General features: G+C 60.8%; 42 protein-coding genes and 2 pseudogenes. 37 read left to right on the forward strand and 7 right to left on the reverse strand.

Annotation, left to right across the window (positions count from 1 at the left end):
* The 14 genes and pseudogenes from ACLFKU_RS34930 to ACLFKU_RS34995 form a co-directional block, all read left to right on the forward strand.
* Positions 1-1,335, forward strand: a 1,335-nt coding sequence (locus ACLFKU_RS34930) for a hypothetical protein (RefSeq protein ID WP_410852184.1), incomplete at its 5' end; no start/stop codon positions are given.
* Between the two features lie 75 nt (positions 1,336-1,410).
* Positions 1,411-1,803, forward strand: a complete 393-nt coding sequence (locus tag ACLFKU_RS34935) for a hypothetical protein (protein WP_410852185.1) — start codon at positions 1,411-1,413, stop codon at positions 1,801-1,803.
* A 250-nt stretch (positions 1,804-2,053) separates the two neighbouring features.
* Positions 2,054-2,296 carry a DUF3717 domain-containing protein gene (locus tag ACLFKU_RS34940; RefSeq protein ID WP_410852023.1) on the forward strand — a complete coding sequence of 81 codons (243 nt, stop codon included), beginning with the start codon at positions 2,054-2,056 and terminating at the stop codon, positions 2,294-2,296.
* A gap of 525 nt (positions 2,297-2,821) precedes the next feature.
* A complete protein-coding gene (locus ACLFKU_RS34945) occupies positions 2,822-3,868 on the forward strand; it encodes a CpaF family protein (RefSeq protein ID WP_410852186.1) in 1,047 nt (348 codons plus the stop codon).
* 17 nt (positions 3,869-3,885) lie between these two features.
* Entirely contained in the window at positions 3,886-4,278 is a 393-nt protein-coding gene (locus ACLFKU_RS34950) for a conjugal transfer protein TrbC (RefSeq protein ID WP_410852187.1), read from the forward strand.
* Positions 4,279-4,332: 54 nt separating this feature from the next.
* Complete coding sequence (locus ACLFKU_RS34955; protein ID WP_035490446.1) at positions 4,333-4,596, forward strand: conjugal transfer protein; 264 nt, start codon at positions 4,333-4,335, stop codon at positions 4,594-4,596.
* The gene (locus tag ACLFKU_RS34960; RefSeq protein WP_410852188.1) at positions 4,590-7,052 is read left to right on the forward strand and encodes a VirB4 family type IV secretion system protein; all 2,463 of its coding nucleotides are present in this window, start codon (positions 4,590-4,592) and stop codon (positions 7,050-7,052) included. Before ACLFKU_RS34955 ends, ACLFKU_RS34960 begins: the two co-directional genes overlap by 7 nt.
* Before the next feature lie 10 nt (positions 7,053-7,062).
* Entirely contained in the window at positions 7,063-7,797 is a 735-nt protein-coding gene (locus ACLFKU_RS34965) for a type VI secretion protein (RefSeq protein WP_410852189.1), read from the forward strand.
* A gap of 17 nt (positions 7,798-7,814) precedes the next feature.
* Positions 7,815-8,855: a type IV secretion system protein gene (locus tag ACLFKU_RS34970; protein ID WP_410852190.1), complete on the forward strand. Its 1,041-nt coding sequence runs from the start codon at positions 7,815-7,817 to the stop codon at positions 8,853-8,855.
* Positions 8,852-10,145, forward strand: a pseudogene (locus ACLFKU_RS34975) (TraI domain-containing protein). The gene ACLFKU_RS34970 and the pseudogene ACLFKU_RS34975 overlap by 4 nt, the downstream one beginning before the upstream one ends.
* Positions 10,142-12,013, forward strand: coding sequence for a conjugative transfer system coupling protein TraD (traD, locus tag ACLFKU_RS34980; protein ID WP_410852191.1), 1,872 nt, complete (start codon positions 10,142-10,144; stop codon positions 12,011-12,013). Before ACLFKU_RS34975 ends, traD begins: the two are co-directional and overlap by 4 nt.
* A gap of 10 nt (positions 12,014-12,023) precedes the next feature.
* The gene (locus ACLFKU_RS34985; protein ID WP_410852192.1) at positions 12,024-12,542 is read left to right on the forward strand and encodes a hypothetical protein; all 519 of its coding nucleotides are present in this window, start codon (positions 12,024-12,026) and stop codon (positions 12,540-12,542) included.
* A gap of 22 nt (positions 12,543-12,564) precedes the next feature.
* Positions 12,565-12,780 carry a hypothetical protein gene (locus ACLFKU_RS34990; RefSeq protein ID WP_255208946.1) on the forward strand — a complete coding sequence of 72 codons (216 nt, stop codon included), beginning with the start codon at positions 12,565-12,567 and terminating at the stop codon, positions 12,778-12,780.
* A complete protein-coding gene (locus ACLFKU_RS34995; RefSeq protein ID WP_013094728.1) occupies positions 12,770-13,375 on the forward strand; it encodes a DUF4400 domain-containing protein in 606 nt (201 codons plus the stop codon). Before ACLFKU_RS34990 ends, ACLFKU_RS34995 begins: the two co-directional genes overlap by 11 nt.
* A gap of 313 nt (positions 13,376-13,688) precedes the next feature.
* Here the strand turns inward: ACLFKU_RS34995 and ACLFKU_RS35000 are convergent, their stop codons facing one another.
* Entirely contained in the window at positions 13,689-14,180 is a 492-nt protein-coding gene (locus tag ACLFKU_RS35000) for a hypothetical protein (protein ID WP_410852193.1), read from the reverse strand.
* Positions 14,181-14,627: 447 nt separating this feature from the next.
* Here ACLFKU_RS35000 and ACLFKU_RS35005 point away from each other — a divergent pair, with 447 nt between their 5' ends.
* Genes ACLFKU_RS35005 through ACLFKU_RS35015 form a run of 3 tightly spaced genes read left to right on the forward strand, consistent with a single transcriptional unit; the run spans position 14,628 to position 17,964 of the window.
* Entirely contained in the window at positions 14,628-15,518 is an 891-nt protein-coding gene (locus ACLFKU_RS35005) for an ATPase (RefSeq protein WP_410852194.1), read from the forward strand.
* A gap of 13 nt (positions 15,519-15,531) precedes the next feature.
* Positions 15,532-17,238, forward strand: coding sequence for an ATP-dependent helicase (locus ACLFKU_RS35010; protein WP_410852195.1), 1,707 nt, complete (start codon positions 15,532-15,534; stop codon positions 17,236-17,238).
* 18 nt (positions 17,239-17,256) lie between these two features.
* Positions 17,257-17,964, forward strand: a complete 708-nt coding sequence (locus ACLFKU_RS35015) for a hypothetical protein (protein WP_410852196.1) — start codon at positions 17,257-17,259, stop codon at positions 17,962-17,964.
* 88 nt (positions 17,965-18,052) lie between these two features.
* Here the strand turns inward: ACLFKU_RS35015 and ACLFKU_RS35020 are convergent, their stop codons facing one another.
* Positions 18,053-18,277 (reverse strand): hypothetical protein, encoded by a 225-nt coding sequence (locus tag ACLFKU_RS35020; RefSeq protein ID WP_410852197.1) that lies wholly within the window; start codon positions 18,275-18,277, stop codon positions 18,053-18,055.
* Between the two features lie 319 nt (positions 18,278-18,596).
* Entirely contained in the window at positions 18,597-19,220 is a 624-nt protein-coding gene (locus tag ACLFKU_RS35025; protein WP_013094720.1) for a hypothetical protein, read from the reverse strand.
* 632 nt (positions 19,221-19,852) lie between these two features.
* Here ACLFKU_RS35025 and ACLFKU_RS35030 point away from each other — a divergent pair.
* The 13 genes from ACLFKU_RS35030 (at position 19,853) to ACLFKU_RS35090 (ending at position 30,896) form a co-directional block, all read left to right on the forward strand.
* Positions 19,853-20,119: a hypothetical protein gene (locus tag ACLFKU_RS35030; RefSeq protein ID WP_410852198.1), complete on the forward strand. Its 267-nt coding sequence runs from the start codon at positions 19,853-19,855 to the stop codon at positions 20,117-20,119.
* Positions 20,116-21,531 carry a hypothetical protein gene (locus ACLFKU_RS35035; RefSeq protein WP_410852199.1) on the forward strand — a complete coding sequence of 472 codons (1,416 nt, stop codon included), beginning with the start codon at positions 20,116-20,118 and terminating at the stop codon, positions 21,529-21,531. The genes ACLFKU_RS35030 and ACLFKU_RS35035 overlap by 4 nt, the downstream gene beginning before the upstream one ends.
* Positions 21,532-21,656: 125 nt before the next feature.
* The gene (locus ACLFKU_RS35040; protein ID WP_410852200.1) at positions 21,657-23,063 is read left to right on the forward strand and encodes a metallophosphoesterase family protein; all 1,407 of its coding nucleotides are present in this window, start codon (positions 21,657-21,659) and stop codon (positions 23,061-23,063) included.
* Positions 23,064-23,247: 184 nt separating this feature from the next.
* Positions 23,248-23,871, forward strand: a complete 624-nt coding sequence (locus ACLFKU_RS35045; RefSeq protein WP_410852201.1) for a hypothetical protein — start codon at positions 23,248-23,250, stop codon at positions 23,869-23,871.
* Positions 23,859-26,180, forward strand: coding sequence for an AAA family ATPase (locus ACLFKU_RS35050; protein ID WP_410852202.1), 2,322 nt, complete (start codon positions 23,859-23,861; stop codon positions 26,178-26,180). The genes ACLFKU_RS35045 and ACLFKU_RS35050 overlap by 13 nt, the downstream gene beginning before the upstream one ends.
* Positions 26,181-26,266: 86 nt before the next feature.
* Positions 26,267-26,473, forward strand: a complete 207-nt coding sequence (locus ACLFKU_RS35055; protein ID WP_184251901.1) for a hypothetical protein — start codon at positions 26,267-26,269, stop codon at positions 26,471-26,473.
* Between the two features lie 39 nt (positions 26,474-26,512).
* On the forward strand, positions 26,513-26,671 hold the full coding sequence (locus ACLFKU_RS35060; protein ID WP_184251902.1) for a hypothetical protein: 159 nt from the start codon (positions 26,513-26,515) through the stop codon (positions 26,669-26,671).
* Between the two features lie 85 nt (positions 26,672-26,756).
* Positions 26,757-27,812, forward strand: coding sequence for a hypothetical protein (locus ACLFKU_RS35065; protein ID WP_410852203.1), 1,056 nt, complete (start codon positions 26,757-26,759; stop codon positions 27,810-27,812).
* Positions 27,813-28,094: 282 nt separating this feature from the next.
* Entirely contained in the window at positions 28,095-28,583 is a 489-nt protein-coding gene (locus ACLFKU_RS35070) for a hypothetical protein (RefSeq protein ID WP_410852204.1), read from the forward strand.
* A 176-nt stretch (positions 28,584-28,759) separates the two neighbouring features.
* Positions 28,760-29,089 carry a hypothetical protein gene (locus ACLFKU_RS35075; RefSeq protein ID WP_410852205.1) on the forward strand — a complete coding sequence of 110 codons (330 nt, stop codon included), beginning with the start codon at positions 28,760-28,762 and terminating at the stop codon, positions 29,087-29,089.
* Positions 29,090-29,358: 269 nt separating this feature from the next.
* A complete protein-coding gene (locus tag ACLFKU_RS35080; protein ID WP_410842440.1) occupies positions 29,359-29,922 on the forward strand; it encodes a hypothetical protein in 564 nt (187 codons plus the stop codon).
* Positions 29,923-30,216: 294 nt separating this feature from the next.
* A complete protein-coding gene (locus ACLFKU_RS35085; RefSeq protein ID WP_410852206.1) occupies positions 30,217-30,525 on the forward strand; it encodes a hypothetical protein in 309 nt (102 codons plus the stop codon).
* Positions 30,526-30,551: 26 nt separating this feature from the next.
* Entirely contained in the window at positions 30,552-30,896 is a 345-nt protein-coding gene (locus tag ACLFKU_RS35090; RefSeq protein WP_410852207.1) for a hypothetical protein, read from the forward strand.
* Between the two features lie 162 nt (positions 30,897-31,058).
* On the opposite strand, the gene ACLFKU_RS35095 is transcribed toward ACLFKU_RS35090, so the two are convergent.
* The gene (locus ACLFKU_RS35095; protein WP_410852215.1) at positions 31,059-31,403 is read right to left on the reverse strand and encodes a hypothetical protein; all 345 of its coding nucleotides are present in this window, start codon (positions 31,401-31,403) and stop codon (positions 31,059-31,061) included.
* Between ACLFKU_RS35095 and ACLFKU_RS35100 the strand changes: the two genes are divergently transcribed.
* The 3 genes from ACLFKU_RS35100 to ACLFKU_RS35110 all read left to right on the forward strand — a co-directional run bounded on the left by ACLFKU_RS35100 (position 31,296) and on the right by ACLFKU_RS35110 (position 37,833).
* Positions 31,296-31,526 carry a hypothetical protein gene (locus ACLFKU_RS35100; protein ID WP_410852214.1) on the forward strand — a complete coding sequence of 77 codons (231 nt, stop codon included), beginning with the start codon at positions 31,296-31,298 and terminating at the stop codon, positions 31,524-31,526. The genes ACLFKU_RS35095 and ACLFKU_RS35100 overlap by 108 nt on opposite strands.
* Positions 31,435-35,367, forward strand: a complete 3,933-nt coding sequence (locus ACLFKU_RS35105; RefSeq protein ID WP_410852208.1) for a filamentous hemagglutinin N-terminal domain-containing protein — start codon at positions 31,435-31,437, stop codon at positions 35,365-35,367. Before ACLFKU_RS35100 ends, ACLFKU_RS35105 begins: the two co-directional genes overlap by 92 nt.
* A 366-nt stretch (positions 35,368-35,733) precedes the next feature.
* Entirely contained in the window at positions 35,734-37,833 is a 2,100-nt protein-coding gene (locus ACLFKU_RS35110; RefSeq protein WP_410852209.1) for a P-loop ATPase, Sll1717 family, read from the forward strand.
* A gap of 600 nt (positions 37,834-38,433) precedes the next feature.
* On the opposite strand, the gene ACLFKU_RS35115 is transcribed toward ACLFKU_RS35110, so the two are convergent.
* Complete coding sequence (locus ACLFKU_RS35115; protein ID WP_184227208.1) at positions 38,434-38,775, reverse strand: winged helix-turn-helix transcriptional regulator; 342 nt, start codon at positions 38,773-38,775, stop codon at positions 38,434-38,436.
* A gap of 94 nt (positions 38,776-38,869) precedes the next feature.
* Between ACLFKU_RS35115 and ACLFKU_RS35120 the strand changes: the two genes are divergently transcribed.
* The 3 genes and pseudogenes from ACLFKU_RS35120 to ACLFKU_RS35130 form a co-directional block, all read left to right on the forward strand.
* A complete protein-coding gene (locus tag ACLFKU_RS35120) occupies positions 38,870-39,196 on the forward strand; it encodes a nuclear transport factor 2 family protein (RefSeq protein WP_410852210.1) in 327 nt (108 codons plus the stop codon).
* Entirely contained in the window at positions 39,196-39,975 is a 780-nt protein-coding gene (locus tag ACLFKU_RS35125) for an SDR family oxidoreductase (RefSeq protein ID WP_368586635.1), read from the forward strand. Before ACLFKU_RS35120 ends, ACLFKU_RS35125 begins: the two co-directional genes overlap by 1 nt.
* Positions 39,976-40,959: 984 nt before the next feature.
* Positions 40,960-41,553: pseudogene (locus ACLFKU_RS35130) on the forward strand (IS66 family transposase zinc-finger binding domain-containing protein); the annotation flags it as partial.
* A gap of 327 nt (positions 41,554-41,880) precedes the next feature.
* Here the strand turns inward: ACLFKU_RS35130 and ACLFKU_RS35135 are convergent.
* Complete coding sequence (locus ACLFKU_RS35135) at positions 41,881-44,196, reverse strand: dockerin (RefSeq protein ID WP_410852211.1); 2,316 nt, start codon at positions 44,194-44,196, stop codon at positions 41,881-41,883.
* Between the two features lie 198 nt (positions 44,197-44,394).
* Entirely contained in the window at positions 44,395-44,583 is a 189-nt protein-coding gene (locus tag ACLFKU_RS35140) for a hypothetical protein (protein WP_410852212.1), read from the reverse strand.
* A 367-nt stretch (positions 44,584-44,950) separates the two neighbouring features.
* Between ACLFKU_RS35140 and ACLFKU_RS35145 the strand changes: the two genes are divergently transcribed.
* On the forward strand, positions 44,951-45,361 hold the full coding sequence (locus ACLFKU_RS35145; protein WP_410852213.1) for a hypothetical protein: 411 nt from the start codon (positions 44,951-44,953) through the stop codon (positions 45,359-45,361).
* Positions 45,362-45,548 lie beyond the last annotated feature (187 nt).

The following is a 45,548-nucleotide window of genomic DNA, read 5'->3' on the forward strand; positions in this document are numbered from 1 at the left end:
AACATGACCGGTTGTAGTACCGCAGTCCTTCACCTTCTCACTTGCACCAGCCAGGCAGCGCAGCAGAAAGCACCAAAAGTCAACGTTGTACTTGCGTCCAACGGGGAAGCCCTTGTAGTCCTTTTCGATCTTGCGCGCACGCCAACGCGGTTTCTCTCGACCGACCAGATCGATGCGCAAAAATCGGCCGCACGCGAAGCGCGCCAGTTCTTCAATCTTTCATCGCTTTTCAACAACGTGGCCGTGGAACGCTTTGTTTTTGCCAGCGGCGGTCCTTGTGTGCCGGGAGGCACCACGAACGGACGACATGAGGTGCACATCGCCTATGCGCTGCTGCGAAACGAGCAAATTCCTGAAGCGGTGCTCTCAGAATACCGGGCGATGGACAGGGCATTCCGCCATGAGCTCGAATGGGCGTCGACGTTGCTGGACGTTCCGACGCTACGCGGGCGGCTACCGGCGGCGAAACTGCAGCAGCTGGTGTCCGTGATGCGAGCGGCGAAACAGCCGGTCACGGCGGAAACGGTCGATGGTCTGATCGCCGCTGTCGCCGGCATATCCAATGCACCGGACTTCATCGAGGTCGATGACGCCCTGTTCGCGGCGGGCCTCCTGCAGGTTGACCCATTGCCGGAAATGTTCGACAAGCCGGTATCGGTCGGACAGCCGGTCAATGCGCTGGCCGCGCGGCTTCGTGACCTGATCGCCGACTGGCGCCGGGAGAAGAAGCTGGACCATGCGGACATGCAGCGCACGCAGGGGCGTCTCAGTGCCCGTCGGCACGCGCTGGAACGTTCGATGGCGTTGCTCGCACACGGGCGCGAAACGTTCGAATGGCCGAACCGTGTAGCCGTTGCACTGGAGTCGCGCGATGTGGCAAGTCTGCTGAACATCCTCGACACGCCTGACGATCAAAATCGGAGCAGCAAGCAGGTCGTGCTCGAGTTCCATGGCCTCAAGTTGCGAGGCCTGACGGCTAAGTCCCGGCGCCGTGCGATTTTCGAACTGTGTGGACTCGACGGGACTGCGCAGACCGCATGGGAAGCGAGCGAGCTTTCGCGCACGCAGGCGCAGCGCAAGGAGCAGAATGCGCAGCGTGCGAAGGAAGCCGCGCAGAATGCCCGCTATAAGCGCGGCGACGGCGTCGTGATCGATGGCGCCCAGCATGTCGAGGACGCGATCGCATCGGGGTTCCGGGAGATTCGGGACTGGCGCAAGGGGGCGAGCAAACAGTACGCGCTCGTCAACACTGAGCTTAACGAGGCGCGTCGTCTGCAGGTAAAGGATGGCACGCTGGATTACGCCCGCGCGATGCTCGAGCGGCTTGCAGCCTGAGGAGCGACCATGCGATTCGATCGTACACCCAAGGTCGAAGGTCTTCGCTGGACTTCGCGGATGCGAGCCTTGCATTTGAGCCGTCAGGATCGGGCTCGTCAAAAGATCGAGCGTGCCTACCCGCTCTTCAGCGATCAGATCGAGGTGCCCCAGGCGCTTTCGGTCGATGAAGAGCGGGAACGGCGCGAACGGCTGCTGTACCAGAGCGAGCAACGCATGCGCGATCTGTACGCCCAGCAATGGCGTCGCCTGCGTCGCGAGTACTTCGCATGCACGCCCGAGGTGCGCGCGCGGATCATGGAGGCCTGGAAGACCTGGCGCGGTCCGGCCAATCCTGTCTGTTTCGGCTACGTGATCGAGCAGCACAACGGCGTGGGCGAAGAGAAGTCCCGGAGGCACCGCGAGCGCGAAGCGGCGATGATCGCGAGAATCGATGCAGCACGGGCCGCTCAGACAGCGTTAGTCTGACGGCAATTTTCCTGAACCACAGCCGGCGCATATGCGCCGGTTTTTTTTTTGCCCTGGCGTCACGCGAGAAGTCTAAGCGGGGTCAATCTGCTCATCATTCGGGCAAACCTTCGCGCAGCGGCCGCCCATACTGGGCTCTGTTACCCGCGTCCATGACGCATCGACCTGCCGGAGATCCGGCAACAATGCTGCCCTTGGGAATCACGTCCCTTGGGGCGTTGTTCAGGGGCACTTCCTTCGAGGACACGCCATGAAACATCCGAACGCTGTTTCAGGAAACCGGGACGTTTCAATCGCGCAGATCGAAAACGCGATCAACGTGTGGCGCAACCGCAATCCGGCAACCTCCGACGAGGAGGTGACGGTGCTGTGCGCGGAAGCACGCTGTCTCGCCAATCTCTACGGCAGCATGATCTTCAACCGCGCGACCGCCGTGCCGCGCGATACCCTTACCGAAGCTCAACTGGCCGCTCTGGCTGGCGCGCAGGCGTAAGGCGCAATCTTTCTTCGCGTCTCCAGGACGCATCGACGCGCCGCATCCGCGGCACATCCAGCTCGCCCCTCATGGCCTGGCACAGCGTCTGGGCAGCGTTCAGGTTGCCCTGGCCTCGCCGCATTGCGTCGAGGGCTATGTGCACCTGCAAGGAAAGTTCGTCCGCCTGGGCGCGCGGCATCGGCAACAGCAGAGTTTTCGAGCGGCGGGCGCGAACGGCCTGCGGGCTTGTGTAAAACGGAATTGTTCTTGCCATCGATGATTGATGATTGGAAAGGCAATTGCGCCGCAGACATATACCACAATTTCCAGCTGCGGTTAATCCGAAAGCTATACGTTTTTCTCGAGCTTTCCGGGTTAAACCCGTTAGCCGGCTGACGGGCGTCAGGAAGGCGGGAAGCAGCGCCGGGTGGCTCGAGGCATCCATCGTCTTCGACATCGGGCACGACGCTTCCCCCGAAAGCTCGCGGATTTGATCGTTCTTTCAGTCTGCTTGAGGTTCCGGCCGGACGGAACAATAGCAGCATGTCCGAGGCTACCGACAATCCCCTGCTCAAACTGCGCCCGCTCGAGGAGAGCGCGGTACGCATGTTTTTCGAGTCGCTGCGTCCATTGCGCGAGTGCCTTGACGCGCCCGACGTTGCCGAAATCATGATCAACGATTTCAGCAACATCTGGATCGAGCGCCGCGGCACGATGGAGCGCCTTGACCTCACGCTTAACGAAGCGGTGCTTGACGGCGCGATCAGCGCGCTGGCGGCATCGGTCGACAAGTCGGCGGTCGCTGGAACCGCGCAGGGGATCATCAACGCGGGACACAAGAATCTGCGTATCGCATCGGTGATGCGGCCAACCGCGATCGACGGCAACGCGCTTTCGATCCGCAAGCACCGCGACAAGCACCTCTCGCTGCACGACTACGTGAACATGGGCGCGTTCTCTCTCGTGAACGCCCGCAAGGAAAAGGAACTCGACCTCTTCCCACCGGGCATCCAGGACCACGCTCTGCGCGAGGCCCTGAGCGCGATGGTTCGGGCGCGCCGCAATGTCCTCGTCGCCGGCGGCACGTCATCGGGCAAAACCACGCTGCTCAACGCGCTGAATGCACAGATTCCCGAGGACGAACGCGTCATCACGGTCGAGGACACGATGGAACTGAAGCTGACCGCGCCCAATCGAGTGCGGCTGCTGTCGAACCCCGACAAGGGTGTCACGACGCAACTGCTCGTCGCCCTGTGTCTGCGCTTCCGGCCCGATCGCATCATCGTCGGCGAAGTGCGAAGCGGCGAGGCCTATGACTTCATCCAGGCGCTGAGCACCGGCCACGACGGTGGCATGGGCTCAATCCACGCCAACGACGCGCGTGGCGGTCTGAGCCGACTCGAAAGTCTCGCGATGCTCGGCGTGCCGCCTGGCAGCCGGTGGGAACTGGCAGATATGCGCAAGGCGGTGGCCGACTGCTTCCACTACGTCATTCATCTTCGCCGCACAGGCGAGCTGCGTCACGTTTCCGAAATCCTCGAAGTCAAGGGTTTCAGGGACGGCGACTACGTTCTCAACCGCGTTTTCTAACCAACGGAGTACATTGAATGAAGAAGTATCTGTCTGAGTTTCTCGCGACCGCGCGCGAGCGCACGCGAGCGTTGAGCCGCATTATCTGGACGCGCTTCCTCACCCGCCGTGAGCTGCGTTCGACCGTCGTTGCTGCTTCGCTTGCCGCATTCGCGCCGTTCGCGTCGGCCGTCGACCTGACCGACCTCGGCTCCGCGACGGACGTCATCTGTCTGATCTCGTCCTACATCAGTGGCCCGTGGCTTTACGGCATCGGCATCGTGCTGATCATCGTCGGCGCGGTCGCGATCGGCAACTCGGAAAGCACCATCGGCAAGATCATTTCGACGGTCTTCGTTGGCCTCGGGCTCGCGGCGTGTGCGATCCCGATCGTGAAGAACCATCTGCACATCAACTACACCTGTACCTAAGCTCACATGCGTAAGCCCACACGCGTGAGCCGTTCGCTTTCGCTGCCGCGCCAGATGGGTGGGGCAGATCGTGGTCTCGCGATCGCCAACGGCACGATGACCATGCTGCTCTGCTACACCAGCATGACGCCAACCTTCCTCGTCGTTGGCATCGCTGTTCACTGGCTGCTGCGCTGGAAAAGCTCGAAAGATCCGTGGTGGAAGCAGGTCATGCTCGTCTACAACCGCTACGCGGACGTGTATGAGCCGCTGCCGACCGCGAAGTTTTCGGCCCGGTTCAAACGTCCCTATGGATTTGATCAGGACCTGCCATGCTGAAGAAGAGCCTTAAGCGTCGCTCGATCCAGGAAATCGCCCCGTGGGCTACGATGGTCACGCCCGAACTGATTTTCGACAAGGACGGGTCGCTGCTGACCGTCTATACGTTTGAAGGTGTGGACGCGGACAGCCCGAACGCCTCCGACATTTCGGCCGCGCGCGACAACCTGGATCACGCCTGCAAGAATTTCGACCACCGGATCACGGCGTGGTGGAAGCTCTCGCACCGGCGCGTCAAGGGGGACATCGGTGGGACATTCGATTCCTCGATGGACGCGGGTGTCGACGAAATCAACCGCGCTCATGTGGCGAGCGGCCGGTATTTCCGCAACACGCATTCGGTCGCGCTCGCCTTCACGCCCGAGACCGGCGTCAACAAGATCTTCGAGAAGGTCGCGTATCACATGACGGTGGGCGGCAAATCGATGCCGCTCGCGATCTTCGAGACGATCAAGGACTCGGTGCTTGCCCGCAGTGCCTTCGCATTTGACATTGAGCGGCTGACGTCTGACATCAAGCGCTTCGAAGGGGTGATCGATGCGTTCAAGGGCGGTGTCACGCGCCTGAGGATGAAGCGTCTGCAGTTGCAGAACGCGCTCGCGTTTCTCCATCAGGCGGCCAATCCGTCGGTGCCGCCGCGGCGGGTGCGGTATCCCGTCACGATGCTCGATACGCACCTGACCGAAAGCGAAGTCACGATTGGTGCCGACACGCTGATGTTCGAATCGGCGCACGGCAAACGGTACGCGAAGATCATCGCCGTCAAGGAGTGGATGGGCTTTCAGGAAGCGGCGCTCGACGTGCTCGCCGAAGTCGACGCCGAACTGGACGTGTGCGTGATGTTCCGCTTTCTGGACACCACAAAGGCCAGTGCGTACATCGAGAAGATCCGCAAGTTCTACAAGGTTGCCGCGTTCAATCCGTGGTCGATTCTCAAGGCGTACTTCTCCAAGGAAGAGCAGAAAAACGACGAAGGCCGCGAGCGTCTCGCTGATGAAGCGGAAAAGGCGCTGGCCAAACTGGTCGCGGAAGGGCAGCAGTATGGCTTTGCGAACGTCTCGGTGATCGTCTATGGCGATACCGTGGAAGAATGCGACGACGCCACGCGTGAAGTGATCGGCCGCATCGGCAACGCGGGCTTCGGCGTGATCCTCGAGCGGGACAATCTGTTTGCCGCCTGGCAGACGACACTGCCGGGCCGGTGGGACCAGCAGAGGCGATTGCAGTTTGTCGAAACGCCGGCCGTGTCCGACATTGCCCCGGTGCGCAGTGTATCGGAGGGCGAGACGGTCAATGCGTGGCTCACGCAGCAGTCCGGCGAGAAGACCGGGCCGCTCACGCTGCTGCCGACGCGTCACAAGACGCTGCAGCGCGTGAGTCTGCACCATCCGGGCGGCAAGTCGCACGCGCTCGTGATTGGCCCGATTGGCGCAGGCAAGTCGATCTTCCTGAATTTCCTCGTCTCCCAGACCGGGCGCCACAAGGCGCGGCGCATCCGGTTCGACAAGGACCGCTCAACCCGCATCCCGACCCTTCTCGCGGGCGGCCGGTTCGTCGACGCGACGGGGCGCTTTGAGGCCGGAACCTCGGTCAATCCGCTTTCGCTGCTGCACGATCCAAAGCACTTCCCGTACGTCGCCGAGTGGGTGCAGATGGCGATCGAGGACGATGACTTCAGATGCTCGCCGCAACAGCAGCGCACGATCTTTGAGAAGGTCACCGTCCTGGGAACGGGCTACCCGCGCGACCTCTGGACATTGTCCAACCTGAACGCGCTTCTGCCGATCGAGCTCCGCGAGCGGCTCGCCGTCTGGACTCAGGGCGAAAAGAACGGCCGGTTTTTCGACCACGTCGACGACGCGTTCTCGCTGTCCGACGACATTTCGATCGAAATGGGCGACCTGTTCCAGAACTATCCGGTAGCCGCTGCGCTGTTCATGGATTATGCGTTCTACCGTATCGCGCAGTGGCTCGACGGCAAGCGCTATACGGTTCTCGAGGTCGAGGAGGCGGGCTTCTTCTTCCAGTATCCGCGCTTCTATCAGCGCCTTGAGATCTGGGCGGTCACGATCCGCAAGCTGAATGCGACGCTGCTTCTTGCAACGCAGTCGCTTTCCCAGGTGGCGCGGATTCCGAATTTCGAAATTCTCAAGGAAAACATTCCGAACATTTTCTATCTGCCCAACAAGGATGCAAAGAACAACCTGCATCTGTATCGCGACCTGTTCGGGCTGACGGAACACCAGATCGACATGCTGGCCAACGCCGTGCCGAACCGCGATTACCTGTGGGTGACGCCGGACCAGACCCGCATGCTGCAGGCGAGCTTCCCGAAGGAAACGCTCGCGGTGCTGCGCTCGGACGGGCGCGCGCAGGCGGTGCTCGACAGGCACTACACGTCCGGCGCACCGGACTGGCGCGAGGCCTACGTGCGCGAAATGCTGACTCTCGACTAGGAAACCCACGATGAAAATGATCCTTGGCCGCCTGACGCTCGCCGCAGGCCTGATGCTCGGTATGTCGCACGCTGCCAACGCCGTGCTGCCCGTCATTGACGCGTCTAACCTCGCGCAGAACATCATCACTGCGGCGAAGGCCGTGAAGACCGAGATCTATCAGGACAGCAACATCGTCTACCAGTACCAGATGATGGCAAACCAGCTGCTGCAGGCGACGAACCTCGACCCGTCTGCCATGAAGGCGCAGTACGACCAGATCACCGGCGACATCAGCAAGTTCACGCAGCTCAAAAGCACCCTGACTGACATGTACGGTGACCTCAACGAGGGCAGTCAGTGGATCAATCACGTCCAGACACTGATTTCCCGCTCGGGCAAGTCGAATTCGCAGTGGTTCGCCGACATGGCAACGCTCTACAACCAGCGTGATAACGAGGCCACGCGCCTCTTTCAGACAGGCAATGACGTCATGGTGCACGCCCAGACGCTGGCCAAACGCCGCCAGGAACTGCAGTCGCAGATGTCGCTCACGCCGACGCAACAGGCGACCGCTGAGATGACGACGCATTATCTGGACATCGTATCGAGCCAGATGAGTGACCTGATCCAGATGACGGCCGGCAAACAGCAGCAGGATGCACAGAAGCAGTCGATTGCCAACGAGGAGGACAAGAACCGCTCAGCCGCCGCGAAAAGCTTCCTGGATCAGCAGGACGCAGAACGCGCGTCCTATGGCTTCTGATGCGGGCAGGGCTGAACATGCTTCGCTATCTGAACCGGCTTTTTCTGACGGTGCTGGTGCCGCTGTGTGTGTTCGCGTGTCCAGGGTTTGCGCTCGCAGACGAACCTACGACCCTGCCGGACGGCACCGTGGTGCCCGCTTCCAACACGCCCAGTCCGTCGAGCTCGGGTGCCACGGCTGCCTCCCTGGTCAAGCCGGGAGAACTTGGGCAGGCCAATGCGAATGCGATGGCGAAGCTCAATGCGATGTTTGCCTCGGTGGTCAGTGCCGCCGCTGATGCAAGCCAGAGCATCAGCCAGGAATCGGACAAGTTCGCCAGTGGCCTTGCGGTCATCACGATCGTGCTGGCAGCGGTCCGCTTCGCCGCGACAAAAGACCCGGTCATGGCATGGATCGCGCTTTTCGAGGAGCTAGGGATGCTCGGCATTTTTGCATCCTTCTACATCGGCTACGCGACCTGGGTGCCATCCTTCTACAAGTGGTTCGTGACACTGTCGTCTGAGATTGCCGGTGGCACGACCATGGGCAGTTCGGTCAGCATCATCGGCAATGCCGCCAGCCAGCTTTTCGACTCGGTCATCAAGGCTTTCAAGGGTGCCGCATGGACCGAATACATCTCGGTGCTGATCGGCGTCATGCCGCTCCTTCTTGCATGGTTGGTCCTGTCGATCACGGCCGTCGTCTTCGTGTTCTACATCAACGTGGGGCAGTTGCAGTTTGCGTGCGGCGCGGTCATGGGCCAGATCGCATTTGCGCTCGGATTTTCGTCATTTACCCGGAGCTACTTCAAGTCCTGGCTCGACTTCATGATCACCGCGGGCATGTATATGGTCGTGGCCGCCATCATGATGAAGCTCGTCACGGGTACTCTCGTCAACGCAGTCAAGGACGCGGCCAGCGCGGGACTGACCACTTCACTGTCGGCCGGCTACGTCTTTGACCTCGCGTTTTTCGTGTTCCTGGTGTCCTTCGAGATTCCCAAAATCGCCGGAATGTTCGGGGGCGGCACCGGAGCAACCGGCGGGGCGCTGGCCAAACTCGCGAAGCCGCTGCTATGACCGCGCATACGCCTATGACCGGGGACGCGCTGCTCGGCGAGTATCAGCGTCGCGTGGACCTGATTGCGCAGTGTGCGAACGAAGCCAGCCAGAGCGAGCTGGAGCGCAAGTGGCTCGCCGTGCTGCGCGCCTGCGCGTCGTGGTTCTCGTCGTTGCCGTTGAGCCCGGATCTGTACCGCGAACCGGGCGGCGCCTTCCGCGCCACGATCGAGACCGCGTTCTACGCCATGCGGCTCGCTGGCGGCCAGAAGTTCGGCACCAATCTGCCTTCAGAAAAGCGCCGGCGCATCGAGCCGCAGTACAACTATGCGGTGTTTCTGGCCGCCGTATGTTCGCGGCTCGATGAACCGTACCGGCACTTCGCCAGTGAGCGTGCCAGCGACTGCGTCCTGTGGAATCCGCCGGTTCACGGAGCTTTCGGCCCTTGGCTGGCCGGATCGTCATATCGCCTCACGCGGCGCGAAAACCCGCTGCCGGTCGAACGGATGCGTACCGGCATGCTTGCCCAGATGCTGGTGGGCTCCGAACTGCTCGCCGGTCTCGACGCCGAAGTGCTCGCCGAACTCTTTGGCGCAATTAATCCGAACATGCGGCCGATCGAGGCCGAATCGCTGCTGCACAAGGTGGTCCGCCAGGGCGTGAGCACGGCCGACGAGTTTGACCGCAAGGCGCAGCGTGGCGTGTTCGCGCCGGTCCAGTTCGCCGTGCCGTCGGCTGTCCACGTCGCCGCAGAGCTCGAGCCAGTGTCATCGCCGGGAGCACCGGTACGGGGCCCGAGCGCGGCAACACCACACAATCCGCCTCCAACGTCGGCTCCCCCCGTCCCGTCGGCAGCGCAGGCGGCGGCTGTTGCGACGCCGGCCGGTATGGTCGTTGAACCATCGACGGGTGAAATTCTGCCCGCCATGCCTGCCGAAACCCCGATTGTGCCGTCGCCGGCACCAGGGGCCGCCGCGGTCGATCCGACCGCCATGCGTTCACCAGCAGCGACGTCGAGTCCTCCGAAGCCGTCGAACGCGTCGACCTTCGACGAGGTTCTCAAAGGCGTCCCCGGTTCCGTGCGCGAATTTTTTTCAGGCACTCGGTGAAGACGTCGCCAGCGGCAAGGCGGCAGTGCAGTGGACCGAAAAGGGGCTCGTCGTGCCCAAGCGGCTGATTGGCAGCTACGGCATCGCCGCCAGCACCCTTGTTGAACACATGCGCAAGCGCAGCCTGATGGTCGCCGATGCGCCAACCGAAGTCACGCTCGCGCCACGAGCGGGACAACTCATACTCGCGAGCCCAGCGTGACCAGCTACATCAACCATTTCAGGCCAATCTACGAACTTCGCGCAGCGGTGTTCTGGCTGGCGGCGATCGTGCTGTTGCCCATCTCCGGCATGCCCTATGGCTGGGCGTTCGCACTGGTCGCACTTGCGTTCCTGGCGCTGCGTTCCCTGCAGATCTGGCGCGCACTGACTTTCCGCATGGCTATCTCGACCAAATGGCTGACGACGCTCGAGGTGCCAAAGCTGCTGCAGATCCAGAAGCGGATGCGCACGGAAGCGAACTCGATGTATCTCGGCATCGGCTACGAGTGGACGCAGAAGCATTGCCAGATCGCACATGACATCCTGCGCATGCCGACGACCGATATTCCCGGTCTGCCGCGCTGGCTCAACAGGTCGAAGACGGGCCGCAGGCTCGAAGAAGCCATCGAGGGCATGTTCGCGCCGAAAGACAGCATCCGCGATCGCATGCCGCAGGGTTCGTCGTGGATTCACGGCATGGAGCCGAAAAAGGCGCTGGTGCCGTTTCACTACAAGGCGATGGGTGGTCACACCCTGGTCGGCGGCACGACGGGCGCCGGCAAGACCCGCACCTATGAGGTTATCTCCACCCAGGTCATTCACCTCGGCGACGTGCTCATCATCGTTGACCCGAAAAACGACGCCGAGTGGAAGCGGCGCGTCGAGAAGGAATGCCAGCGCGCCGGCCGGAAGTTCCTGTACTTCAACCAGGCCAAGCCGTCCGAGTCGATCCGGCTGAATCCGATCGAAAACTGGTCGCAGCCGTCGGAAATTCCCAGCCGGATCGCGCAGCTGATGGAGGAGGGGCCGTTCCGGGACTTCGCGTTCCTGTTCATCGACCGTGCCGTGAAGGGCGAGCTCTACATCGGCGACAAGCCGACCCTGCGCTCGATCCTCAAGTACGCGCAGTCGGGCATCACGTCGCTGCTCGAAAAGGCCCTGAAGCGCTTCTTCGTTGAACAGAATCTGCTCGACTGGGAGCAACAGGTCGCCACTGAAACGACGCGGCAGGGACAGCGCAACAACGCGGCCTCGCTCGTCGACGGGATGATCGGGCTTTACAACGCGCAGTTCGCGTCCCAGGAGCGTGGCAACGAAGCGATCGACGGCCTGATAGCCACGCACGTGCACGACCGCGAGCACTACATGCGCATCATCGCGTCGGCGCTACCGCTACTGCAGATGCTCGCAACCGGGGAAACCGGCCTGATGCTCGCGCCCAAGGCGGATGACTTCGACGACGAGCGCGAGATCTGGGACATCGACAAGGTCATCAAGCAGAAGGCCGTCCTGTACATGGGCCTCGATTCGCTGTCGAACAACATCGTGCAGAAAGCGATCGCGTCGATGATCCTGTCCGACGTGGCTGCCGTGTGCGGCTCGATCTACAACTTCTACGATTCGCCGCCCGAAGTGGTGCTGATCATCGACGAGATCGCAGAAGCGATCAACGAACAGGTGATCCAGATTCTCAACAAGGGGCGCGGCGCTGGCTTCAAGGCGTTCGTCGCATTCCAGGCGCGAGCGGATCTGGAAGCGCGGCTCGGAAACGCCGCCAAAATGCTGCAGGTTTTGGGCAATCTGAACAACCAGATAATCCTAAGATTGGAAGACAGCGATACTGCGCAGTGGTTTTCCGACAAGGTCGGGGAGACCGCGATTCGCAACCTGACGCTCACAGGCAGTACGAGCACGGGCAGCGAAGCGCATATCGGTGAATTTACCGGGTCCGTTTCACGTTCGCTTCAACTGGAGAAGGTTCCGCTGATCCCAACCCGCCTGATTCACGGCCTGCCCAACCTGCAGTACTTCATGCGCATTTCGGGAGCCGCCGTCTATCAGGGCCGTATTCCCATCCTTCAAGGCTGAAAACCTACGCATGTCTGCCGTATTCAAAAAAATCATCCGCGAACACAAGCTGTCCTCCCGCCTGATTCCCGTCTTCACGGTGGCGCCGGAACTTGAACTCGCCTGCGCCCGCGTGGCCGATTTCATCGGGGAGAAGTTCATGGGCGAGAGTGAGCCGCTCGTCAAGGAGATGCTGGACTGCGGGCTCGCCGCCTACAAGCGCACCCGCAAGACGGGCAACCCGCACATCGCATTCATGCAGGGGTTATTTTCCCGCGCTCACCTGCTGTACGCGCGCCGCTACGTGGCGATCGACGGCGATCGCTATCACGTCTGGCCGCCGATGTTCGAACCGGTGACCACGTTCGAGACGCGCTACGGCAAGCTTGAAACGGGCATGTTCGACGAGCGTTGCCCCGAATCGGTCACGCAGCGCTCGGCCGCCTTCCAGCTGGCCGCGCGCGCGCTGACGGGCGAAAATTTCCGACTCTATTTCGAGGACTACGATGTCGCCCACGCCTTTTCTGATAGCGAAGCTATCGAGGGTTGAACCGGACGTCGTGCGCCGTGCGATGTCGACGGCCAGCGCGATCGACGAGATCGAAGGCGGGCGACCGGCCGAGTTCTCGCGCGGTCCGAACGCGATGGCGTTCGCACTGGCGCTCTTTGTGGCGCGGCGGCCTGTGCATTTCTATCTTGGCCTCGCGGGGCTCGTTGGCTTTCCGGTCTACCTTCTGGTGCGGATCGGGTCATTCCTGATCGGGTGGATGCACATCCATGGCCAGTAGCCGGTTCGTCTCCCACGTCAAGTGGTGGTTCTTCTTCGTGCCGTTGCTTGCCGTGTTCATCATGCCGGCGATTCCCGAGCCCTCACTGTTCTCGGTGCCGGCCGAGGAAGCGGAGTCGGTCGCAGCAATCCTCGGTGTGGAGAGGGCCGACGAAGTGGTCGAGAAGACCAACGAACGGTTTAAGGCGTGGTTCGTGCAAACGGGTCTGGTCCGCGCAACCATCGACGCGACGGGAGGCGGCGATATTGGCGATGGGGGAGTGTCCGAGTTCGCCCACACCTGGGTCCACAACTTCTGGCGCGAGCTGTATCGGGTCGTGTACCGCGCGAGCGTCATGAAGCTCTGGATTTTCGGCACGCTGATCTTCTGCGTCGCGGCATTCTTCGACGGCGCGATGCGTCGCAAGATCAAGGCATCAGCGGCGGGCTTCGCCAGTCCACTGTCGTTTCACCTGGCAGGCCACGGCATCCTGCTGGTGTTCGGTGTTGCCTTTGCGGTCCTCGTCGCCCCGATTCCGGTGCTCGCGCCGTGCTGGATCGCCATCGCCGCGGTTCTCGGTGCGCTTCTGTGGCACGCGGCGTCGTCCTACCAGTGATCGGCTAGCCCGAAAGCTACATGGAAAACCGCATCATTCCGGGTTAAGGCCGTCAGCCGGCTGACAGGCCGTAGTCGTCGCGCGGCGAATCGCGCCGGGTGTCCCATGACGACCCCGAAGCCGCCTTTCGATGAGTCTAGTCGGTAAGGACCGGTGCCGAGTGAAGAACGGGCGTTGGCGTGCAGCCAGTTCGAGGAACTGGCCGTTGCTTGGGCTTATTTGAAAGAGAGCCTGATGTTGGCGTAACGCCCATGGCCGGGTTTCAGACGCGAAAGTTCATGATCCATCGTGCTACTGATATCCGCCGCACTCTTCAGCACCAACTGACGTTGACCTCTATTCTGAGCCAACCGCTGTACAGGTAGTCAACTCCAAAGCCGCACCAATTGATGTGTCCGCTCACCGGAAAGGCAAAAGTACCAGGGTGGGTGTGGTCCGTCTTGGAAAATGACGCGGTCAACGCCGCGACCTCGCGTCCCGACGTAGAGAGTAGCAGTGCTTTGCCCTTTCGCTTCTTTTCGTCGATGAACACCCGGATGACATAGAACCCACTGTTGATGCGTCTTTGAGAAATCTTCTCGATTGAGCCTTTTGGCAAGGAGGCATGTATGAACAATAAGTCGACGCCATGCTTAGGATCGGCATCTGAAGTTTCCGATGAAATGATTGCCGCGCTGACAACGGATGCCTCGTGGGAAAATGCGCAAACAGCATGTCGCGCGTCTATCCGCAGTCCGGCCTTCTTTGCGGCTGCCTGAAGTGCCGACGTAATCGCCGGTCTCGACTGGTAGACGATAGTAGCCATGCAAATCCTCTTTCCAGAGAATTCAAGACAATGAAAGAGTAGGCGGAAATGCGTCGGGCGGAAGTGCTGTTACAAATTAATCACGAGCGACCGCCTCGGACCGGATAGATCGCCTGGAAGCGGAAAACCAGCGGCTCGCCGCGGAAAACAACGGTCTTCTTGTGCAGTTTGCCCGCTGGACCTACAACGCCCAGACCCGCAATCTGACAGAGACGATCAGACTCTCCCCAGCCCGCTGTGGGGACCGCCGCTCCATCCGGTTCAAATAGGCGAATGCCCCGTCCGTTGCGCCGCGGCCTATGGAACTCAAAAACTCCATCCGGCTCATCAACTGGTCAGAAAGATGCTTCAAATCACACATGTTTTGACGGTCCGGGTGACGTGAGGATCGCAACAATAGGGACATGCCGCGCGCGTGCGCGTGCACCTTTCCAAAGGACACCCTACATGAGCACCATCTCCGAAGAGACGAATACCGAAGCCGCGAGCCAGCCGTCGGCGACCGACATCCCTGCAGCAGCGGAAAACTCGGCTACCGGTGCTGATGCCGCAAGTGTTTCGGCGGCAGACCAAAGTGCCACGACGACGGATGGCGCGGACGGCGGCGAGATCGAACTCGAGCTGCAACAGATGGAAGACGCGGCAAACACCCTTCAGAAGGAAGGGATGATCAGCGAGTCCGAAGCCGAGGAAAAGCGTGAGCAGGTCGCCCGTACGCGCAAGCTGTTCCGCGAGCTGTCTCCCGCCGAGCGCGCAGCGATCGTGCGACGCCGCCGGGAAATCGGCCGTGAACTGATGGCGCGCCAGCTTTCCGGCGCGGCAGTAGTGGCCGCGACAGTGCGGCTGAATCACACCCGCCTGAAGCCGCTGTTCGAACAGTGGTGGCCGTACCTGAACCGCATGAGCATCAACATGCAGCGCTTCGGCCGCTCGACGTTCGGCGCTGAGGATCAGGACACGGTCACTTCGTGGCTCGAGAAGCAGGTTGCCGAGCTCGAAGCGTATGTCGATGAACAGCTTGGCGTGGCCAAGGACTTCCGCGAGAAGTCCGAGCGGAAACTGCGCGACCGGGGCGACATCGTTTTCGCCCCGACCGTGACCAAGCCGTCGCTCGCCATCGAGGTCGAGGCGTACTCGCGTTTCTCGATGCGTCTGCTGTCGCTGCTGATGAAGTTCGACAAGGTGATGGACAACTTCGACTTTCTCATCTGGAACGGCATTCGCGACCAGTCGGACGTCGACGAGGAAACGGCGCGTTTCCTGCGCAAGTTCCATCCGATTGGCGTGCGTGGGTATATGACCCACCTGCGCCTGATGACGACGGTGCGCGGCCGCTAGGCGCGACGCAATCATGCTTGACGGCCTGAATCCCCAGCAGCGCGAGGTTGCCGAGCACCGCCGGCACTGCGTCGCGATCGCGTGTCCGGGCGCGGGCAAGACGAAGACGATTGCCGCCAAGGCTGCGCTCCTCCTGTCGCAGCCTGGCGCGATCGTCGGTGCCGTCACGTTCAGCAAGGACGCTGCGGTGGAACTGCGCGATCGCATCCTGGCGCTCTCGGGCGCGCAGGCAAAGTCCCGGCTGGTGGCGGGCACCTTCCACTCGCTGGCATTCCGTCAGCTGGGCCAGCCCGGCGGAAAACGGCGGGACATCGCATCCGATGGCGATCGCATGGGCCTGATTGCCCGTGTCATCGCCGAACTCGGCCTCGAATGGAAGCCAGAAGAAGTCGTGCCCGTGATCGAGCGGATCAAGACCAACTTTGGTCGCTTCGAGGCCGGCACCGCCGATGCACAACTCTACGAGGCCTATCAGGCAGCGCTCGAGCGCAACGGCAAGATCGACTTCCAGGACATGCTGCGTCTCGCGGTTGCAGGCATGGAGGCGGGCGATATCAAACCGTACCGCTTCACCGATCTGCTCGTTGACGAATTCCAGGACACTGACCCGTTGCAGTACCGGTGGGTCGAGCTTCATGCGAAAGCGGGGGCACAGGTGACGGTCGTGGGTGACGATGACCAGAGCATCTATGGCTTCCGCGCCGCGCTCGGCTTTCGCGGGATGGAGAGCTTCGCGGCGTCGTTCAATGCGCAACGCGTCGTGCTGGGCAGCAATTACCGGTGCCGCAGCGAAATCCTCTCGGCCGCCGACCGGGTGATCCGCAATAACGCCGATCGCATTCCAAAGGTGCTGCAGGCCGAACGCGGCGCCGGCGGCTCGGTCGCGACGAAGCGGTCCGACGACGAATATGCAGACGCCGTTGCCGCAGTCGAATTCCTGCAACCGCTGCTCGCGTCCGGCAAGTCGTGCGCCATTCTTGCCCGCACGAACCGTATCCTTGATCCGATCGAAGCGGTTTGCCGCTCGCACGGCGTCCCGTACTTCCGTGCGTCCGGCAGTTCGGTACTGAACCGGCCGCAGGGCGCGCTCATGTGCAATCTGCTCGAAATCGTCGAAGGCCGCAAGCAGAACGGGCTTGATGCGGTTCTGGGCTACATGGGAATGAGTTCTGCGCACCTAGGCTCATTGCACCGCGACATGGGCTCGGCGCTTGTACAACGACAGAAAAAGGATCTGGTCGCGCTAGGTCTGCCCGAAGAGACGGCCACCGCGTACCGCGCGTTCATGAAGCGCCTGGGCGAATGGCAACTGATGTGTGAGCGCCAGTTCTATTCGCTTGCGCTCGATGGCGTGCTGGAACTGATGATGACCTATGCGAAGGCCGATCCGGCGATTCGCGCAATCCAGGGCACGTACGACGTGCTGTCGCGACTGAACGGCACGTTCGCCGAGCGGATCGAATATCTCAAACGGGACAACAACAAGCCCGCAGACGGCGCGCTCGTGCTGACCACGATGCACAGTTCGAAAGGGCTGGAGTGGGACCACGTCTGGATCACGCGCGCCGAAGAGGGTGTCGTACCGGACGAGAAAAGCACCGAATCGGAGGAGCGGCGCCTATTCTACGTCGCGATGACACGGGCGCGTGACAGCCTTGTCATCGCCACGATCAAGAAGAATCCCGTGTCGCGATTCGTCATCGAATCGGAAGCACGCTGATCAATATCTGGAGTTTCCATGCTCGATCGACTGCTCCGCAGGCTTGTCCCATCCCTCATGCCTGTTGACGCCGCCTCGCAGGTCGTCGTGCCAGCGGTTGCGCCGCATCGACACCGGGCATCGGCCTTTGAGTTCGACAGGGCAAGTCTCGATGCCCTCTGCTATTCGTACAGCGACGGCGACTTCTCCTACCTCGCCGTCGGACGCGATGACTGGGCGCCGCTCGCCGTTGCAGGCTTTTCGCTCGTGAGCCAGCCGCAATGCCGTACATGGCTGAACGAGAACCTGCGCTCACGAGTCTGGGTCGGAACGGACGCGCTGGAATCCTGGCACGCGGAGAACAGGCCGGTGTTCGCAAAGGTTGGCGCGCGACCCGACCGGCAGTTCGTGTCGCCGATGAATCTGGCGATGGTGACGGACATCGGGGAGGATCAGGTCCCGTTACTGGAGGCCAGCGAGATCGCGGAGCTGTTCGCGTTGGCGTGGCAGCGTGCCCGTGTCGCGTCGCCGTTTTTCTTTCTGGCCAATTCGGCGCAGTATGCCGCGTTGCTGGGTCACCACGCACTTCGCTTCGCCTCTGAGGCGAACGAGCACGCACTCGAAAGAGCCATCGACTGGCTCGCGACCTGGTTTGAGGCACGCGGCCTGGCGGTTGATCGGGAGCGATCTCTCATCAACCTGCCGGGCTATCGTGCGCTTTTCCATAGGGCTCCTGCACCGCTATGACGTGGACGCGGACGTGGTCCGGCGCACATGCAAAAAAATAGGGCGCTTCCCTGACGGGAGCGCCCTTTGTTCTATCGTGGCCCGGTAATTACAGGTCCGCGTGGTGAAGCTTTAGCGCGAGGCGATAATGTGCGTCGCCGAGCGGCACGTCGATAGTCTGGCCATCTGCTACCACCACGTTGCGTTTTTCGACGATCAGACCCTTCGTATTCACGACCTCGGAACGACAGTCGGCTGGACCGTCTTCGGACTTGCCGACGAATTCCGTGTCCTGGACGCTGACCGAAACCATCGCCTTGTTCCCGTCGACCATGGCCGGTGCGATAAACAGGGCGCGGCCGACAAAGGCGCTCTCGCTCCTAAGAGTGGTCGTGTTGCCGTGCGCAGTGCCGCGGTCATTGCGGCACTGTGGGAGCGTAGGGATTTGCCGCCTTCGGGTGCCGGTAGCGCCGGCATCGCGGCGGTGTGGCGGGTGATGTCGATGACGACGGGTTGCCCCGAATACTGGGCGTGCAGTGCCTGAATTTGCCGTAGATCCATATGTTCCTCACAGGGTGACAAGTCGAGCGTACCCATGCGGCCACGAAGTCAAGTGGGCCGCGATCTGAAGTAGGCGTGAGAGGTCGAAGCAGTCAGCTTTCGCGGCGCTGGCCGTCGAAGTCGTACTGGTCGTTGTCGGGCATGCACACCTGTACGATGTGTTTGAGCCGGCGCTCCGCGTTCGCGAGAATGTTTGCGCGATCCTGGTCCGTGATCTTTCGCTCGATCATCCGCTCGGTGGATCGCACAAAGATCCGGTCATACTGCGTCAGGCATCGCACCAGCAGACCAGCGAGCGGACGCGTGACAGTCAGTTCGATCAGTTCGTGCGGCATTTCGAGCCGACGCGCTTCGTGGCGGGCCAGCCATTCATCGGTCTTGCCGAGCCAGTTCGAGGTGTCGCGCAACGCCTTCTCCAGAGCCTTGACCTTGCCTCCGCGCGCGACGGCAATCTTCGACGCGCAGAAGTTGTAGTCGGACCTGATGTAGTTTCGGGCGAACTGCGAGCTGTACCGAAGCACCGTTTTCGCATCGGTCTCCGGATTGATCCGCTCAATGCGGCCGTCGCTCGTCAGGCGTTCGATGGGCTTCAGGCCGCTACCGGATGCTGACGGGGGTGCCTCGGAAGCAGGTGTGGCAACACTGAGCGCTGGACGACCGGTGTTGCCTTCCGGCTGCCGGTCGGGCTCGGGGGAAAGTTCAAGGACTGCGGCCATGGTCTATTCGGATGTGGTCTCTCTCACCGTCCATTGTCAACGCGAGTCCTCTGACGAATTCAGGCAAAAGCTATGCCGTTTTCGTGATCTTTCGGGGGATTTGCGGCAGCGTTTTGGGCAATACTGACTCTACTTCTCGCGTCCCTGACGCATCGACACTGACCCGGCTAGCCCGGAGTCCATCTTCTGTCCAAGTCGTGCCCTGCGCATGCTCCGACCAGCCGGCAACTGGTGTGGAATCTTCTGCTGATGAGCGCCTAGCCCGCGCTCCCCATTCATTCAGTCATAAAACTCGTCGCCGGCCGCATTCATTTGCGCCGCGACATCGTTCGGGCCCGGATCATTCGGGTGTTCTCTCTCCAGAGCCCGTCTGGGTAGAACGATCGTAGTGGACTGATCCGTGATCCTGCGGCGGAATGAATTTTCCGAAAATGGGCTGTTGCGCAGCGTGACCATGCTGCGCGGGAACGACCTAACGTTCCCGACTGTGAGCCTCACGGCTCCCTGAGCGCCACGACCCCGGAGGGTTGTGGCGCTCGGGTCATTTCATCCGAATCCCGAAGCGCGCTCCTCTTACCGAGGAACGCGCTTTTTTTTCGTCCTTCAGTTCCTGTCCCGTACGGAGGTCTTCCATGCTTCCCGACCGTCTTGACCAGCGCATCGCCGAAGCGATCAGCGACACGATCGCCCAGGAACGCGCATCTGCAGATACCGCATCGCCTGCATGGCGCACGCGGTGCGAGGTAGCACGGTTCGCGACGTTCAGCCATCCCGAGCGCCGCGTTTTTCTTTCACATGTTGCTGAACGCCGCGGCGAGGCGGCGGCGCACGCACTGGAGCAGTCAGCCAGCGAGTTGCGCACTACGGCAATCTTTTTCCTTGCGAGAAAACCATCATGAATGCAGTTCCCAGCATGCTCAACGGCCCTGTGCGCAGTGTCGTTGAAGAACGGGCCTTGCGCCCGCCGGTGATCGGACACATCCGGCCAGGCATCAAGGTGCTCACATCGAAAGCCCGAGCCAACAGTCGCGCCGTTGAGATCTACAACGACATGGTTGCGGCGGGGGATTCGTTCGACACGATCGGCAAGGTGATCGAATCGAAGTGCAACCTGAAAAACGCACTCGCGCCCAAAAACACACCGTATTTCACGTGTCGCCGCTCGGACTTCACCAATCCCGACGTCGCCGACGAAATCCTCAGGCTGTATGGCGAGGATCGTGGCGAGGGTCTCAGGCTCTTCCGCTTTCCGGTGCTGTTCGCGTTCAACGACTGGATGCAGAACCTGCCCAACCAGATGGCCGTGTACGGCACCAATGGTCGCAAGTTCTTCTCGCAGTACGAACGCGATAGCATCCGCTATTGCATGACGTACGCGAAGATGGAGCGGGATCAGCGGGCGCAACGCGCGGTTCGGCACTTCGGCGGCCGCACGGTCATCCGGCGGCAGGATGAAGCGATTCCTGATGGCATCTGTGACCCCGAACAGTGTCCGCAGTATCAGGCGCGACATTGCAACCTGTCAGCGAGTTTCATCTTCGCTGTGCCGGACATCAAGGGTCTGGGGCTCATCGAGTTGCCGACGAATTCGATCTACGTGCTTCAGAAGGCGTATTCGGCCATGCAGACCTTGCAGCTTGCCAGAGGCAAACTGACCGGGACGCGATTCTGGATTACGAAGCGCGAGTTCGACATCACGCGCATCAACGAAAACGGCGAAGCGGTTCGGGCAAAGCAGCTGCTCACGGTGCTCGACGCCGACATCGACATCGGTGCGCTGCTTGACGGCGCCGATGATGCGGTGCCGGCAATCGAAGCGGCCGCACAGGCAGTTGCCTTGCTCGAGGCCGGTGGCAACGTTGTTCCCCTTGGGGGTGGCGTCGCAGTCGCCGTTGCTGCTGAGGGAACGCGCGGTGAGAGCTCTGTCGACCACAGCGACCCGATGGCAGACCAACAGGCATCCGGGCAGCAACAGCCGGTACAGGTTGCAGTGCAGGTTGCAAGCGGTGCCGAACCGGGTCATGCATCGAACCCGCCGTCATCGCAAACTGACGTCAGCGCGGACGGTGTTGTCGAAACGCTCGCCGACAAGCTGGACCGTATGTCGGACCTGCTGAAGCGTCTCGGGTTAAGCGCGGAAGACCGGAAGGATGATTTCCGGCTCTTTGCGCACACCACCTATGGACGCGGATGGGTCGAGCGGCCGCAGGATGTCGACAGCATGAACGGGCGTCTGGAGACGGCACTGACTGATCGCGCAGCACTCGATCGCGAGATCGCGGCGACCAGGCAGACGAAATTCTTCGACTGACCGGTCAACACTTTCCGTCAGCCCTTCGGGGCTGGCTTTTTCAATTCCCGTTCCTGCGTCCCTCCCGGGCGCGCATTCCAACAATGGCTGCCGTGGGGCAGCCGTTTTCATTTTTGGAGGCGAAAGTGAAATTCGCACAATTTTCTGACCTGCATTACGCGCCGGACAATCTGGTCGAGTCCGACCGTTGCTTCAGTTTTGCCGTTGGCAATGCGATCGACAGCGGCGCGCAGGTTGGCGTGATTTCCGGCGACTCGACCGATCACCGGCTTGATGCCCATGCGCCGGCGTTGCACGCGCTCGCGACCCAGATTCACCGGCTTGCCAACGCGATGCCTGTGCTCATGTTGCAGGGGACGTTCTCGCATGAGCCACCGGGCACGCTCGATAACTTCGCCCTCATGGGCGGCGTTCATCAGATCCATGTTGCGGATCGCGTATCTCAGGTCGCGCTCGTCGATGGGCGTTTCTGGGCATCGACGGGACCTGTCTTCTCGGATGACGAACTGCGTCAGTTCATCGGCGTCATGCCCGAAGTGGTGTTCACCTGCCTGCCCACGGTCAACAAGGGCCAACTGGCTGCGAGCGTTGGCGCGCTCGAGGCCGGTACGGGACTGGGCGATGTGCTCGCCGCATATCTGGCGGCGGCGGGCCGGGTGAACAGGCAGCTTCGCGCAGCGGGGATTCGCACGGTGGGTGTCTCGCACGGCACAGTCAACGGCTGCACCACCGAGCACGGCGTCACGATGGCGGGATTCGATCACGAGTTCTCGCTCACTGCGTTGTTCGAAGCCGAATGCGATGGCTTCATGCTGGGCCATATTCACAAGGAGCAGCAGTGGGAGCGCGACGGCAGGCTGGTCGCATATCCGGGCTCGATCGGCCGATTTCACTACGGTGAAGAGGGCGAGAAGGGCTATCTGTCGTGGGACGTTGAACCGGCCAGCGCGTCAGCAACGCTCGTCGCAACGCCTTCGCGACAGATGATCTGCATTGACTTCGACGGGCCACCGGACATGGCAAAGCTTCAGGAGCTCGCTGGGGACGCGACCGACAAGTTCGTGCGTGTACGCTGGCAGGTGGACGAAGAGCATCGTCAGGTAGTCGATCGGGAAGCGATCAAGGCGCTGTTTTCCGGCGCTGCGGGGCTGAAGGTCGAATCGCGGGTGCTGCCGGTGGTTCGCAGCCGTGCCCAGGGCATCAGTCTGGAAACGACCGTCGAGGGGAAACTCGCACGCTGGTGCGAACTTTCAAGCGTTGACGCCAGCCCGCTTCAGGACCGGTTGCAGCTGCTCGCCTCCGGCGACGTGGAAGCGATCGCGGCCGGTGTGCTCGCCAGTCTTGCTTCCGGGCCCGAACCGCAGCCTGAAATGCCGCCTGAAATGCCGGCGCTCGCCACGGTGCTCACGCACCCCGCCGCATTTCTGGAGACGGCGGACGAAGTCACGGCCGCACCGGTCGGGACTGACACGAAGGCGACCGTTAGACCCGCGGCGCTCGATTGGCTCAACGACGATCTGTTTGCGGCCTAGCCGCCATGGTGAGAGTGGCCCGTATGGCACTCTCGCGCGGAACACAGCTGTGTTCCGGAAGCCCGCCCGCTAAGACAGGACCGCGGGTTTCCGGAACAAGGTTCACCCGCGTCCCTGACGCATCGATCGCAGTCTGCTGCATCCAATTTTTCTATAGCCCTGGCGGGGATTCATCCCCTCAGGGATGCACTCCGCCCATCTTCTGTGGAGTGTCACCATGTTTGGTCTTTATCCCGCCGGCTCCCAATGGGTCCGGCATTTCACTGCAAACCGCTCGCCGCGCGAGATCCAGAAGGTCCTCACCGACCACGCGGGCTATCGCGCGAGCATCTTTCATCTTCCCTTTGGGGAACATCGCGGCGCTGTCATTGCCCAGTCGGACCGCTTCCTGATCCTGACTGCTGCCGTCAACGCGCCAACGGCGGACCTCGCCGTTGTGCCCGACGTGCAGCTGCAAAACCTGCTGTGGTCGTTCAACACGGGCTATGCAAACCAGTGGGGCTCACGCGAGCTGCTCGCGCTGACCGGTGTCGACAACTGGGACGCGCTGCTCCGGCGTACCAGCGCGGCCTATGCCGCCGTCTGCACAACCGTTGGCGAAGTCGTCGACGGGTCGCTGGAAAAGAGGGCGGCGGAAGAGGCGGCCCGAGTAGCCGCTCAGGCGGCTGCGAACGCTGCTCAACCGCCTGCGCACGTACCTGATCCGATCGTTGGAACGATGTTTTCCAACGACGATGACGCGCCGTGGTTGCCATCGGACTATCTGTACGATGCGCCGGTTCAGGAGGTGCCGACATGCGCCCACTGAAACTGACGCTGACGGGCTTTATTGGTGTTCGTGACGGCATGAAGCGCGACACCGTCACGCTCGATCTCGAATCGCTTCCGGCAGGCCTCATCGCGTTGACCGGTCCGAACGGCGCGGGAAAGTCCACGATTATGGACAATCTGCATCCATACCGGATCATGCCGTCGCGCGCCGCGAAAGTGTCGGTGGATGCGTTCTCTTACTGGGACCACGTCTACGGCGCGCACGCGCTCAAGGAGTTCGAATGGGAGCATGGCGGTGTGCGGTACCGCTCGTCATTCGCATTCCGCAAGCCCGGCAAGACGGGCAAGGCTGAGTACTACCTGGCCTGGCGCGACGGGGACGGAAACTGGCAGCCCATGCAAACAGGTGACGGTACTGTCTCTGATGGCAAGGCGGAAACCTATGACCTGTGCGTCGAGTCGGTGTGTGGTTCGCTGGAGTCGTTCTTTACCAGCGTTTTTTCTGCGCAGAACCGGCGTCCGCTCGCCTCCTATGGTGCGACCGAGATCAAGGCACTGCTCGCGGAACTGCTGCATATCGATGACCTGCGCACGCTGTCGGCGAAAGCCGCCGACGTCGCGAAGGCGCTCGGTCGTGCGCTTGACTCCACGCAACAGCAACTCGTTGCGCTTGGATCCAAACGCGATCGCGTCGCGCAGATCGATCAGGCCATCGCTTCCGATGCACAGTCCGTCGCCTCGACTCGCGAGAGCCGGGAGACGCTGAACGCAAAGGTAGCCACCCTGACCGACCAGCGCGCCGTTCTCGCTGCAAGGCAGACTGCCAATGCCGGTGCGCAGACCCGACTGAGGGAACTGGGCACGCGGCGAAGCCAGATTGCGGCGGCCATGCAGGTCCTTGTAACCGACGCACGCGCCGATGAACCACGCCTGAACCAGCGGCGCACCTCGTTGCGCTCGTCCATCGCGGAACACAACGCAGTGATTGCGCAACGTGAAGCGATTCTGGGCGCCGCCACGGCACGTGATACCGCCCAGGCACGTATCGCGAGCGAGGAGGCGCGTGTCGAGCCGATCCAGAGGGAGATTGCTGCCCTCGAGGAGAAGCAGCTTGCGCTGACCGCGGCAACTTCCCGTCTGAACGGTCTGAAGTCGGAAGGGACGTCGAAGATGACGCTCCTGAAGTCGCTGGAACAGCAGGCGAGTGTGATCAGTACCGTGCCCTGTGCCGGTCATGGGATGCATAACATCTGTCCCTTGCTTGCGCAGGCCCGTCAGGCGGACGTACAGGTTCAGGAGCACCGCATTTCGCTCACGAATCTGCGTGCGACGTTTCGTGCCAAACGCGATGAGGTCGCGCTGCTGACGCCTCAGGTGCAGCATCTTGCGGGCAGACGGGGGGAGCGGAAGGCGGTCAATGATGCCATCGCGGCCGCGCGCCGTGACCTGCAGAAAGCTGTCGATCTCGCCGCACGCAAGCCGCTGCTTGATGCCGCAACCGAGGGTCTGGGCAAAGCCAGTGAAGAACTGGCCGCGCTCGGGACCGAGGAAGCAACGCTGCGTGCACGCCGCGAGGCGCAGCAGGCCCGTCTGTCGGAGGAAGCGAAGGAACTGGACGCGGAAGTCGCACGCCTCGGCGTCGACGACGTGACCGGTGCCATCGCCGATATCGACCGGCAGCTAACGCAGTGCCGCGAAGCCATCACCGCGGCCGACGCGAGGATCGAATCACTGATCCGCTCGCAGACGACGCGTGAGGTCGAGCTACAGGCGATCGCAAAGGAGCTTGCGGGATTCGACGCGACACAGTCGCGTGCGAACCGCATCTCCGATGAGATTACGCAGTGGAAGCTGCTCGCGAGAGGCCTCGGCAACGAAGGCGTGATTGCATTGACGATCGACGATGCGGGCCCCGCCCTCACGAAGATGGTGAACGACCTGTTGCTCGCATGCTACGGCATGCGCTTCACGGTCGAGATCCAGACGCAGCGGGCGCTGGCGAGCGGTGAACTGCGCGAGGGGTTCGAAATCCTCGTGCATGACGCCGATCACGACAGCACCAAGGCAGTCACGGTGATGTCCGGCGGCCAGAAGGTCTGGATCAACGAGTGCCTGACGCGCGGCATCGCCCTGTATCTGGCAAGCAATGCTGGCCAGCCCTACCAGACCCTGTTCAGCGACGAGTCCGATGGTCCGCTCGATCCGCAGCGCAAGCTGCAGTTCATGCGGATGAAGCGGGCAGTGCTGCGGCAGGGCGGGTACGAGCGGGAGTTTTTCATCTCGCAGACCCCCGATCTGGTTGCGGAAGCGGATGCAGTCATTGACGTCGAGGCGCTCGCTGCCTGAGCGCTGTCATTTCTTTCCATTTCTTGACCCTGTGGGGAACGTCCCCACAGGGGCGTTCCCTCGTCTTTTTTACAACGAGGAATCCCATGCAAAACCTGTTCTTGCTGCTCATCGCAGCGAGCAGTTCGTCGCTGTGCGCGTGCACGGCTCAACCTGTGGCACACGTTGAGCCGGCCAGGCCAGCACCGACGATCGTTGTCCGCAAGCCGCGAGGCGAACCGAGCGATTTTGTTCTCTGCAAGGATGGTCGCGTCCTGGTCTTCCCGGCCGCGCATCCGCAAACCTGTTCCTGATCGCGCGTCGGGGCTTCGTGCGCAAACATGGAGGTGACCATGAAGAAGCAGATCGCAACCGCAACCGTGATCGGGGCAATGCTTGCACTTGTATGCCTGCTCTGGGAACAGCAGTCGTTTGCTGCGCTTCACAGACATCCGACGCGCGTACCAGCCAATAGTCTGTCGCCATTCGACCGGCAACTTCGTCGCGCCTGACTGCCGCCATCGAAATTCTCTTTACCCCGACCGGGCAGACCTCCCGGTTGGGGAGGTCTGCCCGGCATTCTTTAAGGAGCCGAAATTGACCTTCTCATGCAGTGATTTTCTAGACGATGTCATGCGCAGTCTCGTTCACTCACAGGCGATCACTGAGGCCGAAATTCCTGCTGATGATCCCGGCAAAGCCGCAGACGTTGCGACCGCGGCAATCGTGGCAATGCACCGTGCAGGCCTGTTCGCACGCTTCATGCGCGAGCTGCTGAACGCAGTGGAAACGTTGGGAGCGATCGCTGAGGCCCACGGTGTCGATGCGCTGGTCTTCCTGTTCGACCTGCAGGCGGCGATTCTCAACGATACCTATGTCGATGCGCACGCCGGCATCGACGGTCGCATCGTCGAACTCGTATCTCAACTGCCTTCGGCCGCCGAATGGATGAAGCATATCCGGAAGGAAAGGCCTGAGGTCGACACTCCCTTCGGGGCTACTGCTCTGCTGGAGAGCCGCAAAGTGCTGGAAGGCGGAGATTGTCGATCGCCGGACCACGAGTTCAAAAACTTCCACCGGCTGCTTTGCGAGCGCTTCGAGTACCCGCACGATGAGATTGACTGGAAACGCGATCAGCTTTCGCTGATCGAATGGATCGCGAATCGCCAGTCGACCCCGGTCAGTGTGCAGCCTGTTCCGACCATCCGGGTCAGAGCGGACGGCGACGCGAATTTCTATCATCTTCTGGACGGCGAGGACTGGGTTGCCGCCGTGCAGATGAATGGCAGGTTCACGGTGCCGATGCAGGAAGCCATGCTGCAGAAGTTTGCCGGGGTGTTGCGCAATCCATGCGGTCCTCACTTGCCGGACATGAACAACGCAGTTCCTGATCATGTCCGGGACCGGGTGAAATGGGCGCTGAGCCGGTTGCGTGAACATGAGGCCGCGCTTCAGGGAGTTCAGCTGGCGCGCGGGAACGGCCAGATCCTTGCACTGGAACTGAAGGATCGGGAAGAGGCGATCAGGCACGCAATGGAAAGGATTAACGAATTCCGGGGTATGGCTGCGAAAAATGGTGTGGATGCTGAAGCGTTTATCCATTCCATTGGCGGTGTACCCGATCTGGAGAGGTTCGGATACAGGACCAGCTAACCGGTACCACCTTGAAACCGCCCGTCGAGCGTCCCCGTCCTGGGGTCCGCCCGACGGGCATTTCTTTTGGTGCTCGCGCAGTCGGCGCCGGATTTGCGGCTCGTCTTCGGTCGAAAGAGACCACTATTTCCGCATCTTTCCCCGTGGCCACGCTCGCGCACTGGAATTACCCTGTGTGAATCTTCTGCGCCACTGGCGCATCGACCAGCCCGCCTCGCGGGCTTCTTTTTCCCCTTAGGAGCTTCTCCCACCGGGGAAGGCTCCCGTCCTACTGGAGCCTTCATGAAAAGCACTCAACGCAGCGCCAATCGTTACCGTTCTGCTTCCTGGGAGCGGGTCTGCACGGCATCCACCCGGGTTCCCGCGGATTTCGGGCGTCACTTGCGTGACATCGCTCGCCCGCTGCAGATCGCATATCAACGTCTCATGTCTTCGTATGACGGTTATCCAGCCGGTATCGAGTGCCGCATGGAAGATCGCGAGTCCTGGGCATTCGTGCTTCCGGATGCGTCAGGCTCAAAGGCGTGGCGCATTCAGCAGTTCGACCTGAACGGGTTCATCGGTCATCTCTGCTTCGACTCCCTCAACGAGGCGATCGAAGAAATGCTCCGCATGGGCTACTGCGTGACCGATCCCGGAGCACTCGATCGCATCGGATCAACTGCCCGAAGGGCACGGGGTGTACGCCGCGCAGCGCTCATGCAGAAGCATCAGGAAGGCCTCATTACCTACCGTCAGATGATCGACGAGATGTCTGCACTGCCTCACTGACCTTTCAACTCATTAACCCCTGTGGGAGCCGCTCCCGTAGGGGGCGTGCTCCAATAAACCGGAGCAATCATGTTTGATGACATTCTTCAAAAGATGGAGGCGGCGATCGCCGTCCTCATGGGCCTGATCCGTGCCGGCCATCCGTTGTGCGGCACGGCCAGCGGCAAGGACTCGACGTGCGCGACGATTCTCATGCTGGAAGCCGTGCGCCGCGTCGCGGAAGAAGGCCACCCGCAACCCGCGCACTACATCTCTTCGGCCAATACAACGATCGAAACAGCAGTCTTGCGCGGCATATCGAGACCATGCTGGAAGAGGTCGACGAGCACGCGGCCGCATATGGGCTCGGCGTGACGACGCACATTGCCACGCCGTCGCTGGCGATGCAGTTTGCCGTTTCCACCATCGGCCGCGGCACCCTGGTACGCACCGTCGAAAACGGCGTGCGTGCCGGCAAACGCACGAGAGCGTGCGCGACTTATGTTGACCCATCGAGTGTAAACTGACTCGTCGACACACTCACCACAAGGATTTGAAGCTATCGCGATTCGCGACTCACGCGGAAATGTCAACAACTTTGCGCGTCCCGCCATTGATAGGTGGATTTTGTTGACGGTGCTCGTCACAGCGAAAGCGGCGGGGGTGCAACCGGTTACCCGTGCGTCGCTGACCGGCCATAACCGGCCGTTCGACATCGCGACGCGAATCGTCGACAATCCGCCAAGGATGGTTCTACGGTTCTAGCCGTATTTTTGGATTGATTGAATATCGCTCTATGACTGTGACAGAAGGCGGCATCTGTGCCCGCGCCATCGCTTACTTGAAGCCCGTGGTGCAAGAATCAACGCCAGCAATATCGCTGTCACGGGAGGACTCGCCTGTTCTCCGTCCCTTCATCGACGACCTAATGGTTTCGTACGTCGCGGATACAGCTGACCATTTGGCCTTTGTTCAGCACCGGCATCTGGAACAGGAAGGTGTCTCGGTTGACCAGCTTCATTCAATGGCCGTTTCAAATTTGCAAGCTCTTGCGGAAGAAAAGCTGGCTGTTCGCGAGTACGGTTCGATATATGTTGCACTCATGGGAGGCAACTTCGAGGCGAGTCTTCTCACGCTTGATGCCATGTGGAATGACTGGTATGCCCATCTCGCCCCGCAGGGCTTTGTCGCGGTTGCTCCAGCGCGTGACCTCCTCGCATTCTGCGACTCATCTTCCGCACAAGGGCTAGTGGAGCTTCGGCACGTCGTAGAGCGGTCCGGGGATTGCGACCATCGGCTGCTCCCTCACTTGTACCGACGCACAGGCGCCGAATGGAAGCAACTGCCTTTCACGCCATGATTAAGGACGACGATTCAGACGCTCTGAGAATTTAGGCGAGATAGTCGCCAAGCCCAACAGGACTCGCCTCTAATGACGATGCGAATGTGCGCTTTCGCTATCCGCGCCTGTACCTTCAGGGTCGATTTATGCGCCTTGCATGAGTCGCGTCCAAGACGATCATCGTGCTCGGTCGTAGGGCGCAGCGCGGCCAGTTCCGGTCACTCGACACCGCCGGGTACATTGTTCACAATCCGGAGGACGCACCCACCGCTGAGTCGCCGGGAGGCGGGCTCACTTCGCAGGGAATGGAGAATGTCACTCCAGTTGACGGACCGATTGCGGGAAAACCTCGAATGGCTCGCTTCGAATTGGGAAGCAAAACAGCTTCAACATATTTCCACTTTCAATAACGAATTCCACGCTGCTCTGCGTTCAGTGCTTGCCGGTAACGTAAGCCGACCTGAGCTTGAGCTTTTGATCGACGGAACCCGAGGGAAAGCGGCCGACGGCTATGCCCATCTGCTTGTTGTCGATCCGAAACGCGTCGCGGAGGACCCATTCATTGCCCTTCGCATTCTTGGTGAAATCTCGACAGACCTCGCTCGTGCTATCCGCGCTTGAGCTTATTACAAACGCGGAGGCTTCCGATGGTTGAACAATATGGCCTCAGGCTCATGTTCGAGTGGGGCGGTGGTTGTATTTGGGCGGGAGACGACACAACTCGCAGCACATACGGAGTTGGTCCGATTGAGGACTCGCTGCCGCTAGCTGACGAGACGCGCAGAAAGCTTGCGGAAATGGCTGCGTGGCATGACCTATCGCTTAACTGGGAATACCCTCCAGACCCGGGACCATGGGACGCGCACGAGTACGAACGCTTTGAAGCGTCGGCGGCGGCGATGAGTGACCATCTTCAACAGGAGCTCGGCGACCGCTTCGCTATCGTCTACGAGAGATTGGGAGTTCATGAGGGACGCGCCGAGAATCATTAGCCCGGGGACTTCGGTCAACGGAAGGCCCGCCTCCTCGCGAATGGCCGCTTCTGAGGAGCCGCACTTCAGGTGCCGCCTTTATGGCTCTTTGCTAATTGGCCGTCAACAGCGACAGCAGGTGCGCATATCCCAATCTTGAATTTGAGTAGGCGAAACAGAACGTTAAATATAGATAAGTCGAACTTGTCCGATGGTTGTCGCCAATTCTCTCTGATAATCTTTTTGCTTCGCCGAAAAAAGTAATTCGAAGGGCGACGCCCAACCGGCCATCCGGGTCATGCGTCGTTGTAAAGGATATTGGAAAAACGCCGTTGCGTTGTGCAAGGCTTCATCCGGCATCACAGGTAAAGAAAAATGAATAACCGTTGCTTCCAGCTTGTGTTCTGCAAGCTCCGGGGTATGCTCATTGCCGTTGCAGAAACTGCAACCGGACATGGAAATTCCTGTCACGGTGAAGCCGGCGCATCGGTCGCGCTGCACTCCTTCACCCTGTTCGCGATGCGTCACGTGGCCTGCGCGGTGCTTGTACTCGCTGGATTTGCCCCCCCCCCTCTCGGATGCGCAGATCGTCCCCTCCGGCGCGCATGCGCCGATCGTAATCAGTACGGCGAATGGACTGCCGCAAGTTAATGTGAATAAGCCGTCCGGTGGCGGTGTGTCGCTTAACACTTATTCACAATTTGATGTGGGCTCGCGCGGTGCGGTGCTGAATAACTCGCCCGTCATAACATCTACGCAGCTTGCAGGACAAATCAACGGTAATCCGAATTTCGGGCCCAACGACGCCGCGAAGATTATCGTCAATCAGGTCAACAGCAATAATCCCTCACTCCTGAGAGGGGCCGTTGAAGTCGCGGGCCAGAAGGCGAGCGTCGTCATTTCGAATAGTTCGGGCCTGGTCATTGATGGTGGCGGCTTCATCAATACCACGCGAGGCATCCTCACGACCGGCAACCCGCTGATTGACGGCAACGGCAATCTGACCGGTTTCAACGTCACGGGGGGCACCATCACGGTCCAGGGCGCAGGCTTCAACGCGTCCAATATCGATCAGGTGGACCTCATTGCGCGCGCCGTGCAGGCCAATGCGGCGATCTACGCGAAGACGCTGAACGTTGTGACCGGTGCAAATCAGGTCGATTACGCGAGTCTCAATGCAACACCCATCGCAGGCACAGGCGCAGCACCAGCCGTGTCCATCGACGTGTCGCAACTGGGTGGCATGTATGCGAACAGCGTCTTTCTGGTCGGCAACGAGAAAGGTGTCGGCGTAGCCAATGCCGGGACCATCGCCGCGCAGGCTGGTGACCTCACGCTGACCACCTCGGGCCAGCTCGTCAACACGGGCAGGCTGACTGCGAGCGGCAAGCTCGGCATCAGCGCCGCGAGCGTTACGAACAGCGGCGCCATCGCTGCGCAGCACGATACGACCATCAGCGCAGGTAGCGTCGCCTCGACCGGACTGCTTGGCGCAGGAGTCAACGATGACGGCAGTCTTGCCGGCAGCGGCAACCTCTCCGTCACGTCGGCGGGACTGCTGTCGGCGACCGGCCAGAATGTCGCCGCGGGCAACGTGACGCTCTACGGCGTGTCGCTCGACCTGTCGGGCGCGCAGACGTGGGCCGCGTCGGCGCTTGCGCTGACCGCCACCGGCGACAATCTGGATCTCGTCAACGCAAGCACGGGCGCAGGCTCGTCGATCACCGCGAATGCAGCAGGCATGCTCGATAACAGTGGCGGCACGTTCAATGCGCCACAGCTCGCGATCCAGGCGGGCAATCTTGCAAACCGGAACGGCACCGTCACGCAGACCGGTACCGGCGATACCGCGATCACGGTGGGTGGTGCGCTCGACAACACGCAGGGCACCATCCAGGGCAACAGCCAGAACCTGACGGTAACGGCGGCCAGTGTCGCGAACCACGGCGGCACGATCTACCACGCGGGCAGTGGCAGGCTAGGGGTTTCAGCCACCGGGACGGTGTCGAACGCTGGCGGCACGATCGGCGGCAAGGGGGCTGTCGCTGTTTCAGGCGGCGCAGTGGACAATACTGCCGGCACGATCGGTGCACTGGGCGGCAATCTGTCGGTCGCCTCGGGTTCAACGCTCTCGAACGACGGCGGGACCATGCAGGCGGCTGGATCGGTGCTGGCGAGCGCGACGGGCGCGCTGTCCAACGCCGGAGGTGACATCTCGGCTCTCGGCTCAGGGGCGGACACCACACTGTCGGTCTCCGGCCAGACCATCGACAACAGTGGCGGCAAACTCCTCAACGCCGGAACGGGCGACACGAACGTCGCGGCGACGAAGAGCCTCACGAACGACGGCGGCCCGCTGGGCGGCAACGGCGGCGTGACGGTTTCCGCGCCGGTGCTGTCGAACCGCTCGGGCGGTCAGGTTCAGGCCGGTGGCGCACTCACGCTGGACACGCCGTCGTCGGTCGATAACACAGGTGGCAACCTGATCGCAGGCGGCCGGTTGACGCTTAACCAGTCGGGCGCGAGCGTCAACAATACGGGTGGCCAGATCAGCGGCGCACAGATCCTGCTGGCTACCGCGAGCCTCGACAACACCAACGGGCGGATTGCGAACCCCGCCGGTAGCGGCGGCGACATCACCATTGCGATGGACACCCTCACAAACGCAGGCGGCAGCATCGCCAGCGACCAGGATCTAAGCATCACGGCCACGACCCTGACCGGCGACGGCAAGGTAATCGGCGGTCGCGAGGCGAGCCTCAGCCTGCAGGGCGACTACACGAACGACGCAGCCAACCAGATCGCGGCGAACCGCAAGCTGAGCTTCACGACGACCGGCACGCTGACCAATAACGGTTCGCTTTCGTCAGCGGGTAATGTGACGGTCAACGCGGCGAACGTCGTCAATGCGGCCGGTGCGCAGATCGTGTCGGGCAATCCGGGCGATCTGTCCACCGGCGCTACCACGGTCAATGCGGCCGGGAATATCACCAACGCGGGTGCCATCGAAGGCAACACCGTCACGACGACGAGCCAGCGCCTTGCCAACACCGGCGCCCTGATCGGCAACAGCGTCACGGTCAACGCCGGTACGCTCGACAACAGCGGCGAGGCGGCAGTCATCGCGGGTGTCCAGCACGTGAACCTGTGGGTGTCCGATACGCTGACCAATGAGAACGGCGCGGAGATTTTCAGTCTCGGCGATATGAACATCGCGGCGAACGGCACGACCGACGCGAGCGGCAATCTGGTCAACCCGACCGGCACGATCAACAACCTGTCCTCGACGATCGAATCGCAGGGCGACATGAACGTCGCGGCGAACCGGATCAACAACGTCTGGCAGAACGTCCAGACCACGACCAGCAGCACGACGCAGTCGTACCTGATGACGCAACTGCCGTGGTGGTCGGCGAGCCAGGCGAACATGAACCAGCAGGTCGCGTACTACGTGAACCCTGCCGATATCGTGTCGGTCACGCCGGTCGTCACGCCAGACGGCTATGTCGTGCAGAAGGTCGTGGTCAATCTGCCCGCCAATGCGTCGGTGTTCGGCTGGATGCAGAACGGCCTCACCTACCAGTTGCCGGACGGCGGCCAGAACGTGCAGTACATGGACCAGTCGCGCGTGACGCCCACTGCCGATCAGGTCACGCTCTACGTGTATGGCTACAAGACGGGCCAGTCCAACCCCGACCAGGCGGGCGGCACCGCATGGCCGCAGTACGCGAACGACACCGCGCAGAACGTGCTCGGCACGATCACCTATTCGAACCAGTACGGCGATTGCACGACGAACTGCATCCGCCTCGAAACCTACCCCGGCTATACCGACCCCAACACGCAGATCCTGACGGGCACGCAGATCCGTCTGCCCGCTGACAGTCCCTACCAGATCGAAACCGAGCGGCAGGCCAACGAGACCATCACGACGACTACGCTCGCGCCGACGAGCGGCCAGCAGGCGATGCTGACGGCCGGCGGGAACATGAAGCTGATGGTCGGCACGCAACTGAACAATGACAACGGTGCGATTGCGGCGGGTGGCAACCTCAGCATCAACGGTCAGGCGCTCCCGACAGGAGATGCATCGGATGCGGCGTCTGCCGGCACCTATGCGTCGATCCTCAATACCGCGACGCAACTCACGACGACCTACTCGTTCCTGAACAGTTCGGGCTATCCGAACATCTGGACCGGCAGCGGTGACGATCCGCCGTCGTCCTGGCAGCAGTGGACCAATCCGTCGATCACGTACGTGACGGGTTCGGTCGGTGGCACGATCACGAGCGGCCAGGCGCTGACGATCAGCGGCGGCCAGATCACGAACACGAGTGTGCAGGCCGTGTCTGGTCCCTCGGGTGCCAGCGCCGCCGCGCTCGGCCTCGGCAATGCGCCCGCCGTACCAGGGCGAGACGTCAACGGCACGCTCGCGGGTGCTCCCAGTCTGCGTCTTCCATCGAGCGGCCTGTATCCCTTCTTTGAGAATTGACCGATGCCGCCATAGATCATACCCGAGTGGTCCGGTCGTCCAGGCCAGCTGTCTGAGGGCTGCGGTTTGGCCGTTGCTGCCGCTGACGCGACCATCGGTCAAAGGCGGCTATCGTCAGTTTCCTGACGCTACACCCGCGATACTTTGACGCAGCGTTGCACTTCTTGGGAAGCGCCCCACTTCTTCGCAGGGCGGACCCCATTCGGGTGCTGAGGGATAACCCGATTACCGTCACGTGAATCGATGCAAATCGCGGCACAGGGATGCGGTATCGGGAAACACGCGCCGAACGCTTTTGATTCGCCTCTATTCGGAACAAGTTTAATAGGGTAAAACTGCGTCTAAGACCACTTGCGCGGACGTATGATGGCTGACCTCAAATCCAAGATTTCAATAGAGACCAATCGGCTCGGAGACGGTACTGCAGAAAACGATCGGAGAATGCTCACTTCTGCATTCGTTCCCACAGCCGACTTCCGATCACTGATCGAGTCGGACGAGCGCACGGTGGTTGTCGGTCGGCGAGGCACTGGAAAGAGCGCACTGTTTTTGGAGCTGCAAAATCACTGGAAGGCTGACAAGCGCGTCCAAGTTTTGGGGTTCGCGCCGGAAGACGACGAAGTGATTGGCTTCCGAGCGATGTTGAAGCCGTTTTCAACATCATTCAACTTGGCACGGGCCTCGACCCGTTTGCTGTGGCGTTATGCGATTTTGATGGAAGTTGCGTGCGCTCTAGAAAAAAACTACAAGACGTCTAAGCAAATCGCCGAGGACGAGCTTGTATCAGCGCATGTAAGCAAATGGCGCGCTGCAAGGGGCAGTCTACTGCAAAAATGCAGGGTGATCGCAAAGGGATATCTTTCGGTGAATTCGCCGGAGGAAGCCGTCGGTGATCTGTCAGGAAATCTCGAGCTTAGCGACGTTGAGTCCAGTATATTTTCCATATTGTCAAAGACGGAGAGGAAAATTGTTGTTCTGATGGACAGATTAGACGAAGGCTATGAGCCGGATCCGATCGGAATCGGCATTATTACCGGCCTAGTCTATGCATCGATCGAGTTAAACAAAAAATCCGATAAAATTAGACCGATCATTTTTCTCAGAGATAACATTTACCGCGCGGTGTCGAAAGAAGACCCGGACTATTCACGGAACATTGAAGGCCAAGTAATAAGACTCCATTGGGATTGGGCTCAGCTCCTCCTGCTCGTAGCGGCGCGCATGAGAATATCGTTTGGCCTTGAGCTTGAGCGGGATCAACGGATTTGGGATAGGTGCACTGCCGGTGAACTACAAGGGCGAGAAGGATTCAAGAGGTGTTTGCAGTTCACTCTTTACCGTCCGCGTGATTTGCTTTCATTGCTTAATGAGGCGTTTTACTATGCAGCGCGCGACGGCCGTCAGACAGCTATCTTGGCCGATCTTGACCGAGCGGCACAGTCAATTTCGCACGGACGTTTAGAAGATCTTTGGAAAGAGTACCAACGAATTTTTCCGTCGATTCAGGAAGCGTCCAACGCATTCGCGAATGGAGAGCCAGAATTTACCGCTGGGGACGCAACGGAAGCTTTAAGGCACGTCGTCGAAACTCTTCCAGACTCCACACCGCAAGGCGTAATGCAAGATTTTAGGCTGCTCGAGCCGAGCGGAATCCTGCAAGGTTTATATAGTGTGGGCTTCCTTGGCGTTCATGAACCTATCACTTCGGCATTTACTTTCTGCCACGATGGACGCACGCCAGATAAGGCGTTCGCTGACAATGAACGATTACTGATTCACCCGTGTTATTGGCTTGGATTGAATTTAACTCGTAATGCTCTGAAGCCTGAGGAGGCAGAAGAGATAACCGATGAATACGACATCAAGGTTGAATCCACTACTCCTGAAATCCGAAGGGCAAGGATAGGTCAAATTGTCGCGCAACTGGACAGGATCCCCCAAGGCCGGGACGGTGATCGTGAATTTGAATCATGGTGTCTCGATGCGCTAAGAACAATTTTTGCTATGCACTTGACTAATATCCAACCCCATCCGAATGGTGCAGCAGTTCAAAGACGGGATATTGTCGGGCGAAATCGAGAGGCTTCCGAATTCTGGCGTCGTGCACATACCGACTACGGTGTTCGGCAAGTAGTATTCGAAACCAAAAATTACGTTGACGTCGGAGCTACAGAGTATCGGCAGGTACGATCCTATCTAACTGGCGTGTATGGCCGACTTGGATTCATGATCACGCGCGATGTTGATGAGAGCCCGCGGACTGGAAAAGACCTTGATTGGATCAAGGAGCTTAACAAGGAACATAACGTCGTAATTTTAAAATTTCCGGCGAAATATATATGTAAGCTCCTGCAGAAATTAAGAAGCCCGGAGAAACATGACGCTGTCGATAAACAGGTGGGTGCGCTTCTCGATTCATACGAGCGCAACTATCTGTCGATAAAAAGCACTCGGCCGCGCAGGTAGTAACTCGTGGAGGCGACAGGGAGCCCGTCCAGCCGACTCTGGCTGGCTGCGCCTCTAGCCGTAATACGAAACGTCGTCAGGCTCAGCCCCTTGCTGCCTTGCCGGCGGGGAGCAACGCTGCCGTCAATATACTCGCGGATCTGACAGCAAGGGAGACCTTAGCGGATTGGTCGACGGGCGCGCCACGGCTGCTACGGCCGTATCTGTGCGGGTAGCTTGTCCGTCAAGTTCCGGAGTAATGCAGCCATTCGAACGGCAGATTTCCTCGCCCGCCGAACGGCGGGTTGTGGCCGATTGGGTGAAGTCGCCAACGGCCGCATATGGGCACTCCGGTTCGCAAAAACTGAATTCAGCTGACTGGCCGGTTTGGAGAAGGTCATCTGACCGGAGTGGGTCGGGTCCGGCCGACCGCGTCGGGCGGCAGTCGGCCAATTGCGGTCATTGATCGTGTCGTGTTCCAGGACTCTTTTGACTCCATCAACAGACGCTCAAAGCGGTCGAAGGGCCGTTGGCCCGCTGACGCCATTGTTGCGACCGCGGAGAGTCTGATCCGGCTTGGCTTGCTCGGCAAATCAACTTACCTAGGGCAACTACTCGGCATCAGACGGCTTTTAGCAACTCGTTGCGCTGCTCCGCCCATTTGAGAAGGGCGTCCAGAGCGGGACAGAGTGCTTGTCCCCAATCAGTCAACCGGTATTCCACCTTGGGCGGCACCTGGGCATAGAGCTTTCTTGCCACGATCCCGTCCGCCTCCAACTGGCGTAGCTGCTGCGCGAGCATCTTTTGCGAAATGCCAGGGACGAGCTTCTCCAGATCAGAGAAGCGCTGCACCTTGCCATCGAAAAGGTGGAACAGGATGACCAGCTTCCAGCGCCCTTCCAGCAATTTCAGCACTGCTTCGACACCGACTGCGGCCGTGTCGGGGGTGTATTCCTTTCCCATAGGTAGGTAACTTACTTTTCCGTGCGTTCTTGTTCAATAGTAAGTTTATAGCGAAAATTCCTGTATCGACACTTTGCCCTCAGAGGCTACTGGCATGGACGTTTCACTACCCGATGCGGTCTCCACTTTTTTTCAGGTGAGCAATGGTGCCGCGCCTTCATCGCTGCGACGTGCTTTTTCCGAAAAGGCCGTTGTCCACGATGAAGGCCAGACGTATCAGGGACACGAAGCAATCGAAACCTGGCTGGCGGAAGCGCAGCGCAAGTATGGCTATAGCGTAGAGCCGTTGACGTTCGTGCAAGACGACGCCGGCGTCACTGTCGTGGCTCAATATGCTGGCAACTTCCCTGGAGGTCTCGCCGACCTGAAACATGTATTCCGGCTCACGGACCACAAGATTGAATTTCTGGAGATCCACTGATGACCACGAACCGCGAACTAACGGGCAAGCGTGTGCTGGTCACGGCTGGCACGAAGGGCGTTGGCCGCGCCGTCGTCGAACTGCTCGGCGAACTCGGCGCGCGCATCCTGACGACGGCTCGTGCCAAGCCGGACTTCATTCCCGACGCCATGTTCGTCGAAGCCGACCTCACTACGCCGGAGGGTTGCGGCACCGTAGCACAGGCCGTCGAAAGCCGGCTGGGTGGCGTGGACGCCATCATCCATGTCCTGGGCGGATCGTCAGCCCCGGCAGGCGGTTTTGCCGCGCTGGATGAAACCGAATGGCAGAAAGAACTGAATCTCAATCTGTTTCCAGCCGTACGACTGGATCGGGCGTTGTTGCCGAAGATGATTGAGCAACGTGCAGGCGTCATCATCCACGTCACGTCCATCCAGAATCGTTTGCCCTTGCCGGAATCAACCACGGCTTATGCTGCCGCCAAGGCTGCACTGTCCACGTACAGCAAGAGTCTGTCGAAGGAAATCACGCCTAAGGGCGTGCGCGTCGTGCGCGTGTCGCCGGGATGGGTGGAAACCGAAGCGGCAGTTGCGCTGGCAGAACGGCTTGCCAGCCAGGCCGGTACGGATTACGAAGGCGGCAAGCAGATCATTATGGACGCGCTGGGTGGCATCCCGCTCGGACGGCCGTGTAAGCCGGCGGAAGTCGCGAACCTGATCGCGTTTTTGATCTCGCCGCGTGCGGCGGCGATCAGCGGGGCAGAGTACGTGATCGACGGCGGAACGATTCCCACCGCGTAAGACTGATCCATCGGGACACCGATACGATCCTGCGATACTCATCGCCCGGGCACCCTGTGCGTCCTGGTGTACCGCTGCTGCGTTGGGGCGTGCGCCCCGCGCCGCGGAAGCCGCTGCCATCGGTCTTGACCCCTGACGCCTTTGGCCCTCGCGGGCCTGCGCGCTCCGCTTGCCGATAGTGAAGCTGCGAGGGCGAGTCGTAAGGCTGTCGGTTCCCATCGCCGTTTTAAGGCGTCGAGCCCGTTGCAATATAAGAAGCGAATCCGATTGTTGCACGCGATCGCTGCTGGTTCGTAGTCACGACGGTGCGACGTCGATTGTCTTCAGCGCATAGATTAGGCTCGCCTGTTCGGTCTGCCATCCTCAAGTGACCTTGCGAAGGCCATCCAAAAACTTCGGGGCGCATACTCACCGCACAAACCAATGCCGCGGGACGTTCTGTGCCATAGCATCGAGGGTTCACAACGCACTTTCGGGAGAAGGAAGGCTGTCGACAGGCGCCGAAAAATCGCCCTCACGTATCGCTTTCCGTTTTGTAGCCGATCCAGTTACAGAGTGTCGAGTCAACCGGGATGTTCCAGTGCCTGATATGTGGTCGTCAAAGGACACTGGCAAGCTGGGTGCAACAGGCTGTTTAGGGTCGTGTTGTGCCTGTTGCATCGGGCGCCCGGCCGGGACGATCGTCGCGCTCGGTCGTTGGCGCTAGCCGGCCATCTACGGACGTTGGACGGTCCTAGCCAGATCGTCGACAATGGCAGGAACTGCGGAAGACAGCTTACGCAAAGTTCATCGGTATGCGCGCTCCTGAAGCCATGCATCGAGTCTCCCGCAGATGACGGCTTCGCAACCGGCGCTGCGGAACTCGCCCCCATTGACCAACGAATTGCGAGGCTTGCATGTCCCGTATTGCCGTTATCGTTATCGACGTACAGCAGATGTTCTTTAGCGGCCCTGCGGCCGCATATCGCGCCGGCGATGTGATCGATGAGCGACGCCCAGGTCACCGGGCTGCGGCAGCAGCTCTCGTCGCGGTCGCTTGAGATCGAGCACCTAAAGCTCACGATCGCGAAACTGCGCCGCATGCAGTTCGGCCGTAAATCGGAGAAGCTGGATCGCCAGATCGAGCAACTCGAATTGCGGCTGGAGGACCTGCAGGCTGACGAAGGTGCCGCCGAAGTGACGGCTGCTCACGAAACGAAGCAGCCGCGTCGCGAAGGTGCGAGCAGCAAGCCGTTGCCCGATCACCTTGAACACGAAGAGCGCGTCCATCTGCCTGCCGGTGACGACTGCCCCGATTGCGGCGGGCGTCTCAAGCCGTTGGGCGAAGACGTCGCGGAGCAACTCGAGTACGTCCGGGCGCACTTCCGCGTGATCCGTCACCACCGTCCGAAGCTGGCCTGCGCGTACTGCGATCGCATCGTGCAGACAGCGGCACCGGGCAGACCGATCGACCGCGGCATCCCGGGCCCGTCGCTGCTCCCCCACATCGCCGTGTCGAAGTTCGCTTGCCACATCCCATTGCACCGCCAGGCAGTCATGTATGCGCGCGACGGCGTCGAGATCGACCCCGGCACCATTCGCCTACGTGCTCGACCACATCGCTGACCATCCGGCCAACCGTGTCGACCAGTTGCTTCCATGGAACGTGGCGCCGTCGCTGTCGCCAACTGCTCGCGTCGACCCCATCCGATAGCGTCGCGAATCTCCGTCGTCAACAACCTGCACTACGGTGCTGCTCGGGCGCCTGCCGAGTAGTTGAGGGAATCTCGACAGGAAGGTCAGACTCACGGATGAAAAAACCCGAAAGTTGACGACCAACTTTCGGGTTACGGCAGCAACCAGATCGCCTATGCTCTCGCCCTTCCGATTGCAAGCCGCAACCGGACGGAGATAGGTCGATCAACCTCAGTTGCTAAAGATCAGACCGCGAGCGACACCATTGACGTAAATGCGGCCATAAGTGTTCCAGTCGCCCACCACCACGGCGTTGCCGCCGAACTGGTGCGCGTCGTCGTTGAAGCGCGACCACGTTGCGCCGCCATCGTCGGAGCGGAAGATGCCCCACTGGCCGTTGATCGTGCCTTCCACATAGACCGCGGCCGAGTATGGCGAGCCGGTTTGCGCCTTGCCCAGCGTGATATTGGTGGCCCCGAGCGTGCCGTTGGCGGTTGCAAAGGCGGTGAGCTTGGTCCAGGTCGCGCCTGAGTCCAGCGAGTGGTACACGGCATTGCCATCGGCCACCCAGATGTCGCCCTCGGCGTTCGGGTTCATCGCCATCGACGTATCGCCCCAGGCATTCCAGGCCATGTTCGCGTTCACCGAGCCCTGGCTCAGCGTGAACGTGTGGCCGGCGTCGGTCGAGACGTAGACCTTGCCAGGCTGCCAGCTCCAGTTTGCGCCGCCCGAATCGAAGGCATAGACCTTGTTCGGGTTGTTGCGGTCCACGGCCAGGCGATAAGCGCGGAAGAAGCCGTTCCAGGTGGCGGTAAACGCCGGCAGGTTGGTTTGCGTCCAGCTCGCGCCATTGTTCGTGGTGTACGACGGCACTGAGTCTTGCGGCGCCCAGACCAGGTTGTTGCGGGACGTGACTGCCAGGCTTTGCACCGGGCTTGAGCTGGCCGAGCCGCCGGTAGGCATCGACGGGAACTGCGACCAGCTATTGCCGGAGTCGCCGGACCAGAAGCCCTTGACGGCGGAACCGTTGGCATTGTCGACGCCGGTGACGGCAATGTAGGACGGATCGGCCCACGCCATGTCGGCCGCATTGCCGCTGCTCCATCCGGGCATCGGAGCCCGCGTCGGCCGCGTCGCGAGGTCCGTGATCACCCAGGCGCCGATGTCGCCCGCGGCGTTAATTAGCTTGTACTGCGCGCCGGCCGGAGGCGCGACGGCGAACAGCGTGGCGGTCTCTTCCAGGTTGTTGACCTTGGAGCTCCAGCCCGGCGTGGTCGAGGAGGCGTTCGTGGTTTCGCAGATGCCGCCGCCGTGGACGTGCATGATGTGGTCGCGGTTGGCCGGGTCGATCGTGACGTTCTCGATCCAGCCGCGGCAGGTGTCGGACGTATGCGGCATGTTGGCCTCGACTTCGCGCCAGCTGGTGCCGCCATCATCGGACATTTGAATTTGCATGCTGGTGTCGCTCCAGCCTGTCATGCCCACCGCAATGCGGGCGATCGAGCCGGCGCCGTAGACGGACAGGCCGGCCATCCCCATGCTGGTGGAGCTCAAGAGCTGGGTCCAGGTGCTGTTGTTGCTGGCGCCGAACTTGTAGAGATAACTGGGGCCACTGCCGCCCTGAACCTGAGGAGCTGTCGGGCGGAACGTCATGTAGAAGGTGCCGTCAGACGTCTTCACGACGTGCGGGATGTCGTAATTGGTCACGTTGGACGGGACCGCGACCGGCGCCCACGTGGCGCCGCCATTGGTGGACCGGTATAGCGTCGACGTCAAGCCTGCCGCCAGGGCATAGTCGGAGGCAACGGTGGCCCAGATGATCCACGTCGGCTGCCCAGTCCCCTTGAATGGGGTATCGAAAATGATTTGTTCGACGCCGATCGGGGTCCCCCCGCCGGTCACCGTGGTGCTCGAGAAGCCCGTAACCTGGCTCCAGGTATGGCCCGAGTCCGTGCTCTTCCAGATACCGGCCTTGCGCGAGCCGAACATCAACGTCGACGGATTCTGTGGGTCGACCGCCAGACGTTCGCCGTAGCCCCGGGCGTTATCGTTGCCACCCACCGCGAACGGCAGGTCGTAGTGCGTCCAGGTGTTGCCGCGGTCGCTGGAAATGTAAATGCGGCCGTGGGCATCCTGACCCACGGTATCGCCGGTCATCATGTAGACCAGTTGGTCGTTGTTCGGGTCGAGGGCGATGCTCTCCACGCCGTGGTAGCGGCCTTCGCCGGCGCCGAAACCCTGGCCGTCGGTGAGCGGGATCCACGACGAGGTCGTCGTGTCCCAGCGGTAGGCGCCGCCGACGTCGGTGCGTGCGTACAGCAGGCTTGCGTTGGTCGGATGGTAGATCAGGCCGGTGACATAGCCGCCGCCACCCCACTTGACGCTGGTCCAGCTCGTGGCCGGAACCGCCGCGGCAGCAACGATCTGCGCGGACGCATGCGGCGCGCTGCCAGCCGTGCCGGACGATCCTCCGCCGCTGCACGAAACCAGGGGCAACGCCGCAACGGTGGCCCAGAACACTCGGTGGATTCTTCGTTTCATCTTCATTTTGTTTTCCGTTCGGTCATACTGCCTTCGGCAGCCTCTTTCGACGCAATGCATCCCTTCTTGCGTCGACAGCGATCTTAATTGCCGTATCGCTAAAAAACATCGAGCGCGGCGTGGAAAAAGCGTAAGGAAATCCTTATTTTTTGTTGTCTATTTCCTGTTTTCTTCGTAAGCGGGTAAGCAGCCATCACTCCACGCTTACGGATTGCCGGTTACATAGGCGATTTCTCGCACCAAGGCCATTGGCATATTCGGAATCGCGTCGAGTCCCGGTGCGAAAACGGCCCCATCGGTTGAATAACCGGCTGCAGCTACACATATCGTTTCGAACTTTCCGCTGCCCGGCCACGTCTCCCGCAATAACAGCCGATACACCGCGCCGTCCATGACGACCTCGTACAAAGGGAACTCATTGCCGAGCCAAATGGAAGTACTGCCGAGCTAGGGCCGTTCCAGCTGATAAAGCCACAATGCTTTCGCAAGGGAAACCAGGCCGGTCCTGCGATCCGTTACCGACCGGAATCGCTCATCGAACACCGGGATATGGAGGGTGTAATAGGAAGACAAGGGTCGGGAATTGAGACCTTACATGGGCGGAGCCGGCCACTACATCGGCAACAGCGTTCGAGCATTCGGACGCCTGATCATGGACCGCCGCGTTCGGCCAGGAACGGCCGTTCGACAGACGAGCATGGATCACCGACAATTGCCCCACCTTCCCCTATCGACCGGTAGCCTCATCGGAGTGCCCAATATGAGCTGGGACGTCTCGCTGTACAAATTCACTAAACGCTATCGCCGTATCCAAGACATTCCCGGTGACGAGCAGCCACATCCACTAGGGACTCGTTCAGAAGTTCAAGCGGCGGTGTCGGATGCTTTTCCGGGGACGAACTGGAACGATCCTGCCTGGGGCATCTATGATGTCGAGTTCGGCTCGATCGAATTTAACCTCGGAAAAGACGACTCAGTGCGAAGTCTGGCACTTCACGCACGGGCGAGCGCGGCCATCGTGGGCGGAATCCTCCAGCTCTGCGAACGCCTTGGCTGTCAGGCTATAGACCTTTCGGACAGTAGCTTGCTCGATCAGTCCGAGCACCCTACCGCCGGCCTAGAGAAATGGCGCAAGTATCGCGACCAAATCATTCAAGAATCTCAAGGCTAGGAGCTGTGATGGGCCGTCCTCGCGTCGCGGAACGTCGGGACGGCACAATCGGTCGGGCTACGGCCGAGGCCGTGTAAAAACGTGCTTGATAGCCTAGACTAAATCAACCTGTTGGCGCGAGAGGGGAAGATGGGGCGATTTGTCGAAGGTGCAGACCGCAATCAGGCAACGCTGCTGCCGGAATGTC

The sequence above is a fragment of the Paraburkholderia sp. EG304 genome (assembly GCF_046543485.1).
GTDB lineage: Bacteria > Pseudomonadota > Gammaproteobacteria > Burkholderiales > Burkholderiaceae > Paraburkholderia > Paraburkholderia youngii.

Bases quoted from the DNA above. Each gene is read 5' to 3' on its own strand.
- ACLFKU_RS34940 (WP_410852023.1), top strand. From the start codon at position 2,054: ATGAAACATCCGAACGCTGTTTCAGGAAACCGGGACGTTTCAATCGCG.
- ACLFKU_RS34945 (WP_410852186.1), top strand. From the start codon at position 2,822: ATGTCCGAGGCTACCGACAATCCCCTGCTCAAACTGCGCCCGCTCGAG.
- ACLFKU_RS34950 (WP_410852187.1), top strand. From the start codon at position 3,886: ATGAAGAAGTATCTGTCTGAGTTTCTCGCGACCGCGCGCGAGCGCACG.
- ACLFKU_RS34955 (WP_035490446.1), top strand. From the start codon at position 4,333: ATGGGTGGGGCAGATCGTGGTCTCGCGATCGCCAACGGCACGATGACC.
- ACLFKU_RS34960 (WP_410852188.1), top strand. From the start codon at position 4,590: ATGCTGAAGAAGAGCCTTAAGCGTCGCTCGATCCAGGAAATCGCCCCG.
- ACLFKU_RS34965 (WP_410852189.1), top strand. From the start codon at position 7,063: ATGAAAATGATCCTTGGCCGCCTGACGCTCGCCGCAGGCCTGATGCTC.
- ACLFKU_RS34970 (WP_410852190.1), top strand. From the start codon at position 7,815: ATGCTTCGCTATCTGAACCGGCTTTTTCTGACGGTGCTGGTGCCGCTG.
- ACLFKU_RS34985 (WP_410852192.1), top strand. From the start codon at position 12,024: ATGTCTGCCGTATTCAAAAAAATCATCCGCGAACACAAGCTGTCCTCC.
- ACLFKU_RS34990 (WP_255208946.1), top strand. From the start codon at position 12,565: ATGTCGACGGCCAGCGCGATCGACGAGATCGAAGGCGGGCGACCGGCC.
- ACLFKU_RS34995 (WP_013094728.1), top strand. From the start codon at position 12,770: ATGGCCAGTAGCCGGTTCGTCTCCCACGTCAAGTGGTGGTTCTTCTTC.
- ACLFKU_RS35000 (WP_410852193.1), bottom strand. From the start codon at position 14,180: ATGGCTACTATCGTCTACCAGTCGAGACCGGCGATTACGTCGGCACTT.
- ACLFKU_RS35005 (WP_410852194.1), top strand. From the start codon at position 14,628: ATGAGCACCATCTCCGAAGAGACGAATACCGAAGCCGCGAGCCAGCCG.
- ACLFKU_RS35010 (WP_410852195.1), top strand. From the start codon at position 15,532: ATGCTTGACGGCCTGAATCCCCAGCAGCGCGAGGTTGCCGAGCACCGC.
- ACLFKU_RS35015 (WP_410852196.1), top strand. From the start codon at position 17,257: ATGCTCGATCGACTGCTCCGCAGGCTTGTCCCATCCCTCATGCCTGTT.
- ACLFKU_RS35020 (WP_410852197.1), bottom strand. From the start codon at position 18,277: ATGGTCGACGGGAACAAGGCGATGGTTTCGGTCAGCGTCCAGGACACG.
- ACLFKU_RS35025 (WP_013094720.1), bottom strand. From the start codon at position 19,220: ATGGCCGCAGTCCTTGAACTTTCCCCCGAGCCCGACCGGCAGCCGGAA.
- ACLFKU_RS35030 (WP_410852198.1), top strand. From the start codon at position 19,853: ATGCTTCCCGACCGTCTTGACCAGCGCATCGCCGAAGCGATCAGCGAC.
- ACLFKU_RS35035 (WP_410852199.1), top strand. From the start codon at position 20,116: ATGAATGCAGTTCCCAGCATGCTCAACGGCCCTGTGCGCAGTGTCGTT.
- ACLFKU_RS35045 (WP_410852201.1), top strand. From the start codon at position 23,248: ATGCACTCCGCCCATCTTCTGTGGAGTGTCACCATGTTTGGTCTTTAT.
- ACLFKU_RS35050 (WP_410852202.1), top strand. From the start codon at position 23,859: ATGCGCCCACTGAAACTGACGCTGACGGGCTTTATTGGTGTTCGTGAC.
- ACLFKU_RS35055 (WP_184251901.1), top strand. From the start codon at position 26,267: ATGCAAAACCTGTTCTTGCTGCTCATCGCAGCGAGCAGTTCGTCGCTG.
- ACLFKU_RS35060 (WP_184251902.1), top strand. From the start codon at position 26,513: ATGAAGAAGCAGATCGCAACCGCAACCGTGATCGGGGCAATGCTTGCA.
- ACLFKU_RS35070 (WP_410852204.1), top strand. From the start codon at position 28,095: ATGAAAAGCACTCAACGCAGCGCCAATCGTTACCGTTCTGCTTCCTGG.
- ACLFKU_RS35080 (WP_410842440.1), top strand. From the start codon at position 29,359: ATGACTGTGACAGAAGGCGGCATCTGTGCCCGCGCCATCGCTTACTTG.
- ACLFKU_RS35085 (WP_410852206.1), top strand. From the start codon at position 30,217: ATGTCACTCCAGTTGACGGACCGATTGCGGGAAAACCTCGAATGGCTC.
- ACLFKU_RS35090 (WP_410852207.1), top strand. From the start codon at position 30,552: ATGGTTGAACAATATGGCCTCAGGCTCATGTTCGAGTGGGGCGGTGGT.
- ACLFKU_RS35100 (WP_410852214.1), top strand. From the start codon at position 31,296: ATGCTCATTGCCGTTGCAGAAACTGCAACCGGACATGGAAATTCCTGT.
- ACLFKU_RS35110 (WP_410852209.1), top strand. From the start codon at position 35,734: ATGGCTGACCTCAAATCCAAGATTTCAATAGAGACCAATCGGCTCGGA.
- ACLFKU_RS35115 (WP_184227208.1), bottom strand. From the start codon at position 38,775: ATGGGAAAGGAATACACCCCCGACACGGCCGCAGTCGGTGTCGAAGCA.
- ACLFKU_RS35120 (WP_410852210.1), top strand. From the start codon at position 38,870: ATGGACGTTTCACTACCCGATGCGGTCTCCACTTTTTTTCAGGTGAGC.
- ACLFKU_RS35125 (WP_368586635.1), top strand. From the start codon at position 39,196: ATGACCACGAACCGCGAACTAACGGGCAAGCGTGTGCTGGTCACGGCT.
- ACLFKU_RS35135 (WP_410852211.1), bottom strand. From the start codon at position 44,196: ATGAAGATGAAACGAAGAATCCACCGAGTGTTCTGGGCCACCGTTGCG.
- ACLFKU_RS35140 (WP_410852212.1), bottom strand. From the start codon at position 44,583: ATGGACGGCGCGGTGTATCGGCTGTTATTGCGGGAGACGTGGCCGGGC.
- ACLFKU_RS35145 (WP_410852213.1), top strand. From the start codon at position 44,951: ATGAGCTGGGACGTCTCGCTGTACAAATTCACTAAACGCTATCGCCGT.